The sequence below is a fragment of the Streptomyces sp. NPDC017890 genome, assembly GCF_044328675.1.
Classification (GTDB): Bacteria; Actinomycetota; Actinomycetes; order Streptomycetales; family Streptomycetaceae; genus Streptomyces.
In genome coordinates this window covers 1-57,320 of record NZ_JBIRHU010000021.1, presented here as the reverse complement: position 1 = coordinate 57,320, position 57,320 = coordinate 1, and the positions used below count along the sequence as shown (strand labels likewise).

Annotated in this window: 50 protein-coding genes, 1 rRNA gene and 1 pseudogene (1 of these 52 running past the window's edge); 12 read left to right on the top strand and 40 right to left on the bottom strand. The window is 72.6% G+C overall.

What is annotated here, in order from left to right:
* Positions 1-2,635, bottom strand: the 5' portion of a protein-coding gene (locus tag ACH4F2_RS26325) for a DNA polymerase III subunit alpha (protein WP_398135210.1). Its footprint begins 923 nt before the window's first position; 2,635 of the gene's 3,558 nt are visible here — the first part of the coding sequence; its start codon is at positions 2,633-2,635; the stop codon falls past the left edge of the window.
* A 152-nt stretch (positions 2,636-2,787) separates the two neighbouring features.
* Here ACH4F2_RS26325 and ACH4F2_RS26320 point away from each other — a divergent pair, with 152 nt between their 5' ends.
* On the top strand, positions 2,788-3,846 hold the full coding sequence (locus tag ACH4F2_RS26320; RefSeq protein WP_398135209.1) for a DUF3533 domain-containing protein: 1,059 nt from the start codon (positions 2,788-2,790) through the stop codon (positions 3,844-3,846).
* A 162-nt stretch (positions 3,847-4,008) separates the two neighbouring features.
* On the opposite strand, the gene ACH4F2_RS26315 is transcribed toward ACH4F2_RS26320, so the two are convergent.
* The 4 genes from ACH4F2_RS26315 to ACH4F2_RS26300 all read right to left on the bottom strand — a co-directional run bounded on the left by ACH4F2_RS26315 (position 4,009) and on the right by ACH4F2_RS26300 (position 8,604).
* Positions 4,009-5,091, bottom strand: a complete 1,083-nt coding sequence (locus ACH4F2_RS26315; protein WP_398135208.1) for a S1 family peptidase — start codon at positions 5,089-5,091, stop codon at positions 4,009-4,011.
* 397 nt (positions 5,092-5,488) lie between these two features.
* Complete coding sequence (locus ACH4F2_RS26310) at positions 5,489-6,397, bottom strand: S1 family peptidase (RefSeq protein WP_398135207.1); 909 nt, start codon at positions 6,395-6,397, stop codon at positions 5,489-5,491.
* A 206-nt stretch (positions 6,398-6,603) separates the two neighbouring features.
* A complete protein-coding gene (locus ACH4F2_RS26305; protein WP_398135206.1) occupies positions 6,604-7,389 on the bottom strand; it encodes a DUF1684 domain-containing protein in 786 nt (261 codons plus the stop codon).
* A 27-nt stretch (positions 7,390-7,416) separates the two neighbouring features.
* Entirely contained in the window at positions 7,417-8,604 is a 1,188-nt protein-coding gene (locus ACH4F2_RS26300) for a DUF5685 family protein (RefSeq protein ID WP_398135205.1), read from the bottom strand.
* A 289-nt stretch (positions 8,605-8,893) separates the two neighbouring features.
* Here ACH4F2_RS26300 and ACH4F2_RS26295 point away from each other — a divergent pair, with 289 nt between their 5' ends.
* On the top strand, positions 8,894-9,331 hold the full coding sequence (locus tag ACH4F2_RS26295) for a cell division protein SepF (protein WP_398135204.1): 438 nt from the start codon (positions 8,894-8,896) through the stop codon (positions 9,329-9,331).
* A gap of 59 nt (positions 9,332-9,390) precedes the next feature.
* On the opposite strand, the gene ACH4F2_RS26290 is transcribed toward ACH4F2_RS26295, so the two are convergent.
* Positions 9,391-10,581: an acyl-CoA dehydrogenase family protein gene (locus ACH4F2_RS26290; RefSeq protein WP_398135203.1), complete on the bottom strand. Its 1,191-nt coding sequence runs from the start codon at positions 10,579-10,581 to the stop codon at positions 9,391-9,393.
* A gap of 95 nt (positions 10,582-10,676) precedes the next feature.
* Positions 10,677-12,275 carry an MFS transporter gene (locus tag ACH4F2_RS26285; protein WP_398135202.1) on the bottom strand — a complete coding sequence of 533 codons (1,599 nt, stop codon included), beginning with the start codon at positions 12,273-12,275 and terminating at the stop codon, positions 10,677-10,679.
* Between the two features lie 261 nt (positions 12,276-12,536).
* Between ACH4F2_RS26285 and ACH4F2_RS26280 the strand changes: the two genes are divergently transcribed.
* Both ACH4F2_RS26280 and ACH4F2_RS26275 read left to right on the top strand, forming a co-directional pair.
* Positions 12,537-13,724, top strand: a complete 1,188-nt coding sequence (locus ACH4F2_RS26280; RefSeq protein ID WP_398135201.1) for a glycosyltransferase family 39 protein — start codon at positions 12,537-12,539, stop codon at positions 13,722-13,724.
* A gap of 237 nt (positions 13,725-13,961) precedes the next feature.
* Positions 13,962-14,978, top strand: a complete 1,017-nt coding sequence (locus ACH4F2_RS26275; RefSeq protein ID WP_398135200.1) for a phosphatase PAP2 family protein — start codon at positions 13,962-13,964, stop codon at positions 14,976-14,978.
* A 51-nt stretch (positions 14,979-15,029) separates the two neighbouring features.
* Here the strand turns inward: ACH4F2_RS26275 and ACH4F2_RS26270 are convergent, their stop codons facing one another.
* The 4 genes from ACH4F2_RS26270 to ACH4F2_RS26255 form a co-directional block, all read right to left on the bottom strand.
* Complete coding sequence (locus ACH4F2_RS26270) at positions 15,030-15,245, bottom strand: I78 family peptidase inhibitor (RefSeq protein WP_121746112.1); 216 nt, start codon at positions 15,243-15,245, stop codon at positions 15,030-15,032.
* 333 nt (positions 15,246-15,578) lie between these two features.
* Positions 15,579-16,565 (bottom strand): helix-turn-helix transcriptional regulator, encoded by a 987-nt coding sequence (locus ACH4F2_RS26265; protein ID WP_398135199.1) that lies wholly within the window; start codon positions 16,563-16,565, stop codon positions 15,579-15,581.
* Positions 16,566-16,610: 45 nt separating this feature from the next.
* Positions 16,611-17,429, bottom strand: coding sequence for a hypothetical protein (locus ACH4F2_RS26260; RefSeq protein ID WP_398135198.1), 819 nt, complete (start codon positions 17,427-17,429; stop codon positions 16,611-16,613).
* Between the two features lie 162 nt (positions 17,430-17,591).
* Positions 17,592-18,242, bottom strand: a complete 651-nt coding sequence (locus tag ACH4F2_RS26255) for a transglycosylase family protein (protein ID WP_398135197.1) — start codon at positions 18,240-18,242, stop codon at positions 17,592-17,594.
* A 535-nt stretch (positions 18,243-18,777) separates the two neighbouring features.
* Between ACH4F2_RS26255 and ACH4F2_RS26250 the strand changes: the two genes are divergently transcribed.
* Positions 18,778-19,560 carry a hypothetical protein gene (locus tag ACH4F2_RS26250; protein WP_398135196.1) on the top strand — a complete coding sequence of 261 codons (783 nt, stop codon included), beginning with the start codon at positions 18,778-18,780 and terminating at the stop codon, positions 19,558-19,560.
* A 74-nt stretch (positions 19,561-19,634) separates the two neighbouring features.
* Positions 19,635-19,928, top strand: a complete 294-nt coding sequence (locus tag ACH4F2_RS26245) for a hypothetical protein (protein WP_398135195.1) — start codon at positions 19,635-19,637, stop codon at positions 19,926-19,928.
* An 80-nt stretch (positions 19,929-20,008) separates the two neighbouring features.
* Here the strand turns inward: ACH4F2_RS26245 and der are convergent, their stop codons facing one another.
* From der to aroH, 5 genes are all read right to left on the bottom strand, one after another.
* Positions 20,009-21,487 (bottom strand): ribosome biogenesis GTPase Der, encoded by a 1,479-nt coding sequence (der, locus tag ACH4F2_RS26240; protein ID WP_398135194.1) that lies wholly within the window; start codon positions 21,485-21,487, stop codon positions 20,009-20,011.
* 64 nt (positions 21,488-21,551) lie between these two features.
* Positions 21,552-22,211 (bottom strand): lysophospholipid acyltransferase family protein, encoded by a 660-nt coding sequence (locus ACH4F2_RS26235; protein WP_398135193.1) that lies wholly within the window; start codon positions 22,209-22,211, stop codon positions 21,552-21,554.
* The gene (gene cmk / locus ACH4F2_RS26230) at positions 22,208-22,903 is read right to left on the bottom strand and encodes a (d)CMP kinase (protein ID WP_398135192.1); all 696 of its coding nucleotides are present in this window, start codon (positions 22,901-22,903) and stop codon (positions 22,208-22,210) included. The genes ACH4F2_RS26235 and cmk overlap by 4 nt, the downstream gene beginning before the upstream one ends.
* Before the next feature lie 134 nt (positions 22,904-23,037).
* Positions 23,038-24,123, bottom strand: a complete 1,086-nt coding sequence (locus tag ACH4F2_RS26225) for a prephenate dehydrogenase (protein ID WP_398135191.1) — start codon at positions 24,121-24,123, stop codon at positions 23,038-23,040.
* Positions 24,120-24,482 (bottom strand): chorismate mutase, encoded by a 363-nt coding sequence (aroH, locus tag ACH4F2_RS26220; RefSeq protein ID WP_398135190.1) that lies wholly within the window; start codon positions 24,480-24,482, stop codon positions 24,120-24,122. The genes ACH4F2_RS26225 and aroH overlap by 4 nt, the downstream gene beginning before the upstream one ends.
* A gap of 134 nt (positions 24,483-24,616) precedes the next feature.
* On the opposite strand from aroH, the gene ACH4F2_RS26215 reads away from it, so the two are divergent.
* Together ACH4F2_RS26215 and ACH4F2_RS26210 are read left to right on the top strand one after the other, a co-directional pair.
* Positions 24,617-25,012 (top strand): Rieske (2Fe-2S) protein, encoded by a 396-nt coding sequence (locus ACH4F2_RS26215; RefSeq protein ID WP_398135189.1) that lies wholly within the window; start codon positions 24,617-24,619, stop codon positions 25,010-25,012.
* Positions 25,013-25,034: 22 nt separating this feature from the next.
* Positions 25,035-25,787 (top strand): DNA polymerase beta superfamily protein, encoded by a 753-nt coding sequence (locus ACH4F2_RS26210; protein WP_398135188.1) that lies wholly within the window; start codon positions 25,035-25,037, stop codon positions 25,785-25,787.
* Here the strand turns inward: ACH4F2_RS26210 and ACH4F2_RS26205 are convergent.
* The 12 genes from ACH4F2_RS26205 to ACH4F2_RS26150 all read right to left on the bottom strand — a co-directional run bounded on the left by ACH4F2_RS26205 (position 25,704) and on the right by ACH4F2_RS26150 (position 39,266).
* A complete protein-coding gene (locus ACH4F2_RS26205) occupies positions 25,704-26,465 on the bottom strand; it encodes a DNA polymerase beta superfamily protein (RefSeq protein WP_398135187.1) in 762 nt (253 codons plus the stop codon). The two genes, ACH4F2_RS26210 and ACH4F2_RS26205, sit on opposite strands and share 84 nt — an antisense overlap.
* A gap of 4 nt (positions 26,466-26,469) precedes the next feature.
* A complete protein-coding gene (locus ACH4F2_RS26200) occupies positions 26,470-27,495 on the bottom strand; it encodes an ADP-ribosylglycohydrolase family protein (RefSeq protein ID WP_398135186.1) in 1,026 nt (341 codons plus the stop codon).
* Complete coding sequence (locus ACH4F2_RS26195) at positions 27,492-28,211, bottom strand: NUDIX hydrolase (RefSeq protein WP_398135185.1); 720 nt, start codon at positions 28,209-28,211, stop codon at positions 27,492-27,494. The genes ACH4F2_RS26200 and ACH4F2_RS26195 overlap by 4 nt, the downstream gene beginning before the upstream one ends.
* An 80-nt stretch (positions 28,212-28,291) precedes the next feature.
* Complete coding sequence (locus tag ACH4F2_RS26190; RefSeq protein ID WP_398135184.1) at positions 28,292-29,407, bottom strand: pseudouridine synthase; 1,116 nt, start codon at positions 29,405-29,407, stop codon at positions 28,292-28,294.
* Complete coding sequence (scpB, locus tag ACH4F2_RS26185) at positions 29,407-30,060, bottom strand: SMC-Scp complex subunit ScpB (RefSeq protein ID WP_398135183.1); 654 nt, start codon at positions 30,058-30,060, stop codon at positions 29,407-29,409. Before scpB ends, ACH4F2_RS26190 begins: the two co-directional genes overlap by 1 nt.
* A complete protein-coding gene (locus tag ACH4F2_RS26180) occupies positions 30,057-31,337 on the bottom strand; it encodes a segregation/condensation protein A (RefSeq protein ID WP_398135182.1) in 1,281 nt (426 codons plus the stop codon). Before ACH4F2_RS26180 ends, scpB begins: the two co-directional genes overlap by 4 nt.
* A gap of 18 nt (positions 31,338-31,355) precedes the next feature.
* Positions 31,356-31,916, bottom strand: coding sequence for a hypothetical protein (locus ACH4F2_RS26175; RefSeq protein WP_398135181.1), 561 nt, complete (start codon positions 31,914-31,916; stop codon positions 31,356-31,358).
* The gene (locus ACH4F2_RS26170; protein WP_398135180.1) at positions 31,901-33,028 is read right to left on the bottom strand and encodes a ParA family protein; all 1,128 of its coding nucleotides are present in this window, start codon (positions 33,026-33,028) and stop codon (positions 31,901-31,903) included. The genes ACH4F2_RS26175 and ACH4F2_RS26170 overlap by 16 nt, the downstream gene beginning before the upstream one ends.
* A 387-nt stretch (positions 33,029-33,415) precedes the next feature.
* Positions 33,416-34,540 (bottom strand): alanine dehydrogenase, encoded by a 1,125-nt coding sequence (gene ald, locus ACH4F2_RS26165; RefSeq protein WP_398135179.1) that lies wholly within the window; start codon positions 34,538-34,540, stop codon positions 33,416-33,418.
* Between the two features lie 132 nt (positions 34,541-34,672).
* Positions 34,673-36,700: a tetratricopeptide repeat protein gene (locus ACH4F2_RS26160; RefSeq protein ID WP_398135178.1), complete on the bottom strand. Its 2,028-nt coding sequence runs from the start codon at positions 36,698-36,700 to the stop codon at positions 34,673-34,675.
* 170 nt (positions 36,701-36,870) lie between these two features.
* The gene (locus ACH4F2_RS26155) at positions 36,871-37,506 is read right to left on the bottom strand and encodes an NUDIX domain-containing protein (protein ID WP_398135177.1); all 636 of its coding nucleotides are present in this window, start codon (positions 37,504-37,506) and stop codon (positions 36,871-36,873) included.
* Between the two features lie 86 nt (positions 37,507-37,592).
* Positions 37,593-39,266: a CTP synthase gene (locus tag ACH4F2_RS26150; protein WP_398135176.1), complete on the bottom strand. Its 1,674-nt coding sequence runs from the start codon at positions 39,264-39,266 to the stop codon at positions 37,593-37,595.
* Between the two features lie 529 nt (positions 39,267-39,795).
* Between ACH4F2_RS26150 and ACH4F2_RS26145 the strand changes: the two genes are divergently transcribed.
* The gene (locus tag ACH4F2_RS26145; protein WP_398135293.1) at positions 39,796-41,598 is read left to right on the top strand and encodes a glycoside hydrolase family 15 protein; all 1,803 of its coding nucleotides are present in this window, start codon (positions 39,796-39,798) and stop codon (positions 41,596-41,598) included.
* A 257-nt stretch (positions 41,599-41,855) separates the two neighbouring features.
* Entirely contained in the window at positions 41,856-43,490 is a 1,635-nt protein-coding gene (locus ACH4F2_RS26140; protein ID WP_398135175.1) for a PucR family transcriptional regulator, read from the top strand.
* Positions 43,491-43,500: 10 nt separating this feature from the next.
* Here the strand turns inward: ACH4F2_RS26140 and ACH4F2_RS26135 are convergent, their stop codons facing one another.
* The 6 genes and pseudogenes from ACH4F2_RS26135 to ACH4F2_RS26110 form a co-directional block, all read right to left on the bottom strand.
* Positions 43,501-44,646, bottom strand: coding sequence for a glycosyltransferase family 4 protein (locus ACH4F2_RS26135; RefSeq protein WP_398135174.1), 1,146 nt, complete (start codon positions 44,644-44,646; stop codon positions 43,501-43,503).
* 218 nt (positions 44,647-44,864) lie between these two features.
* Positions 44,865-45,202 (bottom strand): annotated as a pseudogene (locus tag ACH4F2_RS26130) (hypothetical protein); the annotation flags it as partial.
* A gap of 51 nt (positions 45,203-45,253) precedes the next feature.
* Positions 45,254-46,972, bottom strand: coding sequence for a DNA repair protein RecN (gene recN / locus ACH4F2_RS26125; RefSeq protein ID WP_398135292.1), 1,719 nt, complete (start codon positions 46,970-46,972; stop codon positions 45,254-45,256).
* A gap of 222 nt (positions 46,973-47,194) precedes the next feature.
* Positions 47,195-48,100 (bottom strand): NAD kinase, encoded by a 906-nt coding sequence (locus tag ACH4F2_RS26120; protein WP_398135173.1) that lies wholly within the window; start codon positions 48,098-48,100, stop codon positions 47,195-47,197.
* The gene (locus tag ACH4F2_RS26115) at positions 48,097-48,912 is read right to left on the bottom strand and encodes a hemolysin (protein ID WP_398135172.1); all 816 of its coding nucleotides are present in this window, start codon (positions 48,910-48,912) and stop codon (positions 48,097-48,099) included. The genes ACH4F2_RS26120 and ACH4F2_RS26115 overlap by 4 nt, the downstream gene beginning before the upstream one ends.
* A 7-nt stretch (positions 48,913-48,919) precedes the next feature.
* Positions 48,920-49,195 carry a hypothetical protein gene (locus ACH4F2_RS26110; protein ID WP_398135171.1) on the bottom strand — a complete coding sequence of 92 codons (276 nt, stop codon included), beginning with the start codon at positions 49,193-49,195 and terminating at the stop codon, positions 48,920-48,922.
* A gap of 42 nt (positions 49,196-49,237) precedes the next feature.
* On the opposite strand from ACH4F2_RS26110, the gene ACH4F2_RS26105 reads away from it, so the two are divergent.
* Positions 49,238-49,585: a sterol-binding protein gene (locus ACH4F2_RS26105; protein ID WP_398135170.1), complete on the top strand. Its 348-nt coding sequence runs from the start codon at positions 49,238-49,240 to the stop codon at positions 49,583-49,585.
* Here ACH4F2_RS26105 and ACH4F2_RS26100 read toward each other — a convergent pair.
* The 4 genes from ACH4F2_RS26100 to ACH4F2_RS26085 all read right to left on the bottom strand — a co-directional run bounded on the left by ACH4F2_RS26100 (position 49,569) and on the right by ACH4F2_RS26085 (position 53,735).
* Entirely contained in the window at positions 49,569-50,456 is an 888-nt protein-coding gene (locus tag ACH4F2_RS26100) for an ABC transporter ATP-binding protein (protein ID WP_398135169.1), read from the bottom strand. The genes ACH4F2_RS26105 and ACH4F2_RS26100 overlap by 17 nt on opposite strands.
* Positions 50,453-51,490 carry a FecCD family ABC transporter permease gene (locus tag ACH4F2_RS26095; protein WP_398135291.1) on the bottom strand — a complete coding sequence of 346 codons (1,038 nt, stop codon included), beginning with the start codon at positions 51,488-51,490 and terminating at the stop codon, positions 50,453-50,455. The genes ACH4F2_RS26100 and ACH4F2_RS26095 overlap by 4 nt, the downstream gene beginning before the upstream one ends.
* 68 nt (positions 51,491-51,558) lie before the next feature.
* Positions 51,559-52,605: a FecCD family ABC transporter permease gene (locus tag ACH4F2_RS26090; protein ID WP_398135168.1), complete on the bottom strand. Its 1,047-nt coding sequence runs from the start codon at positions 52,603-52,605 to the stop codon at positions 51,559-51,561.
* A 92-nt stretch (positions 52,606-52,697) separates the two neighbouring features.
* Positions 52,698-53,735: an HAD hydrolase-like protein gene (locus ACH4F2_RS26085; RefSeq protein ID WP_398135167.1), complete on the bottom strand. Its 1,038-nt coding sequence runs from the start codon at positions 53,733-53,735 to the stop codon at positions 52,698-52,700.
* 72 nt (positions 53,736-53,807) lie between these two features.
* Here ACH4F2_RS26085 and ACH4F2_RS26080 point away from each other — a divergent pair, with 72 nt between their 5' ends.
* Positions 53,808-55,100 carry a DUF1015 domain-containing protein gene (locus tag ACH4F2_RS26080; RefSeq protein ID WP_398135166.1) on the top strand — a complete coding sequence of 431 codons (1,293 nt, stop codon included), beginning with the start codon at positions 53,808-53,810 and terminating at the stop codon, positions 55,098-55,100.
* A gap of 66 nt (positions 55,101-55,166) precedes the next feature.
* On the opposite strand, the gene ACH4F2_RS26075 is transcribed toward ACH4F2_RS26080, so the two are convergent.
* Together ACH4F2_RS26075 and rrf are read right to left on the bottom strand one after the other, a co-directional pair.
* On the bottom strand, positions 55,167-55,910 hold the full coding sequence (locus ACH4F2_RS26075; RefSeq protein ID WP_398135290.1) for a tetratricopeptide repeat protein: 744 nt from the start codon (positions 55,908-55,910) through the stop codon (positions 55,167-55,169).
* A 1,315-nt stretch (positions 55,911-57,225) separates the two neighbouring features.
* Positions 57,226-57,320, bottom strand: a 5S ribosomal RNA gene (gene rrf / locus ACH4F2_RS26070); the annotation flags it as partial.

Sequence of the window (57,320 nt, the reverse complement as noted above, 5' to 3'; positions counted from 1 at the left end):
AGGCGTACGGCTGCCCCTCGGCGATCCGTTCCGCCTCGGCCTCGCTGATGCCGTGCACGTCCAAGAGGGCGAGGCGCAGCCCCCAGCCCTTTGATTCAGACACCAGTTCGATCCTGTGTGCGACCCCCGACTTGTTCACGTCCAGCGGCAGGACCGGCACCCCGCGCCGCCGCGCGTCCGCCAGCAGCAGCCGCTTGGGGTACATGCCGGGATCGTGGGTGAGCAGCCCCGCGTAGAAGGCGGCCGGATGATGGGCCTTCAGCCACGCCGACTGGTAGGTGGGGACGGCGAAGGCGACGGCGTGCGCCTTGCAGAAGCCGTAACTGCCGAAGGCCTCGACGATCTCCCAGGTCCGCTGAATCGTTTCTGCGTCGTAGCCGTTCGCCGCTGCGTGCTGCGCGAACCACACCTTGATCCGCCCCTGCGACTGGGGGTCGGACAGCCCGCGCCGCACCCGGTCCGCCTCGCCGCGCCCGCAGCCGGTCATGATGTCCACGATGTCGATGATCTGCTCGTGGAAGACGACGACCCCGTACGTGCCTTTCAGGGGCTCCGACAGGTCCTCGTGCGGGTAGCGCACCGGTGCCCGCCCGTGCCGGGCCTCGATGAACGGCCGCACCATGTCGGCGGCGACCGGCCCCGGCCGGAAGAGCGAGATGTCGACCACGAGGTCGTGGAAGGTCGACGGCTGGAGCCGCCCGACCAGGTCCCGCTGGCCCGGTGACTCGATCTGGAAGCAGCCCAGCGTCTCGGCGGAGCGGATCAGCCGGTACGTCGCCAGGTCGCCCTCCGGTACGGAGTCCAGGTCGACCTCGGCGCCCGTCGCCCGCTTCACCTCGGCGACCGCGTGCGCCATCGCCGACTGCATCCGCACGCCGAGCACGTCCAGCTTGAGCAGCCCGAGGTCCTCGACGTCGTCCTTGTCGAACTGCGCCATCGGGAAGCCCTCGCCGCTGGTCGGCACGACCGGCGTACGGGAGAGGAGGGAGGCGTCGGACAGGAGTACGCCGCAGGGGTGCATGGCCACGCCGCGCGGGAGGGCGTCGAGGCCCTCCACCAGCTCCCACAGCTTCCCGTACTTCTCCTTCTCCCCCGCCAGCTCCCTCAGCTCGGGCAGCTCCTCGAGAGCCGCGCGGGCGTCGCGAGCGCGGATGTGCGGGAAGGACTTGGCGACACGGTCGATCTCGGCCGGGTCCATGGACAGGGCGGCACCGACGTCACGGATGGCGTGGCGCACCCGGTACGTCTCCGGCATGGCGACCGTGGCGACCCGCTCGGTGCCGAAGCGGCCGATGATCGCGCGGTAGACCTCCAGGCGGCGCGCGGACTCCACGTCGATGTCGATGTCGGGCAGCACGACCCGCTCCCTGGACAGGAAGCGCTCCATCAGCAGCCCGTGCTCGACCGGGTCGGCATGCGCGATGCCGAGGAGGTGGTTGACGAGCGAGCCCGCGCCGGAGCCGCGCGCGGCGACCCGGATGCCCATGTCCCGCACGTCGTCCACCACCTGGGCGACGGTGAGGAAGTACGAGGCGAAGCCGTGGTGGGCGATGATGTCCAGCTCGTGGTGCATCCGCTCCCAGTAGTGCCGCGCACCCGGGGAACGGTCGTAGCCGCGCCGCACCATGCCCGCCGCCGCCCGGGAGGCGAGCGCGCGCTGGGCGGTGCGGCGGCCGGCGCCCACGAGGTGCGGTTCGGGGAAGTGGACGGCACCCATGCCGAGATCGTCCTCGGGGTCGACCAGGCACTCGGCGGCCGTCGCCCCGGTCTGCTCCAGCAGGCGGTGGGCCACCTCGCGCCGGAAACCCGCGGCCTCCACGACGCGCTCGGCGGCGTGCCGCATGGCGTCCGCGCCCTTGAGCCAGGCCTCACCGGAGTCCAGTTCCCCGGTGGCGTCGACGGGGACGAGGCGGCGGGCGGCGTCCAGCACGTCGGCGACCTGGCCCTGGCCGGGGTCGGCGTAGCGGACGGCGTTGCCGATCACCGGCCGGACGCCCTGCTCGGCGGCGAAGCCGACGGTACGGGCTGCCAGGCGCAGGGAGCCGGGGCCGGTCCCCTCACGGCCGTGCCAGACGGCCTCCAGGTGCAGGGCGTCGCCGTAGACCTCCCGCCAGGGGGCGAGGAGCCGGGCCGCGCGGTCGGGGCGGCCGGCGGTGAGGGCGCGGCCGACGTCGGATGAGGGGCCGAGCAGGACGGTCAGGCCGTCGGCGTGGTTGTCGGCCCAGGGCAGCAGGGGGGTGCCCCCGGCGGTGTGCGCGGCGGAGACCAGTCGGCACAGGTCGGCCCAGCCGCGGGCGCCGTCCCGGGCGAGGAAGGTCACCCGCTGGGCCGACTCGTCGACGAAGGCGCCGCCGCGCACCGGGGCGCGGCGCCGGTCCCGGCGCACGGAGGTCTCCGTGCGGTCCGCTTCGGGCTCGGGGGCGGCCACCGCCAGCTCCGCGCCGAACAGCGGACGGATGCCCGCCTTCGCACAGGCCTTGGCGAAGCGGACCGTGCCCGCGAGGGTGTCGCGGTCGGTGAGGGCGAGGGCGTCCATGCCCCGCTCGGCGGCGCGCTCGGCCAGCCGCTCCGGGTGGGAGGCGCCGTAGCGGGCGGAGAACCCGGAGAAGGTGTGCAGATGCGTGAAACCCGGCACACGCACCTCCCGAACTCATGAACCGACGCCTTATCGAACGCCTGTTCCCAACTACCTCACCCCCACCATAGACCAATTTTCGAATGCGTGTGCGACATCCGTTCGGCCCCGCCCCACCTGCGCAAACACCCGCCGACCCGGACCGTGGGGACATGTCGCACACACCGGCCACCGGCACCCGGAGCGGCTCCTTCCGCGACGAGGTGAAGGACGCCGTCACCCCGCGGGCCACCCTGCTCGTACTCGGCGTGATCGCGCTCCAGCTGCTGTTCATCGCCTCCTACGTGGGGGCGCTGCACGACCCGAAGCCGAAGGACGTGCCCTTCGGGGTGGTCGCACCCCCGGCGGCCGCCGAGCGGACCGTGACCAGGCTGGAACGGCTGCCCGGGTCGCCGCTGGATCCGCGCACGGTGGCCGACGCGGCGAGTGCCCGGCAGCAGGTCGAGGACCGGGAGATCGACGGCGCCCTGGTCGTCGACCCCTCCGGCCGCACCGACACCCTGCTGGTCGCCTCCGGTGGCGGCACCGTCCTCGCCACCACCCTGGAGAGCCTCGTCACCGAGGCGGAGCGGGCCGAGGGCCGCACGGTGCGGACCGTCGACGTGGCCCCGGCCTCGGCCCACGACTTCGACGGGCTGTCGTCCTTCTACCTGGTCGTGGGCTGGTGCGTCGGCGGCTACCTGTGCGCCTCCATCCTGGCGATCAGCACCGGCGCCCGGCCGGCCAACCCGCACCGCGCGGCGATCCGGCTGATCGTGATGGCCCTGGTGTCGATCGTCGGCGGGCTCGGTGGCGCGGTGCTCATCGGGCCGGTCCTCGGCGCGCTGCCCGGCAGCGTGGTGGATCTGTGGGGGCTCGGCGCACTGATCACCTTCGCGGTGGGCGCCGCCACGCTCGCCCTCCAGGGCGTCTTCGGGATCATCGGCATCGGGCTGGCGATCCTGCTGGTGGTGATCGCGGGCAACCCGAGCGCGGGCGGCGCCTTCCCGCTGCCGATGCTGCCGCCGTTCTGGAAGGCGATCGGCCCGTGGCTGCCCCCGGGCGCGGGCACCTGGGCGGCCCGCTCGATCGCCTACTTCAAGGGCAACGACACGACCGTCTCCCTGCTGGTGCTGTGGGCGTGGGCGGTCGCCGGGACGGTGATCACGGTGCTGGCGTCCGTGCTGCGCCTCAGGCGGCGGGAGGCGGAGCTGCCCACGCAGGCCGGCTGACCCTCCGTACGCACGCGGGGCCTCCGCCGTACGCACACGAGAGCCCCCGCCGTACACGCGCGAGCCCCCCGTCATACGCGCACACAGGAGCCCCGCCGTACGCGCGCGGAAGTCCCGCCCCTCGCGCGCGGGACGGGACTTCTGCTCGCGGTGCGGGTGCGCTCAGCCGATCTGCGTACCGGTGGCCGACAGGGCCTCCGTCACCGGCTGGAAGAAGGTCTCGCCGCCCGAGGTGCAGTCGCCGCTGCCACCGGAGGTGAGGCCGACCGCCTGGTCGCCCGAGAAGAGCGAGCCGCCGCTGTCGCCGGGCTCGGCGCAGACGTCGGTCTGGACCAGGCCGTTGACGATGTCACCGTTGCCGTAGTTCACGGTGGCGTCCAGGCCGGTGACCGTACCGGAGTGCACCTGGGTGGTGGAGCCGCTGCGGGTCACCTCCATGCCGACGGTGGCGTCGGTGGCACCCGAGATGGCCTGCGAGGAGCCGTCGTACAGGTTGACCTCGCTCGGGTGATCCACTTCGGCGGTGTACTTGACCAGGCCGTAGTCGTTGTCCGGGAAGCTCGACGCCTCGTTCTCGCCGATCACGTTCCCCGAGGAGTCCGACCAGCTGGTTATGCCCTCGGTGCAGTGGCCGGCGGTGAGGAAGTACGGCTCCCCGCCCTTGGTCACGTTGAAGCCGAGGGAGCAGCGCCCGCCGTTTCCGGTGATGGCGTCGCCGCCCGCGACGAAGGGCTTGTACTCGCCCTCGGTCCGCTTGAGCTCGGCCTTGGCGCCGAGCCCGTCGACCACCTTGGTCAGCTTGGCCCACTCGGCCCCGGAGACCGTGCGGTCGGCGGTGACGACGACCTTGTTGGTGGTCGGGTCGGTCGCCCAGGAGGTGCCCGGGATGGTGGCGTCCTCGGCGAGGGTGCTGCGCGCGCTCTTCAGCTCGGCGAGCGAGTGCTCGACGACTCTCGCCTTGGCGCCGGCCTCCTCGACGGTCTGCGCGGCGGCCTCGTCGAGCACGTTGACCACGAGGCTCTTCGCCTGCGCGTCGTAGTACGTGCCCGCCGCGTCGGTGCCGAGGTCGCCGAGCAGTGTGGAGGCGAGCTTTCCGGCCGCCGTGACCGACAGGGTCTCGGGGGCGGAGGCCTGCGGGGCCTCGCTGGCGTTCGCACTCTGGAAGGTGACTCCCGCGGCGACCAGTGCGGTGATTCCCGCGCCTACGACTGCGGCACGCCGCCTGGGTATGCGTCGGTGCTTCAACTCACGTCCTCCTGTGGGGGGTCGGCCCGGGAGGTTGTGGGGACCTCACGGGCCGGAAGGCTGGTTGACGAGCGCTCACTCTTCCAAGCCCCCAGAGGGCACACAAGGTCGACTTCAGGACGTGCGCACGACAACTTCAGCGCGCACACACGTCCTTCACCATTCATGTCCCTTCCAGCAGGATTCGCGGAGCGAACACTCCAGCAAACGCTACGGGCAAGTAACCGTGAACCGGACGGCGGGCCCTGCCCTCTGTCTCGAATTCGCCCTTGCGTCCCGGCCTCCGGATGTGCGTCTACACGCGGTGGCGACGCTCCGGCCCGGGCAAGGGGGAGCCCCCGCACACCGGTTGGTGTGCGGGGGCTCGTCGTGCCGCCGGCTGCGTTCGGGGGGTGGTTCAGGTGACGTTGACGCCGTAGGCGCTCAAGGCCTCCGTGACCGGCTGGAAGAACGTCGTACCGCCGGAGGAGCAGTTGCCGCTGCCGCCGGAGGTCAGGCCGTACGCGGTGCCGTTGCTGCCGTAGAGCGGGCCGCCGGAGTCACCGGGCTCGGCGCAGACCGTGGTCTGGATCAGCCCGCCGACGACGTCGCCGCCGCCGTAGTTGACGGTGGCGTTCAGGGCGGTGACCCGGCCACTGTGGGTGCCGGTGGTGGAACCGTCACGGATGACGGTGGTGCCCACGCTCGGGGTGGCCGCGCGCGTGATGTTCACGCCGTTCGCGGTACCGGGCTTGCTGATGGAGCTGTTGGTGTACCGGACGATGCCGTAGTCGTTGCCCGGGAAGCTGGACCCGGCGGTCGAACCGAGGACGGTGGTGCGCGCGGAGTTGGCGTACCAGGTCCCGGCCCCGGCGGTGCAGTGCCCGGCGGTCAGGAAGTAGTCGACGCCGCTGCCGCTGCGGACGTTGAAGCCGAGGGAGCAGCGCCCGCTGTTCGAATAAATGGCGTCGCCGCCCTGGATGAGCTTGTTGAACGTGCCGGGGGTGCGCTTGACCGTGAGGGCGCCGGCCTTGTCGCCGGCCTGCTCCTTGATCTTCGCGATCTCGGCCTGGGAGACCGTGCTGTCGACCGTGAGAAGCACCCGGCCGGACTTGCTGTCGACGGCCCAGGCGGTGCCCGGGACGTCGGCCCTGAGTACCGCACCGCTGGCGCTGTTGAGCTCGGCGGCACTGAAGGTGGCCGGGGTGGGCGCCGCGTTCGCGCTGGGGATCGCGATCGCGGCCGCGGCCACGAGGCCGGAGGAAACGGCGATCAGCCGGGTCCGTCTCGTGACGCCGCTGCGGGGGGTGGTGCGCTTGATCCTCACTTTTCGTTCCTCCACGGGGGAAGTCGGGGGCCCTCTCGTGGGGTGGAGGGCCCGTGAGGCGCAGCCAGGGACGGACGTCCGGGTTCCGGATACGACGTGCCCCTGACAAGCGCTGAGGTTGGAGTATTCGGCCGAACGACCGGTCGGCGCAAGAGTGCCTTTCGGCCGTCAACCTTTGAACGATCTCCGCCAACCCCCGGCGGCGTTCAGCGCAGTTCGCGCTCCCCCGCGTCGATGCGGGCCTCCAGGGCGTTCCCCGGCGGCGGGAAGGGGCAGACGTAGTGGTCGGCGAACGCGCACGGCGGCAGCAGCGCGCGGTTGAAGTCGACCGTCGTACGGCCTTCGGCGTCCGGCGCGGCCGGGCGCAGGAAACGGAAGCGGTAACTGGTGCTCCCGCTGGTGGCGTCGGCGAAGACGGCCCACAGCGAGCCGTCCCCCTCGACGCTCACCTGGAGCGCGAGTTCCCGTCCGCCCAGCTGGAAGGCCAGCTCCCCGCCCAGGACGAGCCCGCGCTCCCGCCCGTCCGCGTTCGGCACCCGCACGCTGCGCTGTCCGGCGTCGTACGGTGTGAAGCGGCCCGGCACCGACCAGCGCGGATCGTACGGCGTGGCCGCGATGCCCCGGAACGCCCGCCGCGCCTCGGCGGCCGGGTCGAAGTCGCGTACACCCCAGGTGCCCTCGCGCAGCAGGACGACGATCCGCCGCTCGCCGTACCCGACCCGGGCCGCGCTCGCGGGCCCAGGGTCGGGGGCGATCCGGACCTCGCCGTCCAGCGGCCGCCCGTCCACGGTGAGCCCGTCCGCCCCGGTGGCTGCCAGCAGCACCGCGTCGCCGTCGGCCGTCCAGCTCCCGGGGATGTCCGGAAGTTGTCCGTCCGGATAGTCGTCCAGCCAGTACGTGCCGGTCAGCGACAGCGGCCCGTAGGGCGCCGACACCGTCGCGACACGCTGCTCGTGCCACCGCTTCCACTCTCCGGATGCGTCCGTAGTCATGGGGGCAACCCTCGCATGCCGGACACCTCAGCAGCCGCAGTCGCAGCCGCAGCCGTCGCAGCAGCCGTCCTCGCCCCCGCAGTTGCCGCAGCACTCGCAGCAACTGCAGCAGTCACCGCACCCGCTGCAGTCGCAGTTGGCGCATGTCCCTTCCTTGCGCTCCCCGCTCCAGGGGTCGTGGTAGGTGCCGCAGCACATCTGACACGTACAGGCCAGCCCCAGCCACACGGCGCACCCCGCGAGCAGCCCGCGCCGGTCGCGGCGGGGCGGCTCCGGAGGCAGCGGCGCACCGGGGCCGCCCGGGGCGCCAGGGGTGCCGGGAGGGGCGTACGGGTGGCTGCCGTGGGCGCAGGAGACGGTGCCGAAGGCGCGGTCGACGGAGTTGCCCAGCTCGTGCACGAGCAGCCGGTGCACCAGCCGGCCGTCCCCGAACTCGGCCTCGCGCAGTGCGAGCCGCACCCCGCGCACGGCGTCGTCGGCCAGCCGCCGGGCCTCAGTGAGCGGGGTCCCCGTGGCGGTGAGCGGGTTCCAGGCGCCCGACGCGGCGTCAGCCTCCTTGTCCTCCACGGCGTCGAGGAGGTGGGCCAGCCTGCCGAAGAGGCGCCCGGCCTCGGCGAGCGGCTCGGCGTTCTCCGGCCGCCCGGCGAGGTGCGCGGTGTGGGCGAACGCGGCGGCGGTCGCGGTCTCGGTCGGCTCGGTGACGGTGAGCAGGGACGTGCCGGGCCCGGCGAGCGCCTCGATGCCGCCCTGCCGGTCCACGGCGTCGACCAGTACGGCGGTGTCGAACCCGACGGTACTTCCGCCGCGGGCGCCGGCGGCGTCCCAGCCCGTGGCGATCCGGCGGGCGGCGAGGGCCACCGGCCGGCGGGCCAGCAGCCCGTCCCCGTCGGCGACATGGTCGCGCACCTTGGCCGAGGCCAGTACCAGGGAGACGGCCGCCGCGAGCCGGGCGCCCTCACCGTGCGCGACGGACGCGGTGCGCATTCCGCGCAGCGGGCACGGCCCGGCCGTACGCCGCCCGGCGCCCGTGCCGCCGCGGCCGGCCTGAGCCTCCGTCAAAACCGATATGAGCAGCCCGTCATAGTTCGTCACGATCCGCGCGAACTGTCCGTGGTCCTTGCGCAGCGCGAGGCACAACCCGCACAAATGCGCCATCCACTGGCTCGTGAGGCTCTCCCCGAGCCGGTGCCGGCAAGGCCTGACGATTCCGAACACGACATTCCCCCGTGTCTCGTACGACGCTGAGCTGCGGCATCGTACCGATCCTCGTGTTCACCCGTACGCACCCGCCCTCACCCGTCCGCAGGGAAGAATCATATTTCACTCACAGTCAGCATCCGTTTGGGAAACAACCCTTGGGACACAAGGACTCTCGACGGATTCGCTGTGCACCAGTACCGTCACAAACCCCCCGGGCGGCGTCTATCCACTTGGCGCGACGTCCGCATCATGGATGACCATAGGGATGCGGAAGCACGAAAGACCGCTGAGAGAGGAGGCGTCCATGGGATCGGTACGCAAGGCGAGTGCGTGGCTCGGCCTCGTCGACGACAACGATGACGAGCGCTACTACGACGACGACTACTCCGAGGGCACCGAATCCGGGGACGCCTGGGTCACGGACCCGCGGGTGAAGGTGGCCACGGACGTGGCCGAGGAGAAGGGCCGCCGCATCGCCACGGTCACCCCGGACAGTTTCCGGGACGCACGTGCCATCGGCGAGCTGTTCCGGGACGGCGTCCCGGTCATCGTGAACCTGACGGCCATGGAGGGCACCGACGCCAAGCGCGTGGTCGACTTCGCGGCCGGGCTGATCTTCGGCCTGCGCGGTTCGATCGAGCGGGTGTCCACCCGGGTGTTCCTGCTGAGCCCGGCCGACACCCAGATCATCAGCGGCGAGTCGGCCGCGCACCGTTCCGACGGTTTCTTCAACCAGAGCTGAGGCGGGGCCGCACACCACGGCCCCGCCCCCGCACGCCCACCGGGTCCGCCGCCGGAGTCCTACCGGAAGGCGTCGAGTCCGGTGAGGGCCTTGCCCAGCACCAGCTGGTGCATCTCGACGGTGCCCTCGTAGGTGAGCACCGATTCCAGGTTCGTCGCGTGCCGCATCACGGGGTATTCGAGGGAGATCCCGTTGGCGCCGAGGATCGTGCGGGCCGTACGGCAGATGCCGATGGCCTCGCGTACGTTGTTGAGCTTGCCGAAGCTGACCTGCTCGGGGCGCAGGCGGCCGGCGTCCATGCGCCGCCCGAGGTGGTGGGCGAGCAGAATCCCCTTGTGCAGTTCGACCGCCATGTCGGCGAGCTTGGCCTGGGTCAGCTGGAAGGCGCCGATGGGCCGCCCGAACTGCTCTCGCGTCTTCGCGTACTCCACTGCCGCCTCGAAGGAGCTGCGGGCCGCGCCCATCGCACCCCAGACGATGCCGTAGCGGGCGTGGGAGAGGCAGCTGAGCGGTCCGCGCAGTCCGGTGGCCTCCGGCAGCACGGCGTCGGCGGGCAGCCGTACGCCGTCGAGGACGAGCTCGCTGGTGACGCTGGCCCGCAGGGACCACTTGTGCTTGATCTCGGGCGCGGAGAAGCCGGGACTGTCGGTGGGCACGACGAAGCCGCGGATCCCGTCCTCGGTCCGCGCCCAGACGACGGCGACACCGGCCACCGACCCGTTGGTGATCCACATCTTGCGCCCGTCGAGCACCCAGTCACCGCCGTCGCGCTTGGCACGGGTGCGCATGCCTGCGGGGTCGGAGCCGTGATCGGGCTCGGTCAGCCCGAAGCAGCCGATGACCTCACCGGCGGCCATGCGCGGCAGCCAGGCCCGCTTCTGGTCCTCGCTGCCGAAGCGGTGGATGGCGTACATGGCGAGGGAGCCCTGCACGGAGACCAGGGACCGGATGCCGGAGTCGGCCGCCTCCAGCTCCAGACAGGCCAGCCCGTACTGCACGGCGCTCGCGCCGGCGCAGCCGTACCCCTCCAGCGACATGCCCAGCGCGCCGATGCCGCCGAGCTCGCGGGCCAGCTCCCGGATGCCGGGCAGTTCGCCCTTCTCGTACCAGTCCGCGACGTACGGCAGCACGCGGTCCGCGGCCCAGTCCCGCACGGTGTCCCGGACCGCCAGGTCCTCCGGCTCCAGGAGGTCGTCGACGCCGAGCGGGTCGGCGGGATCGAACGCGGGCAACGTGGGGGACGAGGCCATGGGACACCCTCCGGAGCGTGAAAACTAGCGCCGCTAGTTACGGTTCTCGTGCCGACGTTACGATGCACCGCTTCGCACGTCCACCACGCGTACGCTCACGCCGACACGCGGGACTGGGCCGCGTCCCGGGGCGCGGGCACGGGAACCGCCTCGCACTGCATCACCCGCGGCAGCCGCAACGCCATCACCGCTCCCAGCAGCAACAACCCCGCGCTCACCACCAACGTCACATGCAGCCCGTGCACGAACGCGTCCGCCGCGGCGCGCCGCAGCGCGCCCTCAGCAGGCCCCCCGAGCCGCGCGGCGACCTCGTACGCCTCCCCCAGCGAATGTCCCGCCGCCACCGACGCCGGCGCCGGCACCCCGGGCACACCCCCCGCAAGGCCCGGCGCGTACGCCGCGTTCATCACGCTGCCCAGCAGGGCGATCCCGATCCCGGCGCCCAGCTGGTACGACGTCTCCCCGATCGCCGCCGCCCCGCCGGCCTGCGCCTGCGGTGCCTCGCTCAGCATCGACTCGTACGCCCCGAAGAGCGTCGTCTCCAGTCCGAAGCCGAGCAGCACGAACCCGGACAGCAGCAGTGCGCAGTTGTCGGCCCTGCCCATCGCCGTCAGCAGCAGCACCGCGAAGGCCGTCAGGCAGAACCCGGCGCACACCATCCGGCGCGGCCCGAAGCGCCGCAGCATCCGCGCGCCCGCCAGCCCGGCCGCCATCGCCGCGAAGGTCAGCGGCAGCAGTCGCAGCCCGGTCTGGAGCGGAGACAGCCCGAGCACCAGTTGCAGATACTGCGCCGCGATCAGCTCGAGACCCACCAGCGCCAGCATCGCCAGCACGATGCACCCCACCGACGTACTGAACGCCGGCCGCCGGAACATCTCCAGGTCCACCAGCGGATGCGTACGCCGCCGCTGCCGTCGTACGAACGCGACCAGCAGGGCCGCGCCCACCACCAGCGGCAGCACCGTGAGCGGGCTCGCCACCGGCTCCCCGCCGCCCAGCCGCTTCACGCCCAGGACGGCCCCGAACAGGCCGCCGGCCGCCATCAGCGCGCCGACCACGTCCCAGGGCCCGCGGCCGTCGCCCTTCGACTCGGGCAGCAGCAGCCGCCCCACCGGCAGGCTGACCAGCATCAGCGGGATGTTGACGAGGAAGACCGAGCCCCACCAGAAGTGCTCCAGCAGGAAGCCGCCGAGCAGGGGCCCGACCGCCGCGCCGACCGCGGCCACGGCGCTCCAGACGCCGATGGCCAGTGCCCTCTCCCGGCGGTCGGGGAAGACCTGCCGGAGGATCGACAGCGTCGCCGGCATGATCATCGCGCCGCCGACACCGAGCAGCGCGCGGGCCATGACGAGGACCTGGGCGTTGTCGGCGAGCGCCGCCAGCCCGGAGGCGACGCCGAAGAGCGCGTAGCCGAGCAGCAGGATCCGTCTGCGGCCCACCCGGTCACCCAGCGTGCCGAACAGGATCAGCAGCGAGGCGCAGACGAGCGGGTAGATGTCGACGATCCAGAGCAGTTCGATGGCGCCGGGCCGCAGGTCCTCGGTGACGGCGGGGACCGCCACGTGCAGCACGGTCGCGTCGACGGCGACGAGCAGCAGGCTGACGCAGAGGACGACCAGAACCACCCAGCGGTTGGCACCGGCCCCGGCCGCCCGACGGCGCAGCTCGGCGGCAGCCGTGGTCGTCCCGGACATGTACGTACCTCCAAGATGTTCCCTCGCGCCCGGCGGGCCGCGCGGGGTGGGGACTCCCCTGCGGCTCGGCCGGAGAGGAGCGGGGGGCTCCGGGCCGTGCAACGGAACGCGAGTGACTCGCCAGAGTACGCGAGACCTCGCATCGCGCACGTGGCGGGCCTCACACATTCCGCGTCACCTGTGTGGCATGCGCCACCGCGGTCACGGCCCCGCCCGCCCCGGCCGGACGGCCGTTTCCGTCCACGGCGGATAATCGAGCCCGTGACCGATCTTGAAACGCGCGCGGCGGGCCGCCCCGGTGCCCTGTGCCGGGCCGCCCCGGCGCTTCTCGGCTACGCGGCCGTACGCGCCCTGGGCCTGCTCGCCCTGGCCCTGTGGAGCGCCGCGCGCGACAAGAGCGCCTACACGCTGCTGACGGCCCGATGGGATTCCCTCTGGTACACCAGGGTCGCCGAACTGGGCTACGGCTACGAGGTGCGCCTCCCTGACGGCGACGTGCACTCCAACCTGGCCTTCTTCCCGCTGCTGCCCTGGCTGGAGCGGCTCGGCGCGGCGTTGACGCCGCTGTCGCACGCGGATGCCGGGTACGCCGTCTCGCTGCTCGCGTCACTCGCCGCGGCCTGGGGGATCTTCGCGGTGGCGGAGCACGTGTACGGCCGCCGGGCCGGGGTGTGTGCCGCTCTCCTGTGGGCCGTGCTGCCGGTCGGGATCGTGCAGTCCATGGCGTACAGCGAGTCGCTGTTCACGGCGCTGGCCGCCTGGTCGCTGTACGCGGTGCTGACCGGGCGCTGGGTGACGGCGGGGGCGCTGGCCGCGCTGGCCGGGCTGACCCGTCCGGTGGGGCTCGCGGTGGCGGCGGCGGTGTGGGTGGCCGCGATTGCGGCATTCGTGCGAAGCCGGAGCGACGCCGGCGCGGACGGCGCCCGCGGCCCGGCACGCGCCCCCGGTGACGGCGCGCGGCGTGTGCTCGGCATGCTCCTCGCGCCCCTGGGCGCCGCCGGGTACGCGCTCTGGGTCGGACACCGCACCGGCAAGGGCCCGCTGGGCTATCTCGACGTCCAGGCCGGCTGGCGCAACGGCTTCGACGGAGGCGTGGCCTTCGCCCGTTTCATCGCCGGCAGGTTCACGTCGTTCCCGTCGGCCCTGGCGGGCGTCGGGCTGATCGCCGGGGTCGCTCTGCTCGTCTGGCTGTACGTCGTCTGCGTCCGGCAGCGCCAGCCGCTCCCGCTGCTGGTGTACGCGGGGATCGTCACCGCCCTCGCCCTGTGCACGTCGAGCTACTTCGGATCGAAGCCGCGGCTGCTGCTGCCCGCCTTCCCGTTGCTGCTGCCCCTCGCCCTGGCCCTGGCCCGGATGCGAACCTCCAGGTCAGCGCTGGTCGTCGGCGGTGTCGCGGTGGCGTCGGCGGTGTACGGGGCGTTCTGGCTGAACGGCTCCGGCCCGCCCTGACCGGACCGGTGCACCCGATGACCGCCGGGAGAATTCCGGACCAGCATTCGGTGAACGAATTCATAAGCACGATAAGCCGTCGGCCGGACCGATCAAAGGAATTGAAGTCCGCAATAGGACCAGGTCGCGGATTCCTCGGAAATAAACCACCGCCTGAGAGGAATCCCACATCACATCGTCATCACAAAGCCGTTGATTCGTCCGGGATCACTCCTCACTCGCTGTAACGTCGATTGGGTGCGTACCGAACGGAACCTCACCCGTCTGGACCGGGTGTTCGCGAGACTGGACCGGGAGCCGGAACGACCGGCCCACCTGGATGTGCCGGAGATGAGCCGGCACAGGGTCGCGCTGTTCGCGGGAACCCTCGCCTTCTACATCGCGATCGTGTGGGCCGTGCTGATCACCTCGTGGCTGGTCCGGCTCGACTGGCAGGTCATGTTCTTCCGGCCGTACCAGCAGTGGCCGGAGCTCCACGCGTTCGTCGACTACTACGTCGTGCTCGGCCAGCGCGGCCCCACCGCGGTGATGGTGGCGGCCTGGCTCGGCTGGCGCTCCTGGCGGCAGCACACCCTGCGGCCCCTGCTCGCGCTCGGCGTCTCCCTGCTCCTGCTGAACGTCACGGTCGGCGCCGCCAAGTACGGCATGGGCCGGCTGGGACCGCACTACGCGACCACGATCGGCTCGAACGAGATGTGGCTCGGCGGCGATATATTTCCGAGCGGTCACACCGCGAACGCCGTCGTGACCTGGGGCATCCTGGCCTATCTCGCCTCGACGCCGAGGGCACGGCGCTGGCTGTCGGCACTGTCGGCGGTCACCTCGCTCGGCGTGGGCCTGTCCACCGTCTACATCGGTACGCACTGGCTCAGCGACGTGATCCTCGGCTGGACGGCGGGGCTGCTGATCCTGCTGGCGCTGCCGTGGTTCGAGCCGCTGATCACCCGGGCCGAAGCCTGGATCCTCGGCCTGCGCGACGGCTGGTTCGCCCGTCGCCGCCGTACCGCGGCGACGAAGCAGCCGGTCAGCACGCCCGTGGTCCTCACCCCGCCCGCCTCCGACCGCGAGGAGGCTCCGGCCCGCGAGCCGGTCGCCACGCCGCGCAACCGGGCCCCGGCGTACCTGGCCCCGGGCCCGCACACGGCGCGCTCGGACCGTACGCCGGTGCCTCCGACGGGCAGCCGCCGGCCGGGGCACGCCGACCGCCACCCGCGGGGCACGGCCCCGGCCGCACGCCCCCTGTCGGGCGGCTGACCGTTCACATCACGCCGCGGGGACCGGTACGCACAGCCCCTTCCCCGCGGGTCAGCCCTTCCAGGCGCGGGCCACGCGGCCGTCCTTCACCTCGAAATTGAGGCGGCCCACGCGGTACTCCATCGTGATGACCGTCCCCGGCGCCAGTGATCGCACCGTCGACCAGCCCCGCTCCCGGGCGAGCCGTTCGGCCGCGCCGGATTCGAGGCCGACGTATGCGTCCGGACTGTCCTGGGGTTCGGCCGGGGGTGTCGGAATCGGTGCCATGCCGCCACGCTATGCCCTGCTCCACGACCGGGGAAGTCCAGGCCCGTAACACGGCGTGCGGACGCCCCTGGGGTCACACTTCTGTCACAAGATCACGGCCCGTGTTTTGGTCGAACTCCGTCACACGGACGGACGGTTCTGTACGCCTTTCGCAGGCCTGTGAGGTGAATTTCCGCGTGTCGCGTCGCCCCATCGAATAAACGGACGGAAAAGGCATCGAAGCACCTCGGGGGCTCCCCGCATTCCGCATTCGAACGCACCCGAACGAACTCACGGGCGGCTTGCGGACGACGTGCGGAGATCGGACATCCGCACAGGAAACACATCCGTTGCTCACAGGTCCTCCCCGGGCCGCTCGGCCCGGGACAGGGCACGGGTGAGCCGGTCGCGCGCCGCCCGGACCGCCTCCGTCAGCCCGTCCGGCTCCAGCACCTCGAAGTCGAGCCCCAGCAGCATCACGTGCACCACCATGAAGTCCAGGCTCCCGGCGCCGGTGCGCAGGAGGCAGCTGTCCGGGCCCTCCGCCTCCAGCACCCCGGCAGTGGGCGAGATCCGCTCGGCGGCCTCCTGATGGGGCACCAGCAGCCGGACGACCGCGTGCGCGGCGTACGCGCGCGTGGAGACGCCCTCGGAGACGTAGGCGGCCAGGTCCTCGGCGGGCGGCTCACGCGGGACGAAGCGGGGCCCGTGCGGCGGCTTCGGCGTGATGCGGTCCACCCGGAACGTGCGCCAGGCCGCGCGGTCGATGTCGAAGGCGACCAGGTACCAGCGGCGCTCGGAGCACACCAGCCGGTACGGCTCGACGGTACGGCGGCTGTCGGTGCCGTCGTGGCCGCGGTACGCGAAGCGCAGCCGCTCGCCGTCCCGGCACAGGTGGGCCAGCTCGGCCAGGACGCCCGGGTCCACGGCGGAGGACCGGGGGCCGCGCAGCATCGGCACGGTGAAGGCGTTCAGGGCGCTCACGCGGCGCCGCAGCCGGTTCGGCAGCACCTGCTCCAGCTTGGCGAGCGCCCGGACGGACGTCTCACCGATGCCCTCGATGCCCTGCCCCGCGGCCGTGCGCAGCCCCACGGCCACCGCGACCGCCTCGTCGTCGTCCAGCAGCAGCGGCGGCAGCTCGGCGCCCGCGCCCAGCTGGTATCCGCCGCCGGTGCCGGGGCTGGCGTTGACCGGGTAGCCCAGCTCGCGCAGCCGGTCCACGTCCCGTCGCACGGTGCGTGGGGAGACGCCGAGGCGGTCGGCGAGGTCGGCGCCGGACCAGTCCCGGTGGGCCTGAAGGAGGGAGAGCAGGCGCAGCAGCCGTGCCGAGGTCTCGAGCATGGCGCCGAGTCTGCCAGCGGTTGCGGACAGTTGCTGTCCGCGTCATCAGGTCTCCAGCAGAGTGACCGACAGTGACAGGTCGTTGTCCCGGGTGTAGTAGGGCCCGGCGTGCACGGGGCCGTGCGGCGTCCGTACGCGCGCGCGTGGATAGGTGAAGACGGGGTGCTTGTCGGCGATGTCGTCCAGCAGCCGAGCGAGGCGCACGGCCGGGCCGGGTTCGCCGGCGGGCCGCAGCCACAGGTCCCACTCGCCCGGCGCCAGGGTGCCGTAGGGCACGGTGAAGCCGAACTCCGCCCGGTCTGCCGCGACGTCCAGCCGGCGCGTACCGCCGTCGCCGGTGCCTGGGCGGGCCCGCAGCTCGGCGTGGGCGCCGGGGGCCAGCCGCGTGCCGTACACCCGTCCCCGTACGGTCAGCCCGTCCTCCGCGAGGCGCAGCTCCCCGGTCTCCGCGTGCGGGGCGCGCAGCCAGCTGCGGACGGTGAGGTTGCCCTGCCGGGTGGCGTACGGGATGCGGACGGCGACGTGGCCGAGCAGGCCGCCGGGGGTGCGGTCGGCGAGGGAGCGCAGGTCGGTGACGCCGGGCACCAGGCGCCGAGGCTCGCCGTCGGACACGCGCGCGAAGGCGTCCCAGCGGCCCTCGGGCAGGGCCACGCTGCTGGGCAGCGCGGCGCGCAGCCGGCCCTCGGCGGCCGGGGCCAGCGGCAGGCTGACCGTGTCGTCGACTCCGTCGGCGGCGCGGCGGCGCAGTATGAGGAGGGCCGCCGCGGGGCCCTCGTGCGCGGCGACGTCGAAGGTCAGACCGCCTGCGGAGTCGCCGATGCAGTCGGCGCGCAGCGGGGCGGCCGGTGGGGTCGACGGCGTCATGCGGTGCGGATCCTCCCTGGACTTCTCGTCGTCCGGTCAGACCCCCGGACCCGGCCTCCTGGTTGTCCGTGTCCGATTGCGATGTGGTCACGGCCGGAAGGCGGGTCCGGGCCCCGCCGCGGGTCCGCCCGGACCGGGTTTTCGCGCGACGGGGAGGCCGGGTCAGAGTTCGAGACGCTGGCCGGGCACGATCATGTCGGGGTCGTCGCCGATGACGGCCTTGTTGACGGTGTGGAGGCGCTGCCAGGTGGTGCCGTACCGGTCGGCGACGGCGCTCAGGGTGTCGCCCCGGCGGACGGTGTAGTCGCCGCGGGACGCGCTGCGGTCGGTGTGGCCGCTCGGCCGGGCCGGCGCCTTCGACGGCCCGGCGGCGGGCTTGACGGGTTCGACGGGCGGGGCCGCGGCCGCCCCGGGCGGGGTGGCGGCGGCCGGTGCGCCGCCCTGTGCCCCGGCCCGGGAGGAGCAGGTCGGCCACGCGCCCCAGCCCTGTGCGCGCTGGACCTTGGCCGCCACGGCGATCTGCTGGGACTTGGTCGCCCTGTCGGCGGTCGGCGCGTAGGCGGTGCCGCCGTACGCGCGCCAGGTGGAGGCGGAGAACTGCAGTCCGCCGTAGTAGCCGTTGCCGGTGTTGATGTGCCAGTTGCCGCCGCTCTCGCACTGGGCGATGCGGTCCCACACTCCGCTGTCCGCCGCCGCCGCGCTGCCGGTCGCGGCCAGCAGTCCGAGGGGCGCGAGCAGTGCCGCCCCGGCGAGGACCGCCGTCGTACGGTTCCTGCGAACCCTGCCGCGAGTGGTATCGGCACATTCGGACATGTATTTCCCTCTCCACGCGACCCGGGCTCCCCCAGGACGGGGCACGCTCGCCGCGCACAGCACGCGGTCGTCGCGCTCCGCCCCGTCCGCCGGTGGCCGTGGTGCGAGCCGGTGGTGCGGTCGGCGGACGTTCCCGAGCGGTGCTCGTTGCACACGGCGGAGGAATCTAGGGAGCCCGCCCGGCCGGATCAACCAACGGCCCGTCATTCCAGGCCAGTCCGCCATTACCTCGGGTATCAGCCATTTCCGGACACCCACTTCATTCGCTGATTTCCTGATTTGTCGACCAACCGGCATGGCGATCTGTGACTCACCTCACCACCTCAACGCCCTTGCGCTTCAAACCAGTTGACGGTGAGTGAGCGATTCCGGCGGACAGATGACCGTGTGCGCCGGATGGTTCGATTCCGTTGGCCATGGGGCGTGACTCCCGCCACAGATCGCCCGTTGTCTTCTGCATGAGCCGGGACCCGCCCGGACCACGGCCCGGGAGCCACCCGGTCCCGCCACGCACCGCATCCCGAGGGAGCCACCCGTGCCGCGCATGCTCGACGTCAGCGACGACGTACGCGCCGAGATCGGCGACGAAGAAGCCGACCGCCTGCTCGCCGGGGAGTCCACCCCGGGCAGCTACGACTGCACGTCCTGCCGCACCCCGGGCGACTGTGCGCAGGAGCGCACCAGCACCGTTCTCTTCATCGGGGACGAGACCGCCGTGCTCGCCTTCGCCCACGCCGGCTGCCTGCCCTCCCAGGTCGTCAAGGTCACCGAGGAGCAGCTCCAGGGGGCCGTGAAGTCCATCAACTCCGACAACTCCCGCCCCGAGCCCGCGCAGGCCGCACCCGAGCCGGCCGTCCTCGGCGTCACCAGCGGACTGATCCTGATCGCCGACGAACTCCACCCGGCCCTCGTGGTCGAGCCGACCGCCCCCATCGCCCGGCCCGGCACGGCCGGCGCCGGCGACGACTTCCTGCCGCTGCTCATCGAACAGGGCTTCATGCCGGTCACCGAGCTGTCCACCGCGCCGGCGGTGCTGCACGGCTGGTCGGTACTGCTCGCGATGGGCCAGCTGCACGCGGTGCTCCAGCCGGGGCCGAACGGCGGCCGGCCGGTGGCCTGGTGGCAGGCGCACCAGCCCCTCCAGGTCACCGAGGGCTGGCGCACGGCGGCCGGCAAGCACCAGCAGGTGCTGGTGTTCGCGGCGCCCGTCGGGTCGATCGGACGGCAGCCGCGTGAGGACCTGCTGCGGGACGCGCTGGACAAGGCGGCGTCGAACGGGCAGCTGGTCGCGGCGGCGCTGCCGCTGGCCGGAACCTGAGCGCCGTCCGTGCGGGTGGCTGACGGCCACCGCCTGGGCCGCATCTCTTCCAGCGCGGGGTCGTTTGGACATACGTGTACGCATACGACGCCTTCCACCGCCAGGGCGGCCCCTCGGCCACGCCGATCTACGACGCGCTCTACGCCGAGTACGTCAGGTCCTTCCGATCACTGCCGGGCGATCGCAGCGGCGAGGAGGAGCTGGGATTCACGGCCTTCCGGAGCATCCCGCGCAGCAGAGGCGCGTACAGCGCCTACAGTGCGGGGGCCCACAGCGCCCGCGTCGGCCACCAGCAGCCGATGTGGCAGCGCGTCGGCACACACCACGTCCCGGCCGCGCTGCCACCGGGCCCGCGCAGAGGCGCCTGACAGCCACGTGAGCGACGAGAGAGGGCGACCCCTTGCCGGGGTCGCCCTCTCTCGTCGCTCTCTTCGCCGTCGCGGCTGCGCTACTTCTTCTTCGCGCCGCGCTTCTCGCGCACCCGCACCGAGATGTGGATCGGCGTGCCGTCGAAGCCGAACTCCTCGCGCAGCCGGCGCTCGATGAAGCGCCGGTAGCCCGCCTCGATGAAGCCGGAGGCGAAGAGCACGAACCGCGGGGGCTTGGTACCGGCCTGGGTGCCGAACAGGATGCGCGGCTGCTTGCCGCCCCGCACCGGGTGCGGGTGGGCGGCGACCAGCTCACCGAGGAAGGCGTTCAGCCGGCCCGTCGGGACGCGGGTCTCCCAGCCGGCCAGGGCCGTCTCGATCGCGGGGACCAGCTTCTCCATGTGCCGGCCGGTCTGCGCCGAGACGTTGACCCGCGGCGCCCACGCCACCTGGCCGAGCTCGGTCTCGATCTCCCGCTCCAGGTAGTAGCGGCGCTCCTCGTCGAGGGTGTCCCACTTGTTGTAGGCGACGACGATCGCGCGGCCCGCCTCGACGGCCATGGTGACGATCCGCTGGTCCTGGACCGAGATCGACTCGGAGGCGTCGACGAGGATGACGGCGACCTCCGCCTTCTCGACGGCGGCGGCGGTGCGCAGCGAGGCGTAGTAGTCGGCGCCCTGCTGGAGGTGGACACGCTTGCGGATGCCCGCCGTGTCAACGAACTTCCAGGTCACGCCGCCCAGCTCGATCAGCTCGTCGACGGGGTCGCGGGTGGTGCCGGCCAGTTCGTTGACGACGACGCGCTCCTCGCCGGCCACCTTGTTCAGCAGGGAGGACTTGCCGACGTTCGGGCGGCCGATCAGCGCGATGCGGCGCGGGCCGCCGACGGCGGTGCCGAAGGTCTGGGCCGGGGCCTCGGGCAGGGCCTCGAGGACCTTGTCCAGCATGTCGCCGGTGCCGCGGCCGTGCAGCGCGGAGACCGGGTGCGGCTCCCCCAGCCCCAGCGACCACAGGTAGGACGCGTCGGCCTCGCCGCTCTGGCCGTCGACCTTGTTGGCGCACAGCACGACGGGCTTGCCGGCCTTGCGCAGCAGCCGTACGACGGCCTCGTCGGTGTCGGTGGCGCCGACCTTGGCGTCCACGACGAAGACGACCGCGTCGGCGGCCTCGATGGCGTACTCGGCCTGCGCGGCCACGGAGGCGTCGATGCCGAGGACGTCCTGCTCCCAGCCGCCGGTGTCGACGACCTTGAAGCGGCGGCCGGCCCATTCGGCCTCGTAGGTGACGCGGTCGCGGGTGACGCCGGGCTTGTCCTCGACGACGGCCTCGCGGCGGCCGATGATCCGGTTCACCAGGGTCGACTTGCCGACATTGGGGCGGCCGACGACGGCGAGGACGGGCAGCGGGCCGTGCCCGGCCTCCTCGATCGCGCCCTCGACCTCCTCGACGTCGAAGCCCTCTTCGGCGGCGAGCTCCATGAACTGCGCGTACTCGGCGTCGCCGAGCGCCCCGTGGTCGTGCTCCCCGCCCGAGCCCTCGGAGTGGATGTGGTCGTTCATGAAGTCCGTACCTCGTTCATCGTGGTGATCGGTGGTGCACCCCCTGTACCGGGTGATCCACTACTCAAAGTGTGGCCCGGCGGCCGGTGAGCCGCCTGGCGTTCTCCAGGTGCGCGGTGAGCTGCTTCTGGATGCGTTCGGTCGCCTCGTCCAGCGCCTTGCGGGTCCGCCGTCCGCTGCCGTCGCCCGCGTCGAAGGGGTCGCCGAAGACGACGTCGACGCGCGAGCGCAGCGGAGGCAGCGCCTTTATCAACCGTCCGGGCCGGTCGGAACTTCCCAGCACCGCGACCGGGACGATCGGTGCGCCGCTGCGGACCGCGAAGTAGGCGAGGCCCGCCCGCAGCGCGGCGAAGTCGCCCTCGCCCCGGGTGCCCTCCGGGAAGATGCCCAGCACGCCGCCGTTGTCCAGGACGCCCAGAGCCTGGGTTATGGCGGTGCGGTCCGCGGTCGAGCGGTCCACCTTCAGCTGGCCGATGCCGAGCAGGAAGGGGTCCAGCGGCCCGATGAACGCCTCCTTCTTGATCAGGAAGTGCGTCGGCCGGGGCGCCACACCCATGACCATCGGGCCGTCGATGTTGTGCGAGTGGTTGACGGCGAAGATCACCGGGCCGGTCGCGGGCACCCGCCAGGCGCCCAGCACGCGCGGCCGGAACAGCCCGTACATCAGGCCGACGCCGATGCGCCGCCCGATCTCGGCGCTCCCCGCCGATGGGACCTCGGTCACTTCCCCGCCCGCTTCTCCTCGACGAGGGTGACGACGCACTCGATGACCTGCGGGAGGGTGAGGTCGGTGGTGTCCACCTCGACCGCGTCGTCGGCCTTGGCCAGCGGCGAGGTCTTGCGGCTGGAGTCGGCCGCGTCCCGCTTGATCAGGGCCTCGCGGGTGACGTTGACGTCGGCGCCCTTGAGCTCGCCGCTGCGGCGGGCGGCGCGGGCCTCCGCCGAGGCGGTGAGGAAGATCTTCAGGTCGGCGTCCGGCAGCACGGTCGTCCCGATGTCACGGCCCTCGACGACGATGCCGAGCGGGGCGGCGGCGGCGATGGTGCGCTGCAGCTCGGTGATCCGGGTCCGCACCTCGGGGACGGCGCTGACCGCGCTGACCTTGGAGGTGACCTCCTGGGTGCGGATCGGGCCGGCCACGTCCACGCCGTCGACCGTGATGGTCGGGCCCGCCGGGTCGGTGCCGGAGACGATCTCGGGCTTGCCGGCCGCGGCGGCGATCGCGTGCGGGTCGTCGGTGTCGATGCCGTTGGTGACCATCCACCACGTGATCGCCCGGTACTGGGCGCCGGTGTCCAGGTAGCTGAGGCCGAGCTGTGCGGCGACGGCCTTCGACGTGCTCGACTTGCCCGTGCCGGAGGGGCCGTCGATGGCGACAATCACGGCCGGAACGGTCGGGGCGGCGCCGTTTTCCACGAGGGGACACCTTCCTGGTGCGGTGCGGTGAGTGGTGTGCGGGACGCGAACGCGTCCCGCACAAGGTTACTGGCTCTCCGGGACCCCTCCGACAGTCGCCCGGCGCCCCGGGTTCGCTGCCCGGATCCGAAAGGTCACTGCCGGATCGCCCAGCCCCGCTCCTTGAGGGCCGCCGTCAGCACGGAAGCGGCCTTCGGCTCGACCATCAGCTGCACCAGACCGGCCTGCTGCCCGGTCGCGTGCTCGATCCGTACGTCCTCGATGTTGACCCCCGCCCGTCCCGCGTCCGCGAAGATACGGGCCAGCTGGCCGGGCTGGTCGTCGATGAGGACGGCCACGGTCTCGTAGGCCCGCGGTGCGCTGCCGTGCTTGCCCGGGACCCGCACCTGTCCGGCGTTGCCGCGCCGCAGGACCTCGGCGATGCCCGTGCCGCCCTCGCGGCGCTTGTCCTCGTCGGATGACTGCAGGGCGCGCAGCGCCCGTACCGTCTCGTCCAGGTCGCCGGCGACGTCGGTGAGCAGGTCGGCGACCGGCCCGGGGTTGGCGGAGAGGATGTCGATCCACATCCCAGGGTCGGAGGCGGCGATCCGGGTCACGTCGCGGATGCCCTGCCCGCACAGCCGTACGGCGGCCTCCTCGGCGTGCTCCAGGCGGGCGGCGACCATGCTGGAGACCAGGTGGGGCATGTGGGAGACGAGGGCCACGGCGCGGTCGTGGGCGTCCGCGTCCATCACCACCGGTACCGCGCGGCAGTGCGAGACGAGCTCCAGAGCGAGGTTCAGCACCTCGGTGTCGGTGTCCCGGGTCGGTGTCAGCACCCACGGGCGGCCCTCGAAGAGGTCGCCGGTGGCGGCCAGCGGGCCGGACTTCTCGCGGCCGGACATGGGGTGCGTGCCGATGTACGCGGAGAGGTCCAGGCCACGCTCCTCCAGTTCACGCCGGGGACCGCCCTTGACGCTGGCCACGTCGATATACCCGCGGGCGGCGCCGCGCGCCATGGCGTCGGCGAGCACGCCGGCCACCAGGGCGGGCGGGGCGGCGACGATCGCGAGGTCGACCGGCCCGTCCGGGACCTGGTCGGTGCCGGCGCCGAGCGCGGCGGCCGTACGGGCCTGCTCGGGGTGGTGGTCGACGAGGTGGACGGTGACCCCGCGCTGGGTCAGGGCCAGGGCGGCGGAGGTGCCGATGAGGCCGGTGCCGATGACGAGTGCGGTTCTCACTGGGCGATGTCCTTGCGCAGGGCCGCGGCGGCGCCGAGGTAGACGTGGGCGATCTCGGCGCGGGGCCGGTCGGACTCGATGTGGGCGAGGATCCGGACGACGCGGGGCATGGCGCCCTCGATGTCCAGCTCCTGGGCGCAGATCAGCGGGACGTCGGTGATGCCGAGCCCCCGGGCGGCCGCGGCGGGGAAGTCGCTGTGCAGGTCGGGCGTGGCCGTGAACCAGATGCTGATGAGGTCGTCGCAGGTCAGGCCGTTGCGCTCCAGGACGGCGGTCAGCAGTGCCGCGACCTGCTCGTCCATGTGCCCGGCCTCGTCCCGTTCCAGCTGGACGGCGCCCCGGACCGCTCGTACCGCCACGGCGATGCTCCTTGCTGACGTGCGTATCGGTTCTTGGTCCGTCCAGCGTAGTCAGCCCGCCGCGTACCGGTGCGGGGTGCCCGTCTCCTGAGACGCTGGCCCCGGCCGTAATCCCCCTCCCCCGGAGCTGCGACATGACCGACATCCCGACCCGCCGTACGGTCCTCCTCTGCACGGGGGCGGCGGCGCTCTGCGTGGGCTGCGGCGACGGAGGCGACGGTGACTCCTCGGCCGCCTCGCCGGGACAGGAGCTGGCGCCGACGAGCGACATCCCGGTCGGCGGTGGCAGGGTCTTCGCGGACGAGAAGGTCGTCGTGACCCAGCCGCGGCAGGGTGAGTTCAAGGCCTTCTCGGCGGTCTGCACCCACCAGAACTGCCTGGTGTCGGACGTGCGGGACGGCACCATCGACTGCGCCTGCCACGGCAGCGGGTTCAGCGTCGCCGACGGCGCGGTCGAGCGGGGCCCGGCGACCAGGCCGCTGCCCGAGAAGCGGATCGCGGTGGACGGAAATTCGGTCCGCCTGGCGTGAGCCGCCCGCGTACGCTCCGGGCATGGAACCCGGGACCCTGGTGCGCGACCACACGATCTACGCCTGTGTCATGGGTTCGCGCGCGTTCGGTCTGGCGACCGAGGACAGCGACACGGACCGCCGGGGCGTGTTCGTCGCGCCGACGCCGCTGTTCTGGCGCTTCGAGAAGCCGCCGACGCACGTGGAGGGACCGGCGGACGAGCAGTTCAGCTGGGAGCTGGAGCGCTTCTGCGAGCTGGCGCTGCGCGCCAACCCGAACATCCTGGAGTGCCTGCACTCCCCGCTCGTGGAGTCCGTGGACGACACGGGCCGCGAACTGCTCGCCCTGCGCGAGGCTTTCCTCTCGCGCCGGGCCTTCGAGACGTTCACCCGCTACGCGCACGGCCAGCGCCGCAAGCTGGACGCCGACGTGCGCACGCACGGTGCCCCGCGCTGGAAGCACGCGATGCACCTGCTGCGGCTGCTGACGAGCGCCCGCGACCTGCTGCGCACGGGCGTCCTGACGATCGACGTCGGCGACCGGCGGGAGTCGCTGCTCGCCGTGAAGCGCGGCGAGGTGCCCTGGCCCGAGGTCGAGTCCCGGATGGGCCTCCTGGTGGAGGAGGGCGAGGAGGCGGCCCGCCGCAGCCCGCTGCCCGCCGAGCCGGACCGGCGCCGCGTCGAGGACTTCCTCGTCCGCGTCCGCCGCGCCTCAGCCCTCCGGGCCGGCCAGACGGATCCGTACGACGAAGTCGTGCAGGGCGTCGTACGCGGTGGGCGCGTCGGGCAGGACTGACGCCGCCTGCGCCTCGTCGAGCACGCCGTGCAGCCGTTCCACGTCGGCGCGCACGCGCGCGTGGTCGACGCCGACGACCCCGTGCTCGCGCTCCGCCTTGGCGGCGATCAGCTCCGGCAGGTAGGCCGGGGTGGCGTCGGCCTCGCCGAGGAGCGTCGGCAGATGGGGCTGCACCTCGCCCGCGCGCATCAGGTGGATGCCGGTGAGCAGCACCCGGAAGGTGTACAGCAGCGGCTTGAGCTCCCCGCTCTTCTCGAACAGCCGCCACTGGGTCTGCGCGAACCCCCGGTAGTGGTGGGCGTGGTGGCCGGTGAGGACGCCCGGCGCGAGGGCGGCCAGCTCCCGATGGGCCTCGGTGGTGTGCACGACCAGCGGGGACAGCAGCTGCTCCAGCACATAGCCGTTGCGCCGCAGCATCAGCCGTACGAACTTGCGCAGGTCGTGCGTGACCAGGTCCATCTCGACGCCGTCCCGGTCCCACATCCGCGACCTGGTCTCCTCCGGCTCGCGCAGCCCGACCAGGTCGGCGGCCGGCAGCAGGTGGACGCCGCGCAGGTCGACGTCCGAGTCGCGGGAGGGGAAGCCGTAGAGGTGGGCGCCCGAGACGGTGGCGAACAGCACCGGGAAGGGCTGTTCGGCCACCACCGGGGCCAGGTCGATGTCGAGGGCGTCGATCATGCGCTCAAGCGTCCCAGAGCGTCCCGAGAGCCAGCAGGTCGCCCCGGTACTCGATACGGCCGGCCCACTCGGCCGGCCAGGCGTCGGCGCCCAGGTGCGCGCCCGCGAAGGCGCCCGCGAGGCAGGCGATGGAGTCGGAGTCGCCGGCGGTGCAGGCGCCGCGGCGCAGGGCGGTCAGCGGCTCGTCGACGAAGAGCAGGAAGCAGAGCAGTCCGGCCGCCATCGCCTCCTCGGCGATCCAGCCCTCGCCGACCACCAGGCAGGGGTCGGTCTCAGGCGAGACGGTGCGCACCGCCTGCTGGAGGCGGTCGAGTACCGCCAGGCACTCGTCCCAGCCCCGGGCGATGAAGTGTTCGGGCGTGGGGTCCTGGGCGCGGGTCCACAGGTCGCCGAGCCAGGCCTCGTGGTAGCGGGTGCGGTTGTCGTAGGCGTACGACCGCAGCAGCCCGATCAGTCCGGTCGGCTCGGCTCCCTGGGCGAGCAGCCGTACGGCGTGCGCGGTGAGGTCTGAGGCCGCGAGCGCGGTCGGGTGCCCGTGGGTCAGTGCGGACTGCAACTGGGCGGCGCCCGCGCGCTGTTCGTCGCTCAGGCCGGGGACCAGCCCGACGGGCGCGACGCGCATGTTGGCGCCGCAGCCCTTGGAGTGGATCTGGGAGGCGTCCTGCCAGGGGCGGTCCGGACGGCGCTCCAGGAGGTCGCAGGCCGTGAGACAGGTGTTGCCCGGCGCCCGGTTGTTGTCCGGCGACCGGTTCCAGGCGATGAACTCCTGCCGTACCGGCTCGGCCATCGCCTCGGGCGTCAGGACTGCGCGGTCCATGGCCGTTTGCAGCCCCTTCCCCAGCGCCAGCGTCATCTGCGTGTCGTCGGTGACGACGGCCGGCCGGGGAAGTTCCATCTCCCGCCACGGGCCGCACTTGGCGAGGATCGCGGGGACGTCGTTGAACTCGGTCGGGAAGCCCAGCGCGTCCCCGAGGGCGAGGCCGGTGAGCGCCCCGGTGGCGGCGCGCTTGGTGACGGTGGTCGTGGTCATGCGGGGCGTCCTTCCCGAGGGGTGCGGAGCAGGGGCGGGTGCAGGGTGGTGGCGGGACCCGCGCGGTGGAGCGCGGCCGGTTTGCCGCGGCCGCCGGTGAGGCGGGCGGCGCCGGGGACCGCTTCGACGAAGCCCGGTGTGGCGAGTACCTTGCGGCGGAAGTTCGGCCGGTCCAGTGCCGTCCCCCACACCGTCTCGTAGACCTGCTGCAGCTCGCCGAGCGTGAACTCGGCCGGGCAGAAGGCGGTGGCCAGGCAGGTGTACTCCAGCTTGGCGCCGACGCGTTCCCGGGCGTCGGCCAGGATGCGGTCGTGGTCGAAGGCGAGGTTCACGGCCGCGTCGTACGGAACCCAGCGGGCCTCGGCCGCGTCGGTGCCCGCGTGCGGTTCGGGCGGGTCGGGCAGCAGGGCGGCGAACGCGACCGACACGACCCGCATCCGGGGGTCGCGGCCGGGCTCGCTGTAGGTCCGCAACTGCTCCAGGTGCAGGCCGGTCACGTCCGCCAGGCCGGTCTCCTCCGCCAGTTCCCGGCGGGCCGCCTCCTCCGCCGACTCGTCCGGCAGCAGAAAGCCGCCGGGCAGTGCCCAGCGGCCGGCGTACGGCTCCTGCCCCCGCTCGACGAGCAGCACGTGCAGTGCGCCCGCGCGGAGCGTGAGGACGGCGAGATCGACGGTGACGGCGAAGGGCTCGAACGCGTACTTGTCGTACCCGTGCACGACGGCCCACCCCCTTAATAGTCACTACGACTATAAAGAGGGCGGGCCGTCGGGACAACCCTCGGGGGGCTGCCGGTCGCCTAGAGCTCGACCTCCTGCATCAGCATCCCGACCTCCGTGTTGGACAGCCGGCGCAGCCAGCCCGACTTCTGGTCGCCCAGGGTGATCGGGCCGAACGCGGTGCGCACCAGCTTGTCGACGGGGAAGCCCGCCTCCGCCAGCATCCGGCGGACGATGTGCTTGCGGCCCTCGTGGAGGGTGACCTCGACCAGGTAGTTCTTGCCGGTCTGCTCCACGACCCGGAAGTGGTCCGCGCGCGCGTACCCGTCCTCCAGCTGGATGCCGTCCTTGAGGCGCTTGCCGAGGTCGCGCGGGATCGGGCCCACGATGTGCGCGAGGTAGGTCTTCTTCACGCCGTACCGGGGGTGGGTCAGGCGGTGCGCCAGCTCGCCGTGGTTGGTGAGCAGGATGACGCCCTCGGTCTCGGTGTCGAGCCGGCCCACGTGGAAGAGGCGGGTCTCACGGTTGGTGACGTAGTCACCGAGGCACTGCCGGCCGTCGGGGTCCTCCATGGTGGAGACGACGCCGGCGGGCTTGTTGAGCGAGAAGAACTGGTACGACTGCGTGGCGACGGTCAGGCCGTCTACCTTGACCTCGTCCTTCTCCGGGTCGACGCGGCGGCCCTGCTCCAGCACGATCTCGCCGTTGATCTCGACGCGCGCCTGCTCGATCAGCTCCTCGCAGGCACGCCGGGAGCCGTAGCCCGCGCGCGCGAGGACCTTCTGCAGCCGCTCGCCCTCCTGCTCGGCGCCCGGGAAGGTCTTGGGCAGCTTGACGTCCTTCTTGCCCGCGTACCGCTCCCGGTTGCGCTCCTCGGCCCGCGCCTCGTACTCGCGGGACGTGGCCGGGACCGAGCGTCCCCGCTGCAGGGGCTTCTTCGGCCCGCCCTTGGCGCCGCCGCGGGCCGCCGGGCCGCGGCCCGACTTCGGGCCCTCATGGGTAGCGCCGGGACCCACGTCGTAGCGCCGCTCCTCGGGGCGCGGCCTCTTGGGACGGCCGCCCTGCTTGTCGTCGCGGTTGCCACCGGCGCCGCGGGGGTTCCCGCGGCCACCGCTGCTCCCGCCGCGGCCGCCGCTGTTGCCACCACGGCTCCCGCCGTTGTTTCCGCTGCTGTTCCTGCCGCTGCTGCTTCGCATCAAAGTTCCGTCTTGTCGTCTGCGTCCTCGGAATCCGGGGCGTCCGGATCGAACGACGGGACCCCTTCCAGTGTCTCGGCCTCGATAGCCGCCGCCTCCGGGAGGAAGGGCGCGAGCTCCGGGAGCTCGTCCAGGCCTCGCAGGCCCATCCGCTCCAGGAAGTAGTTCGTCGTCACGTACAGGATCGCACCTGTTTCGGGTTCCGTGCCCGCCTCCTCGACCAGACCCCGTTGCAGGAGGGTGCGCATCACACCGTCGCAGTTCACGCCGCGCACCGCGGAGACGCGGCCGCGGCTGACCGGCTGGCGGTAGGCGACCACCGCGAGGGTCTCCAGCGCGGCCTGGGTGAGGCGGGCGTGCTGGCCGTCCAGGACGAAGCCCTCGACGGCCGCCGCGTACGCGGGGCGGCTGTAGAAGCGCCAGCCGCCCGCGATCAGGCGCAGCTCGAAGCCGCGGCCCTGGACGGTGTACTCGTCGGCCAGCTCGCGCAACGCGTCGGCGATCTGCCGCCGGGGCCGCTGGAGTATCCGGGCGAGGTGCTCCTCGGTCGCGGGCTCGTCGACGACCATGAGGACGGCTTCGAGGGCGGGCTTGAGTTCGAGGCCGGCGACGGCGCCCGGCCCGCCCACGGCCCGCGTGGTCTCGTCACTCACGCCTTGCGTTCCTCCTCGGTCGTCTCGGGCGGCCGGTCGAACTCGTCCGTCACCACCGGCTCGGCCTCCCCGTCCCCGCCCGTCCAGCGCACCAGCAGATCGCCGAGCGCGGTCTCCTGGTCCAGCTCGACGGCCTTCTCCCGGTACAGCTCCAGGAGTGCGAGGAAGCGGGCCACGACGGTCAGCGTGTCCTCGGTGTCCTCGACCAGGGCCCGGAAACTGGCCTCGCCCAGCTCCCTCAGCCGGGCGACGACGATCCCGGCCTGCTCCTGCACGCTGACCAGGGGCGCGTGAATGTGCTCGACGTAGACCTGCGGCTTGGGCTTGGGCTGCATCGCCTTGACGGCGAGCTTGGCGAAACCCTCCGGCCCGATGCTGATGACGACCTCGGGCAGCAGCTCGGCGTGGTGGGGTTCCAGGCCGACGGTACGGGGGTAGCGGCGGGCCTCGGCTTCGAGCCGCTCGTTGAGGATCTCCGCGATCTGTTTGTACGCGCGGTACTGCAGCAGCCGCGCGAAGAGCAGGTCGCGGGCCTCCAGCAGCGCCAGGTCGGCCTCGTCCTCCACCTCGGCGGCGGGCAGCAGCCGGGCCGCCTTCAGGTCGAGCAGCGTGGCCGCGACCACCAGGAACTCGGTCGTCTCGTCGAGGTCCCAGTCCGCTCCCCGCGCCCGGATGTGCGCCATGAACTCGTCGGTCACCTTGGACAGCGCGACCTCGGTGACGTCCATCTTGTGTTTGGAGATCAACTGGAGGAGCAGATCGAACGGCCCCTCGAAGTTGGCGAGCCGCACCTTGAAGACACCGTCGCCCCCGTCGCCGGGCGCGCCCTCCGCCGGGTCCTCGGGCCCGCCTCGCGGCGAGGCCTGCGACGCCACGGACGCGCCGGCCCCCGCCTCGGGGTCGGCCCCCGCCACCCCGCCGGCCACAGGAGCGCCCTGCGGCGCGCTCTCGCGGCCTGCGGGGCCGTACGCGGCCCCGTCGGCCCCGGAAGCCTCCGGCGCGACGGCAGACGCCCACGGCGCGGTTCCCGGGCCCACGGCGGACGCCCGGGCCGCCGCACCCGGCGCCGCGGCGGGCGGCCGCGGCGCGGTCGCCGGCGCCCCGGACGCCGGCCGAGCGCACGGAAGCTCGCGGGGTCCGGTGCCGGACGGCACCTCCTCGGGCGCCTCGGTGACCGGCGGGGCCGGCGGAGTCGCCCCCGGCTCTCCAGGTCCTCTCCCCAGCGCACGCCGACGGCCGGCGCGGGCGCCGGGGCGGGGGGCGTCGTTCGAGGTCATGGCCCCCGCAGGCTACCGCTACCGCCCGCGCAGCCGTCGTACGAGGATGCTGGCGTCCCCCCGGGTCTCCAGGTCCGCGAGGACCACGGCGACCGCCTCGCGGACGATGCGGCCGCGGTCGACGGCCAGCCCGTGCTCGCCGCGGAGCACCAGGCGGGCGTGCTCCAGGTCCATGAGCTCCTCGGCGGAGACGTACACGGTGATCTTCTCGTCGTGGCGCTCACGACCGCTGGGACGGCGCGAAGGGGACCGTCCGCGCTTGCGCGGCTGGGCGGTGGCAGAACCTTCCTGCGCGCCCGGACCCGGCCCGGAGCCCCGCGCGGAGCCACGGCTGCGCGACTCGCCCGCCGAACCCGGTTCCGCGTCCGCCGCGGCGTGCTCCGCGCCCTCGCCGTCACCGCCCTGCGCGGGCACCGACTGCGGCGCGTCCTCGGCGGCGGCCTGGTCGCTCTCCCCCGCCGGCGCCGGCACCCGGGCGTCGCCGCCCGCCGGTCGCCGCGGGGAGGACGCCTGGAGCGCCGTTCCCCCTGTCGTACGGAAGAGTTCGTCGGCCCCCGGCAGACTCACTCGGCGTGACACCGGGCGAGCACCTCCCTGGCGAGCTGGCGGTAGGCGGCGGCACCGACGGAGTTGGAGGCGTACGTGGTGATCGGCTCACCGGCGACCGTGGTCTCCGGGAAGCGGACCGTGCGCCCGATGACCGTGTGGTAGACGTGGTCGTCGAACGCCTCGACGACACGCGCGAGCACCTCACGGCTGTGCACCGTGCGCGAGTCGTACATCGTGGCGAGGATGCCGTCGAGCTCCAGGTCGGGGTTGAGCCGCTCCTGGACCTTCTCGATGGTCTCGGTCAGCAGCGCCACACCGCGCAGCGCGAAGAACTCGCACTCCAGCGGCACGATCACCTTGTGCGCGGCCGTCAGCGCGTTGACCGTGAGCAGGCCGAGCGAGGGCTGGCAGTCGATCACGATGTAGTCGTAGTCGTCCATCAGCGGCTTCAGCGCCCGCTGCAGCGTGGACTCGCGCGCGACCTCGCTGACCAGTTGCACCTCGGCCGCCGACAGGTCGATGTTGCTGGGCAGCAGGTCCATGTTGGGGACCGCCGTCTTCAGCAGCACCTCGTCGGCCGCCATGCCCCGCTCCATGAGCAGGTTGTAGACGGTGAGGTCGAGCTCCATCGGGTTGACGCCGAGACCCACCGACAGCGCGCCCTGCGGGTCGAAGTCGACGAGCAGCACCCGGCGCCCGTACTCGGCGAGCGCGGCACCCAGGTTGATGGTCGACGTGGTCTTGCCGACGCCGCCCTTCTGGTTGCACATCGCGATGATCTTCGCCGGGCCGTGTTCGGTCAGCGGACCCGGGATCGGGAAGTAGGGCAGCGGGCGTCCGGTCGGACCGATGCGCTCACGGCGCTGGCGGGCCGCGTCGGGCGCGAGCGTGGCGGCGTACTCGGGATCGGGCTCGTACTCCGCGTCGGGGTCGTAGAAGTGCCCCTCGGGCAGTTCGTCGTAGTCGGCGAAGTGGTTGCGGGACGCGCCACTTCCGTTGCCGGCCATGGCGTTCACGTGTTGGCCATCCATACTCATGTGTGCTGTCTGAGTTGCCTGCGGACTCTGGTGGGCTGCGAAGGTGTGTACAGCGACGGAGCCGACAGCCTCGAGACGCCTGGGGCTGTGGGCCCGTGCAGGCATTCCTGGTTGACCACCCCCGGGAGTAAATGTCGACTCATTCACAAGTCGTCTTACCTCCTTGGTGACCAGGAAACTTCTAGACAGGTCAGCGTGGCACCATGCCGACGTTCGGCGACTCTATGGCGTGTCGGCCGTCCGCAGCAACACAATCCGCCGGACCCGGCCTGATGTGTCGGCAATGAAACATCCCTCTGTCAAGGGCGTACGGCCGTCGCACAGCAGGTTTCACCGGTGCGCGAATCGGTTGAAGCGTTACGTTCGAGGCGAGTTGGCCGAGAATCGCAAAGTGACCATACACACACCCGGCCGGACCTTGTCGGGCAAGGTCCGGCCGGGTGTGCGGGGTTGACGGCGACTGTTGACGTATCGCCTTTACCGTTTGATGACTTAGGCGAGCAGGGTGGCCGGGTCGACATACTCCAGGCCGTGCGCCTCGGCGACCTCGCGGTAAACCACCTTGCCGTCATGCGTGTTGAGGCCCTTGGCCAGCGCGGCGTCGCGGCGCAGCGCCTCGACCCAGCCGCGGTTCGCCAGTTCGACGATGTACGGCAGCGTGGCGTTGGTGAGCGCGTTGGTGGAGGTGTTGGGCACCGCGCCCGGCATGTTGGCGACGCAGTAGAAGACCGAGTTGTGGACCTTGAAGGTCGGCTCGGCGTGCGTGGTCGGGTGCGAGTCCTCGAAGCAGCCGCCCTGGTCGATCGCGATGTCGACAAGGACACTGCCCGGCTTCATACGGGAGACCAGCTCGTTGGTGACCAGCTTCGGGGCCTTGGCGCCCGGGATGAGCACCGCGCCGATGACCAGGTCGGCGTCGACGACGGCCTTCTCCAGCTCGAAGGAGTTGGACATGACGGCCTTGACCTTGGTGCCGAAGATCTTGTCGGCCTCGCGCAGCTTGTTGATGTCGCGGTCGAGCAGGGTCACGTCGAAGCCCATGCCGACGGCGATCTGGGTGGCGTTCCAGCCGGAGACGCCACCGCCGATGACGACGGCCTTGGCGGGGGTCACGCCGGGGACGCCGCCCGGCAGCACACCGCGGCCGCCGTTCGCGGCCATCAGGTGGTAGGCGCCCACCTGGGGGGCCAGCCGGCCCGCGACCTCGGACATCGGGGCCAGCAGCGGCAGCGCGCGGCCGGGCAGCTCGACCGTCTCGTAGGCGATGGCGGTGGTGCCGGACTCGACGAGCGCGTCCGTGCACTCCTTGGAGGCGGCCAGGTGCAGGTAGGTGAAGAGCGTCTGGTCCTTGCGGAGGCGGTGGTACTCCTCGGCGACGGGTTCCTTCACCTTCAGCACCAGGTCGGCGGTGGCCCAGACCTCGTCGGCGGTGTCGAGTATCCGCGCGCCGGCGGCGACGTACTCGGCGTCCGGGATCGAGGATCCGACGCCGGCCTCGCGCTCGACGACGACCTGGTGGCCGTGGCGCACCAGCTCGTGCACGCCGGCGGGGGTGATGGCCACCCGGAACTCGTTGTTCTTGACCTCGCGGGGGATGCCGACCTTCACGTCGATCACGGTCCTTGACTCAGAGGGTTGGGCTATAGCTACACATACCCGCGCACACGTGGGCACAACGGGAGAGACCGCAAGAACGTGCGGCAGAGCCAGTCTAATGAAGGCGTTCCGTCTGTCCAGCCTTTCAAAGCATCAATCTTCAGACGTTGCGCTGCGGATTTCGCAGGCTTCAGCGGGATCTTCCCTCAGCATGCGGTCGGCCACGCTCCGCTGCAGGCCCGCCGCCGCGGGATCGCCGAGACGGTCGAGCGTGTCGGCCAGCCGCAGGTGCAGCGCGGCCTGGAGCCGGTCGTCCTCGGCGCGGCGGGCCCAGTCGACGGCCTCCTGGCAGGTGCGCAGCGACTCCTCGGGGCGTCCGGCGTACTCCTGGACCCGGGCCAGCTCGCTCAACGCCCGCGCGTGCGCGGCCACATCGCCCGTCCTGCGGTACCCGGCGACCGCGGCGCGCCAGCACCGCAGCGCCTCGCCGTAGCGGCCCGCGTAGGTGTGGGCGGTGGCGATGCGGCCGTAGATCCGGGCGGCGTCGGCGCGCTCGTCGCGGGCGAGCCGCTGGGCGAGGGCCCGGCCGAACCAGTCGGCGGCCCGGTCGTAGTCGCCCAGCTCCAGGTGGGCACCGCCTACGGATTCCATCGCGCGGCCGGTCGCGTACGGGTCGTTCGCCTCGCGTCCGGCGTCCAGCGCGGCGCGGTAGCGCACCAGGGCCTCGGCGGTGCGGCCGGTGCGGGCGTCCAGATCGGCCAGGTTCAGCAGGGCCGCGGCCTTCTCCCGGGGCAGCTCGCGGCGCTCGGCCACGTCGAGGACGAGGCGGTGGACGCCGTACAGGTCGGGGGCCGCCGCCTGGGTTCCGAAGTGGGCGACCATGGCCCGCACCAGCTGGGACAGCAGCCGCCGGGCGAGGGTGTCCAGTTCCCCGTCGGCGACCGCGAGCCGGGCCGCGGCCAGCAGGGCTGGCCGGCGGACGCGCAGCCACTCGGCGGCGGCCCGCGGGGTGGGAAAACGCAGGGCTCGCGGTGTGCCGAGGAGCTTCTCGCGGGCCTGCGGGCTGTCGGTCTCGGTGACCGCCCGGCAGGACTGGAGCAGCCGTACCGTCCGCTCCAGCATGCGGGCGCGGGCGAGCTGGAGCTCGGCGGGGCGGTCGTGGGTCTCGGCGAGGGTCCTCAGCCGGTCGTACAGGCACCCGGGGACCTCGTACTCGGGCAGCGGGGAGTCGGCCGCGCGCAGCACGCCGAGGGCGACGAAGTCGTCCAGCAAGGTGCGGGCGCCGTTCACCGAGCAGCCGGCGAGCGCGGAGGCGGTGTGCGGGTCGACCAGACCGGCCGGAGCGAGGGACAGCAGCCGCAGTGTCCGGGCGGCGGAGCTGGGCAGCGACGCGTAGACGAGGCGGAAGACGCGGCTGAGCGGGGTGCCTTCGTCACCCTCCGTGTGCATGTGCTTGGCGAGGTCGGCGACGGCCGCCTGGGGGCGGGCGGCGAGCCAGCCGCCGGCCAGGGTCAGCGCGGCGGGCTGGGCCTGGCAGACCTCGACCAGCTGCTCGGCGGCCCGGGGGTCGACGGTGATGCGGACCGAGCCGGTGTGCCGGGACAGCAGTTCCACGGCCGACTTGGTGTCGAGTCCCCCCAGCGTGCACGGGCGGACGTCCGCGATGCCGGTCAGCGGACCCTCGGCGACGGCGACGGCCAGGCAGTCGGGGGTGTCCGGCAGCAGGGCGTCGACCTGCTCGGCGTCGGCCGCGTCGTCGAGCAGGAGCAGGACCCTGCGGTCGGCGAGGGCGGTGCGGAGAGCCTCGGTGAGGTCGTCCGCGCCGGCCCCGGGCGGGGCGGAACGGTCCAGCTCGGTGAGGAGCTCCCGGGCAAGCCGTCCGACGGGCACGCGCGTGCCGTCCGGTTCGCTCAGCCGGGCGCGCAGCACGCCGTCGGGGTAGGCGTCCGCGACCTGGGCGGCCAGCTCCTCGGCGAGCGCGGTGCGGCCGGAGCCGGGCCGGCCCGCGATGAGCAGCACGCGCGCGCGTGGGGCCTTGCGGCCGGAGAGGGTGTCCAGGCCCGCGCGTTCGATGTCGGCGCGCAGTTCCTTCAGCTCCCGGGTGCGGCCCAGGAACCGGTTCTCCTCAGCAGGGCCCTCCGACAGCCGGACGCTGTTCGTGTCCACCGCCTGATCCGTCACGGGTCACGCTCCCGATCCCACCGCACGCCGGCGCCCGCCGGAACCCCGGTTCGGGCGTTTCCAGAGCCTAGTTCACGCTCTGCTACGTTCCCGGCGGAGCGCGGCGGGCGCATCCCTCGATCGGATCAACCGATGGTCACACCGCACCGTCGAAGGGGCTCGGGCGGGATTCAGGCCTCGAACGGACGCGCCGGCCAGGGCGCCTCCGCCGGACGGAGGGTGTCGAGTCCGTCGCCCTGCTCCGCCGCGACCAGCGACAGCACGCCCACGACCAGGCAGTTGTTGTGCAGCTCACCCGCGAGCACGCCCCGCACCAGCTCCGCGACGGGCACCCGCGCCAGCTCCATGTCGGCCTCTTCGTCCTCGACCTCGAAGCGCTCGCCCTCGGCCTCGGACAGGTTCCGGGCGAGGAAGATCCGTACGGCCTCGTCGCAGCCGCCGGGGGTGGTGTAGACGTCGGTCAGCACCCGCCAGTCCTCGGCCTTGACGTGCGCCTCCTCGTACAGCTCGCGCTGCGCGGCGTGCAGCGGGTTCTCGCCGGGGACGTCGAGCAGACCGGCCGGGATCTCCCACAGCTTCTCGCGCACGGGGTGCCGGTACTGCCGGAGGACCAGCACCCGCCCCTCGCCGTCCAGGGCGAGGACGGCCACGGAACCGGGGTGGACCTGGTAGTCGCGGGTCACCACGGAGCCGTCGGGCATGACCACGTCGTCCGTGCGGACGGCAGTCTTCTTGCCCCGGAAGGGCGTCTCCGTGCCCCGGACCTCCCACTCCTCGGGGATGTCCTTGATCGTGCTGCCCGTCATGCCTGACCTGCCCTTCCAGACGTACGCGAAAAGCCGGGGCCCGCGCCGTCGGATGCGCGCGCCCCGGCCACCGTACAACCGGTGTGCTACTTCGACTTCGCCGTCTTCCGCTCGACCGCGGCCTTGACCAGCCCGGCGAAGAGCGGGTGCGGGCGGGTCGGGCGCGAGCGCAGCTCCGGGTGGGCCTGCGTGGCGACCAGGTAGGGGTGGACGTCGCGCGGGTACTCGACGTACTCGACGAGCTTGCCGTCCGGGGAGGTGCCCGAGAAGACGATGCCCGTCTTCTTCTCCAGCTCCGCGCGGTAGGTGTTGTTCACCTCGTAGCGGTGGCGGTGGCGCTCCTCGACGTACTCCTTGCCGTCGTAGACCTCGCGCACGATGGAGCCCTCGGCCAGCTTGGCCGGGTACATGCCGAGCCGCATGGTGCCGCCCATGTCGCCCTCACCGGCCACGATGTCCAGCTGCTCGGCCATCGTGGAGATGACCGGGTGACCGGTGGCCGGGTCGAACTCGGTGGAGTTGGCATCCGTGATGCCGGCCAGGTTGCGCGCGGCCTCGACCACGATGCACTGCAGGCCCAGGCAGAGACCGAGGAGCGGGATCCGGTTCTCGCGGGCGTACTTGATCGCGCCGACCTTGCCCAGCACACCGCGGTCGCCGAAGCCGCCCGGGATGCAGATCGCGTCGACGTCACCGAGCTGCGCCTTGGCGCCGGCCGGGGTCTTGCAGTCGTCGGACGTGACCCACTTGATCTTCACGCGGGCCTTGTTGGCGAAGCCGCCCGCACGCAGCGCCTCGGTGACCGACAGGTAGGCGTCGGGCAGGTCGATGTACTTGCCGACCAGGGCCATGACGATCTCGTGGTCGGGGTTGTGGACGCGGTCGAGCAGGTCGTCCCAGGTCGTCCAGTCCACGTCGCGGAACGGCAGGTCCAGCTTGCGGACCACGTAGGCGTCCAGGCCCTCGGCGTGCACGACCTTCGGGATGTCGTAGATCGAGCGGGCGTCGGGGCAGGCCACCACGGCGGCCTCGTCGACGTCGCACATCAGGGAGATCTTGCGCTTGATCGCGGTCGGTACCTCGCGGTCGCAGCGCAGCACGATCGCGTCCGGCTGGATACCGATGTTGCGCAGCGCCGCGACGGAGTGCTGGGTCGGCTTCGTCTTCAGCTCGCCCGAGGGGCCGATGTACGGCAGGAGCGAGATGTGGACGACGAAGACGTTGTCGCGGCCGACCTCGTGGCGGACCTGGCGGACGGTCTCCAGGAACGGCAGCGACTCGATGTCGCCGACCGTGCCGCCGACCTCGGTGATCACGACGTCCACCTCGTCCGTCGCCATGCGGCGGATGCGGTGCTTGATCTCGTTGGTGATGTGCGGGATGACCTGGACCGTGTCGCCCAGGTACTCGCCGCGCCGCTCCTTGGCGATCACCGTGTTGTAGACCTGACCGGTGGTGACGTTGGCGGAGCCGTCGAGGTCGCGGTCGAGGAAACGCTCGTAGTGGCCGATGTCCAGGTCGGTCTCGGCGCCGTCGTTGGTGACGAACACCTCACCGTGCTGGAAGGGGTTCATCGTGCCAGGGTCGACATTGAGGTACGGGTCGAGCTTCTGCATCACGACGCGAAGACCCCGTGCCTTGAGCAGCATGCCGAGGCTGGAGGCGGTCAGCCCCTTGCCGAGCGAGGAGGCGACACCCCCGGTGACGAAGATGTGCTTGGTCGTCGAGGCTGTGCTGTTTCGAAAAACAGAGGGCGGCATGGCCAAGAGGGGGCTCCCGTGGTCGCGGTCTGGGTGCTGTGCGCTCGTCGTCCGACCCGGTCGTCCCGGGTTGTCGTCGGCGGCGCCGTCGCTGCGGTTCCGGGGTTTTTCTCCCACCGGTCCACGGGCTACCAGCGTATCAGCGCCTCGGGGCGGCGGCTTCCGGCCACCCTCCGCGCACGCTCCGGTACTCAGACGCGCGGCTCACCGTTTCCTCACCCGGTGGTCACCCTTTCGGCGGACCCGGGTTGCCCGGAGCGGCACACAGATCATCTACGTGCGTCGTATCCTGCTCGGACGTTCGCTGCCGAGCCCACCCGGCGACGTGGCACCACCCCTCGCCCGTCAGCACCGGAACAACGAGAGCTCGTCAGTTCGTTGAGCGACAATTGTCGCTTGCGGCACAGTGTTTGGCTTCGCGGCCGGACGGCTGCTTTGCTTCATGACTCAACGACGCATGACACACCCCTTGACCGCACCAGCGACCGCCCCCATGCGGGGTGACGTGGCCGTTCGACTGGAGTTGCACGTGGCCGGGCGCATCGAAGACTACGCACTCATCGGAGACATGCAGACCGCTGCCCTGGTCTGCCGGGACGGCACAGTCGACTGGCTGTGCCTGCCCCGCTTCGACTCGCATGCCATCTTCGCCGGTCTGCTGGGCACCGGGGAACACGGCTTCTGGCGGATGGGCCCCGCCTACGCCCCCGGCGCCGAGCCGCCCACCGCGGCCCGGCGGACCTACCGCGGCGACTCGCTGATCCTGGAGTCCGAGTGGGACACCCCGCGCGGCACGGTCCGAGTGACCGATTTCATGCCGCCGCGCGACGGCGCGCCGCAGCTGATCCGCATCGTGGAGGGCGTCTCCGGCCGGGTGCCGATGCGCTCGGAGCTGCGGATGCGGTTCAGCTACGGCCGCGTCGTCCCGTGGGTGCACAAGCACGAGGGCCGCACGGTGGCCGTCGCCGGCCCCGACTCCGTGTGGTTCGACACGGAGGTCGAGACCTACGGCAAGGCTCTCACCACGTACGCGGACTTCACGGTCGCCCCGGGTGACCGGATCGCGTTCACCATCTCGTGGGAGCCCTCGCACAAGGAGCCGCCGCCGCTGCCCGAGCCCGAGCAGTCCCTGGAGGCCACCGAGGGCTTCTGGCGCGACTGGGTCGAGCACTGCACGTACCACGGGCCCTACCGGGAGGCCGTGGTCCGCTCCCTGATCACGCTGAAGGCCCTGACGTACGCGCCCACCGGCGGCATCGTCGCCGCGCCCACCACCTCCCTGCCGGAGGACATCGGCGGCGTCCGCAACTGGGACTACCGCTACACCTGGCTGCGCGACGCGGCGATCACCCTCTCCTCGCTGCTGCGCACCGGCTACCGCGAGGAGGCCCGCGCCTGGCGCGAGTGGCTGCTGCGCGCGGTCGCCGGCGACCCGGAGAACCTGCAGATCATGTACGGCATCGCCGGTGAGCGCGAGCTGGGCGAGGCCGAGCTGGACTGGCTGCCCGGCTACGAGGGCTCCACGCCCGTCCGGGTCGGCAACGGCGCAGCCCACCAGCTCCAGCTCGACGTCTACGGCGAGGTCACCGAGGCCCTGCACCTGGGCCACATGACGGGCCTGGCCCGCAACGACTACGCCTCGGTGCTCCAGCTCAAGCTGATCCGCTACCTGGAGGACCACTGGCAGGAGCCGGACGAGGGCATCTGGGAGGTGCGCGGCCCGCGCCGCCACTTCGTGCACTCCAAGGTGATGGCCTGGGTCGCCGTCGACCGGACCATCAAGCTGATCGAGTCCGGCGACGCCGACGGTCCGCTGGAGCGCTGGAAGCAGCTGCGCGACGACATCCACCGCGACGTGTGCGAGAAGGGCTACGACAAGGAACGCAACACCTTCACCCAGTCCTACGGCTCCCAGGAGCTGGACGCCTCGCTGCTGCTGATCCCCCAGATGGGCTTCCTGCCACCCGACGACAAGCGGGTCATCGGCACCATCGAGGCCATCCAGCGTGAGCTGTCCACGTCGGACGGCTTCATCCTGCGCTACCCGACGGAGGGCGGCGACGAGGGCGTCGACGGCCTGCCCGGCGACGAGGGCGCCTTCCTCGCCTGCTCCTTCTGGATGGCCGACGACCTGGCGATGATCGGCCGGGTGGACGAGGCCAGGAAGCTCTTCGAGAAGCTCCTGTCACTGCGCAACGACCTGGGCCTGCTCGCCGAGGAGTGGGACCCCCGCCTGCAGCGCCAGGTCGGCAACTTCCCCCAGGCCTTCAGCCACGTCCCCCTGATCGACACGGCGCTGCGCCTGACGGCGAGCGGGGCGTACGGAGGCTGACGGACCGGCCTGCCCGCTGCGGGCAGCCGTGCGCAGCTGCGGGCAGTCGCGCGCAGCTGCGGGCAGTCGTGCCTTCCCCAGGGGCGGCACGGGTGGGCGCGGCGGCACCCCGAGAGCGCCGGGCCGCGCGGACCCACCCCGCCCCGCTCCCACGCCGGACACGCCACTGGCACCGGGCACCGGGCACCGGGCACCGGGCACCGGGCACCGGGCACCGAGGATGTACCCGCCCCCACACCGCGGGTACCGTCCGCTGCATGACCACCCCCAGCGCACCCCCGCCCTCGGGGATCACCGTGCAGCGCGCCCTGGAGCTCCCCGGCCTCCGCAGCGGCCTGCCGGAGATCCTCGCCGGCGCCGACCGCCTGCACCGCACCGTGCGCTGGGTGCACGCCGGTGAGGTCCCCAACATCGCCTCCCTCCTCAAGGGCGGCGAGCTCCTCCTGACCACGGGCTACGGCCTCGGCACCCGCCCCGCCGAGCAGCGCGCCTTCGTCCGCACCCTCGCCGAGCGCGGCATCGCGGCCCTCGTCATGGAACTCGGCCCGCGTTTCACGAGACTCCCCGCGACCCTCGTGGACACCGCCCGTGCTGCCGGGCTGCCGCTGGTCCAGCTGCACCGCGAGGTGCCCTTCGTGACGGTCACCGAGGAGATCCACACCGAGATCGTCAACGGCCACTACGCGCTGCTCCAGCGGGCCGAGGAGGTGCACCGCCGCTGCACGGAGGCTCTCCTCGGCGGCGGCGGAGTGCCCCAGGTGCTCGGCATCCTGGCCGGCTTCGGCGACAACCCGGTCTTCCTGGAGACCACCGACGGCCGCCTGCTGTACGCCGCCGGCTCCGGGCCCGAGGGCGCCGACCCGCTCCAGGTGTGGGAGGGGCTGCGCGGCCCGCACAAGGACGCCCCGCCCCCGGCGGGCTCGGTCCTGGTGGACGTGCCCGGCGGCGGCCCCGGCGCCGGGCCGGTGCGCGCACGGCTCGTCCTGCTGCCCGTACGGTCCCCGCTGGCGCCGGTGCACCGGATGGCGGCGGAGCGGGCGGCCGGCATCCTCGCCGTGGTGCTGATGCAGGCACGGCAGGAGGAGGAGCTGGCGGCGCGCGGGCGCGGTGACTTCCTCACCGACCTCGCCGAGGGCCGCATCACCGCGGAGGGCGCCCCGGCTCAGGCGCGCGTCCTGGGCTTCAAACCGGGCGCCGGCCCGCTGCTCCCCGTGGTGATGCGGCTCGGCGACACCCTGTCCCCCGCCGGCGGCGGCTGGGCGGTGCTGGCGCGCGCGGTCGCCGAGGAACTGGCCTCGGTCGGGGTGCCGGTCCTGCTGGGCGTACGGCCGGTGGAGGGGCGGGTGCCGCTCCTGCTGGGCCTGCGTTCGGAGTCGGAGCGGGCTGCTGTCGCGGACCGGGTCGCGGCGGCGCTGCGGGCGGGCGTGGAACGGGCCGGTATGCGGCAGCCGGGGGCGCGGCCACCCGTCGTGGTCGTCGGGGTGGCCGGCGGCTGGGCGGCGGCGTCGGCCGGACTCAGGCACGCGGCGGAGACGGCGACCGCGGCCCAGGGCCTCACCGACCGGCCCTGGTACGACGCCCGGCGCCTCGACATCGATCTGCTGCTGTGGCGGCTGCGCGACCATCCGGACCTCTCGGCCTTCGTGGACCGGGCGATCGGCCCCCTCCGCGACCACGACAGCCGCTCCAAGCCGCCCCTGTTGCCCACCCTCCAGACGTACCTGGCGCACGCGGGGCGCAAGGCGGAAACGGCGCGGGAGCTCCACCTCAATCGGCAGACGCTGTACAACCGGCTGGCGAGGATCGGGGAGTTGCTGGGCACGGACCTCGACGACCCGCACACCGTCCTGGCATTGAGCCTGGCGCTGCGCGCACGTCGGCACGTGCCCTGACAAAGCGCGCTCACAGCAGTGGCGTGGGCTGCGTCAACTCGTCGTAGACACTGAGGACCTGGGCGACGGTCTCGTCCTCGGTCGGCCAGGTGGCCGCCTGCCGTACGCCCCTGTCCCTGAGCTCCTCGCACCGCCCGGGTTCGGCGAGGAGCCGGACGACGGCGTCCGCGAGGGCCTGCGCGTTCCCGGCCGGGACGAGTTCGGCGGCGTCGCCGACGAGTTCGGGAATGCCGCCCGCGTCGCTCGCGACGAGCGGCACACGCGCGTGGAGGGCCTCCTGGGCGAGGACGGAGCGCGCCTCCCGACGGCTCGGCAGCAGGGCGAGATCGGCCGCCCCCAGCAGGTCGGTGACGTCGTCGCGGCTGCCGATGAGCACCACCGGCAGCCCCTCGTTCTCGATCCGCCGCTGCAACTCACCGCGCAGGGGCCCTTCCCCGGCGACGACGACCAGGGGTACCGGGTCGAGGCCGCGCCACTCTCGCGCGGCGTCGAGCAGGACGTCGTACCCCCGGTGCCGCTCCAGGGAGCCGACGGCGATCAGCAACGGGCGGCCGATGGCGCCCAGTTCGGCCCGGACCTTCGGGGGCCGGCGGTCGGGGTCGTCGGGCTCGACCGCCCGGCACGGGCGCGCTGGGAGCGCGACGGGGCCGAGCCGGGCGTCCCGCGCGCCCGTGCTCCGCGCCCGGTCGACCAGCTCCGAGGTGGCGCCGAGCACCACGGTGGCGGCCTTCATCACCCGGCGTTCCAGCACGCGCAACAGTTGGGCGCGGGCTCCCTCGGCGGGTACCCGGTCGTGCCAGGTGACGACGAGCGGAGTGCGGATCCGCCGCCCGCCGAGGGCCAGCGCGGCACGGAACGAGGCGTGCAGCCCGTGCGCGTGCACCAGGTCGGCGTCCGAGCACACCGCCCGCAGCGCGGCCACGGAGACGGGATCACTGCTGCGCGGCACGTGCACGTGGCCGGCGCCGGCGCCCGTGAAGTCGTAGGTGCGTTCCGCATCGGAGGGGGCGCACACCGTCACTTTCACGCCCCGCGCGACGAGCCCCGCGGCCAGCGAGCGCACGTGTGCGCTGCTGCCGGCGTTGCCGCCGCCCAGCACCTGCACGGTGCGCAGCGGCGACTGGCCGTGCGGTGAGTGGCTGCTCACGGGGGTCACGTGGCCGGGAACTCCTGGTTCAGCGGGGGGGCGGTCACGAAGAACGTACAGAAGGACGGTGCGGGCAGGGCGCGCCGCGCGGTTCCCGCGCGCGTCACTCCGTCAAGGATGCCAGGCCGTACGGGTGTTCCGGGAACGACGACCCTCGCGAAAGGGGGCCTTCGGGGCAACGGGACAAGGCCGGTTCACTCACACGAGTGAGCGTGCCGCCGTTTCGCTCACCTTCCCTCGCACGATGCCGCGGCCACGAAAGCCACGGCGTGCGCGGCGAGCCCGGCACGTCCGTTACCGGCCGCCGTCGCGACGCCCAGGGTCGCGCCCAGTGCGTGCGCTCCCGTGTCACCGGGCATCGTGCGCTCGGCGAGGTCGTCGGGGAGTACGGCCGCGGCGACCCCATGGCGACGGCCGTCTCCGCTCGGGGTCCCTTGCGCAGCGGTCCCGGCGCCCCGAGCGCGAGGACCGACGCGCCGGCCGGCCCGGGACGTACGTCCACGAGGTTGGCGAAGTGCGCGGCTCCGGCGATGACGACACCCGCGAGCACCTTGGAGCCGGTCCGGCGACTGCGGTTGACCATCCGGCCACCCTACGGGCGCCGGGGGCGGCGCCCCTACTCGTCCGCCCTGGCTGTCGCGAGCAGTTCCTCCGCGTGAGCCCGGGCCGTCTCCGAGTCCTCCTGGCCGGCCAGCATCCGGGACAGCTCCCGGATCCGCTCCTCGCCCTCCAGCACCTTCACGCCGGACCGGGTCACCGACCCGTCGTCGGTCTTCTCCACGAGCAGCTGCCGGTCCGCGAACGCGGCCACCTGCGGCAGGTGCGTGACGACCACGACCTGCGCGCTCTTCGCCAGCCGCGCCAGGCGCCGCCCGATCTCCACGGCCGCCTTGCCGCCGACACCGGCGTCGACCTCGTCGAAGAGGTACGTCGGCACCGGGTCCGTGCCCGCGAACACGACCTCCACGGCCAGCATCACGCGCGACAGCTCACCGCCGGACGCACCCTTGGCGATCGGCCGCGGCGGCGCCCCCGGATGCGGGGCGAGCAGCAGCTCGACCTCGTCGGCACCCGACGGCCCGTACGCGACCGTGCGCCCGCCGACCTCCACGCCCTCCGGGTCGTCGCTCTGCCGGATCGCGAACGACACGCGCGCGTGAGGCATGGCGAGCGAGGCCAGCTCGGCGGTCACCGCGGCGGCGAACCGCTCGGCCGCCTCCGTCCGCGCGTCGGTCAGTGCCTGCGCCAGCCCGCCCAGCTCCACCCTGAGCGCGTCCCGCTCCGCGGTCAGCTCGCCGATCCGCTCGTCGTCGCCGTCCAGCTCGGTCAGCCGCGCGGCGCTCTGCTCGGCCCAGGTCAGCACGGCGGCGACGTCCTCGCCGTACTTCCGCGTCAGCGCGGTGAGCGCGGCCCGCCGCTCCTCGACGGCCGCCAGGCGCAGCGGGTCGGCGTCCAGGTCGTCGGCGTATCCGGCGAGCTCCCCGGCCACGTCGCGCAGCAGGATCCCGACCTCGCCGATCCGCTCGGCGAGCCCGGCCAGCGCCGGGTCGTAGGACCGTACGGCGTCCAGGGCCCGCTGTGCGCCCGCGACGAGCGTCGCCGCGTCCACACCCTCGGGGTCCTCCGGATTCCCCGCCAGAGCCGCGTGGGCGGCCGTGGCGGCCGACGCGAGCGCCTCGGCGTGACCCAGCCGCTCCGCCTCCTGAGCCAGCTCCACGTCCTCACCGGCGCGCGGCTCGACGGCCGACACCTCGTCGAGGCCGTAGCGCAGCAGATCGGCCTCCTGGGCGCGCTCACGCGCGCGCGTGGTGATCTCCTCCAGCTCCGTGGCGACGGCCCGCAGCCGCCGGTAGGCCCCGGCGTACTTGGCGAGCGGCCCGGCGACCGCGTCACCGGCGTACCGGTCCAGTGCCTGCCGCTGCCGGGACAGTTTGAGCAGCCCCTGCTGGTCGGTCTGCCCGTGCACGGCCACCAGTTCGTCGGCCAGCTCGGCGAGCACCCCCACGGGCACCGACCGCCCGCCGAGGTGCGCGCGCGACCGCCCTTCGGCGGACACGGTACGGCTGATCAGCAGCGCCCCGTCGTCCAGCTCGGCCCCGGCCTCCTCTGCCCTGACGGCGACAGCGGCGCCTCCGGGCACGGCGATCCGCCCCTCGACGACCGCGTTCTTGGCGCCGATCCGCACGAGCGCCGCGTCCGCGCGTCCGCCCAGCAGCAGCCCCAGGCTGGTGACCACCATGGTCTTGCCGGCACCCGTCTCACCGGTGACAGCGGTGAACCCGGGCGACAGCTCGACAACGGCGTCGTCGATGACTCCGAGCGACCGTATCCGCATCTCCTCAAGCACGCACCGACCATACGAGGTTTCGCCCGTGCTGTGCGACGCCACCCCACCCGACCGGGGCAGCCGCAGGGCGTCACCTGCCGACGGGCCACTCGTTACACGAGTACTGCTCCCCGCTGTCGGGGGGATGGTCCGGTCGTATCCGTACTCGACGAGTTCCGGATACGTTGCTCCCCGCCGACGCGGGGATTCGCGCGCCGCGCCGAGTCACGCCTAGTGCGGCGCCCCGCGCCACCCAGATACCGGCAACGCGAACTTCGCGACCAACCGGTCGGTGAACGATGCATGGTGCAACCGAGCCAACCGCACCGGGACCGCCCCCCGCCGTACCTCGACCCGCGCCCCCGGCGGCAGCTCCACCGTGCGCCGCCCGTCGCACCACAGGACCCCCGGCGGGACGTGCGGCAGCACCTCCACCGCCAGTACCGAATCGGGCGAGGTCACCAGCGGCTTCGCGAACAGCGCGTGCGCACTGATCGGCACCATCAGCAGCGCCTCGACCTCGGGCCACACCACCGGCCCGCCGGCCGAGAAGGCGTACGCCGTCGACCCGGTCGGTGTCGACAGCACGATGCCGTCGCAACCGAACCCGGTCACCGGCCGGCCGTCGATCTCCAGCACGACTTCGAGCAGCTTCTCGGCGCCGGCCTTCTGCACGGCGGCCTCGTTCAGCGCCCAGTCGGTGTGCACGATGTCGCCGTTGCGGTGCACGACGACGTCGACGGTCATCCGCTCCTCGACCTCGTACGCCCGGCTCACCACCCGGTCGACGACCTTGTCGAGGTCGTCGCGCTCGGCCTCCGCGAGGAAGCCGACCCGGCCGAGGTTGACACCGAGCATCGGCACCCCGGACGCGCGGGCGAACTCGGCGCCGCGCAACAGCGTCCCGTCACCGCCCAGCACGATGAGCAGCTCGCACCCGTCGAGGCACTGCGTGGTGGCTTCCCCGGCCAGCTCCACCTCGTCCGGCAGCGGCAGGTCGCGCGCCTCGGCCTCCAGGACGCGCACGCCGAGCCCGGCGTGCAGCAGCCCCTTGACCACGAGCTCCGCGCTGCGGATGGCCGCGGGACGCCCGGTGTGGGCGAGCAGGAAAACAGTACGCGCTCGGTTCTGTGTCAACTCGGCCCCTCCGCCACTGCGCGGTCAACGTCGGCCGGGTCCAGTTCGTCGGCCCCGGCCCGCAGCCACAGAAAATACTCGACGTTCCCGGAGGGACCCGGCAGCGGACTGGCGCTGACCCCCTTCACGCCGAGCCCCAGCTCCCAGGCCTTCTGGGCGACTCCCCGTACGGCCTCGGCCCGCAGCTGCGGGCTGCGCACCACTCCCCCGCTGCCCAGCCGCTCCTTGCCCACCTCGAACTGCGGCTTCACCATCATCACCAGGTCGGCGTCCGGCCGGGTGCACCGCACCAGCGCGGGCAGCACCAGTCCGAGCGGGATGAAGGACAGATCCCCCACGACAAGGTCCACCGGCTCCCCATCGATCGCGTCCGGCGTCAACTCGCGTACGTTCGTACGGTCCTTGACCGTGACGCGTTCATCCTGCCGGAGAATCCAGGCGAGCTGTCCGTACCCGACGTCGACGGCGACGACGTGCGCGGCGCCCGCCCGCAGCAGTACGTCGGTGAAACCCCCGGTGGACGCGCCGGCGTCCAGCGCCCGCCGCCCCTCGACGACGAGCCCCCGCGGGACGAACGCCGACAGGGCACCGGCCAGCTTGTGGCCGCCGCGCGAGACGTAGTCGGGGTCGCTGTCGTCGGTGGTCACGACGATCGCGGCGGCGGTCTCCACCTGCGTGGCGGGCTTGGTCGCGACGATCCTGCCGACGGTGACCCGCCCGGCGGCGATCAGCTGGCTCGCGTGCTCGCGCGAGCGCGCCAGCTTGCGGCGGACCAGCTCCGCGTCGAGACGGCGGCGTGCGACTCCTGCCACGTTCGGTTCAGCTCCTGTTTTCGTGTTGCGATGGGGGCACCGGAGGTCCCGGGCGGGCGTCGAGCGCGGTGAGCGCGTCACGCAGCCCCCGGTGTACATCCTCGTACACCTCGACGTGTCCGTCCGTGGGCAGGTGGTCGGCGTCGGCCAGCCGCGCCAGCCGGGCGTCCACCTCGGCGTTCCCGGTGGGGGCGCGGGGGACGTCCAGGGGGGCGGGCGCGGCGGGCTCGTACGCGGGGCGCGCCTCCTCCGCCTCCTGGGGCTCCGGTACTGCGTCGTTCATGCCCCGACGCTACCGCGTACCGCTGCGGTACGGTCGGTCCCGATGGCGACGACTGAGGAGTGCCGCGCCGCACTCGAAAAACTCTCGGAAAACATGCGGGGCGCCGAAGGGGACGTGCGGTCGGCCACCGAGCTGGACCGCTCGGTGAGCTGTCACATCACCGACCTGGACGTCACCTTCGCCGGACGCATGGCGGACGGCCGGATCGACGTGCGCGAGACCTTTGCGGGGCCGCCGCGCGAGAAGGCCGAGATCAGGCTGGCGATGACCGGCGACGACCTGGTGGCCCTGGTCGACGGCGAACTGAACTTCGCCAAGTCCTGGGGATCGGGCCGGGTGAAGCTGGAGGCGGGTCTGCGGGACCTGTTCCGCCTCAGGAAGCTTCTGTAGCCGCCACCTTCTCGAGCTTGGCGCTGCCCCCGCCGCGCGCCTTGCGTGCGGCCGGCACCACCAGCGGCGTCCCCGTCTCGGGATCGTCGATCACCTGGCAGCTCAGCCCGAAGACACGCTCGACGAGTTCGGCCGTGACGATGTCCTTCGGCGCGCCCTCCGCGATGACCTCTCCGGCGCGCAGGGCGATGAGGTGGGTGGCGTACCGGGCGGCGTGGTTGAGGTCGTGCAGGACGGCCACGAGCGTGCGGCCCTGCTCCTCGTGCAGTTCCGCGCACAGGTCGAGCACGTCTATCTGGTGCTGGATGTCCAGGTACGTCGTCGGCTCGTCGAGCAGCAGCAGCGGGGTCTGCTGGGCGAGCGCCATGGCGATCCACACACGCTGGCGCTGACCGCCGGAGAGCTCGTCCACGTAGCGGTCGGCGAGTTCGGAGATGCCGGTCTGGGCCATCGCCTCCTGGACCACCCGCTCGTCCTCGGTCGACCACTGGCGCAGGATTCCCTGGTGCGGGTAGCGGCCGCGGCCGACGAGGTCGCCGACGGTGATCCCGTCCGGCGCGATGGACGACTGCGGCAGCAGGCCGAGGGTCCGCGCGACCTGCTTGGCGGGCATCGACTGGATGACCGACCCGTCCAGCAGCACCCGGCCCCGGGTGGGCTTGAGCATCCTCGACAGGGCCCGCAGCAGGGTGGACTTGCCGCACGCGTTCGGTCCGACGATCACCGTGAAGGAGTTGTCGGGTATCTCCACCGACAGTTTCTCCGCGATGACCCGCTGGTCGTAGGCGAGGGTGACGTTCTCAGCGGTCAGGCGGTTCACGTTGCTCCTTTGGTTGTTCAGCCCGCTGCGGATGCCGGCGCCGGCGCTCATATCCGGCCGGCCTTGCGCTCGGTGACCAGCAGCCACAGCAAGTAGACGCCGCCGAGCACGCCGGTGACCACGCCGACGGGCAGCTGGTCGGCGCCGAAGGCCCGCTGCGAGATCCAGTCGGCGCTGACCAGCAGGGCGGCGCCCATGCACAGGGACGGCAGCAGGTTGGGGCCCGGCGAACGGGTCAGGCGCCGGGCGAGCTGCGGCGCGGTGAGCGCGACGAAGCTGACCGGCCCCGCGGCGGCGGTGGCCGCGGCGGTGAGCAGCACGGCCGCCACCATGAGCAGCGCCCGCACACGCTCGACGCGCACTCCGAGGGCGTACGAGATGTCGTCGCCCATCTCCATCATCCGCAGCGCCCGCCCGTTGGTGAGGACGAGCGGGACGAGCACGGCGCACAGCCCGAGCAGCGGCCAGACCTGGCCCCAGTCGCGGCCGTTGAGGGAACCGGTCATCCAGACGACGGCGCGGGAGGCGTCGACGATGTCGGCCCGGGTGAGCAGGTAGCCATTGACCGCCGTGACGATCGCGGACATGCCGATACCGACCAGGACCAACCGGTAACCGTGCACACCCCGCTTCCAGGCGAGCAGGTAGATGGCGAGACCGGTCACCAGGCCGCCCACGAGCGCGCCGACGGTGACCTGGGCGGAGCCGCCTGAGAACAGGACGATCATGGTGAGGGCGCCGGCCGTCGCACCCTGCCCGAGGCCGAGCACGTCCGGGCTGCCGAGCGGGTTGCGCGAGATGGCCTGGAACAGCGCACCGCCCAGCCCGAGCGCGGCGCCGACCAGCAGCCCGACCAGGACCCGCGGCAGCCGCAGTTCGTTGACGATGAACTCCTGACCGGCGTTGCCCTCGCCGGCCAGGGTCTTCAGCACGTCACCGGCCGGTATCGGGAAGTCGCCGGTGCCGATCAGCACCACGCTCGCGGCGAGCGCGACGACCAGCAGCAGGACGACGACGGCCACGGTCCGGACGTCGAGGCGGAACGAGAGCCCGCCCGGGCTGCGCAGAGCTCGGTTGGCCTTCACGGGCTTCCCGGTCCTTGCCGTCTTCGCGGTCTTCACGGTCCTGGCCGTCTTCGCGGCCTTCACGGTCTTCACAGCTGGGCCGTCCTCCGCCGTCGTACGAGATAGATGAAGACGGGCCCGCCCAGGACTGCGGTGACGATGCCGACCTGGAGCTCCGAGGGCCGTGCGACGATCCGGCCGAGGACGTCCGCGCCCAGCAGCAGCACGGGCGACAGGATCGCTGCGTACGGCAGGATCCAGCGCATGTCGGGCCCGGTGAAGGAGCGGACGATGTGCGGAACCATCAGTCCGACGAACACGATCGGTCCGCAGGCGGCGGTCGCGGCCCCGCACAGCACGGTCGCCGCGAGCATGGACAGCGCCCGGGTGCGGTTGAGGTTGGCGCCGAGGGCCCTGGCCGTGTCGTCACCCATCTCCATGGCGTTGAGCGGCCGGGAGAGCGCGAGGGCGAGGACCGTACCCACCACGAAGAACGGCAGCACCTCCTTGATGGTGCCGTTCGTCGCCGAGGAGAGTGAACCGACCGTCCAGAAGCGCATCCTGCCCAGCGCCGCGTCATCCATGATCATCACGGCCTGGAGGTAGCCGAAGAGCGCGGCACTGATCGCGGTGCCGGCCAGCACCAGCCGCACCGGTGTGGCCCCCCGGCTGCCGCCCAGGAACCACACCAGCGCACCGACCCCCGCCGCACCGGCGAAGGCGAACCACACATACCCGGTCAGGGAGGTGACGCCGAGGAAGGTGATGGCCGTGACGACCGCCGCGGAGGCACCCGCGTTGATGCCGAGCAGGCCTGGATCGGCGAGCGGGTTACGGGTGAGCGCCTGCAGTACGGCTCCCGCGAGGCCGAGCGCGGCGCCGGCGAGCAGACCGAGCACGGTCCGCGACAGCCGCTCGCTCACGACTACGTCGCCGTACGTGCCCGAGTCGTGGAACAGGCCGTGCCAGACCTGCGCCAGGGACAGGTCCTTCGCGCCGATCGCGATGCTCGCCAACGTGATGAGCACCAGGACCGCCACGGAGACGGGCAGCCCGACGGCACGCAGCACACGGCGCTTCGGGGGCGGCGCGGGGGCGGTCTCCGCGCGCTGTTCGGGGGGACTGTCGACCAACACGCAGTTAGGTTAGCCTACCCTGCCAATCGATCACGATCCCGAGGATCATCCCCGGCTCGGCCCGCGGCGGGGCCCCTTCCCCGTACGACGGCTCACAACCCCAGTCGCGCCAACGCCTTTCCCGAGTCGAGCTCGCACCCTGCTTCCCCGCCCGCGGTCCAGGCCGCCGCGCACAGCGCACGCAAGCCGTCCAGAGCCGGGCCCTCGCCCTCCAGCCGGAGCCGCTCCTCGCCGGCCGTGGCGGTCCAGCCGCCGCAGCGGAATCCAGCGCCCCCGCCTCCGTCTTGCGTGACGTCCGGCTGCCCGGTGAGCAGCCCGCGCAGATCGGCGTCCACATACGTCGGCCGGTGCTGCGGCGGCGCGGCCAGCAACTGCGCCCCGTCGGTCACGCCGGTCAGGACGAGCAGCGAGTCGACCTCCCCGTTGAACGCGCCCTCGATGTCCGTGTCCAGCCGGTCCCCGACCACCAACGGCCGCTGCGCGCCGGTCCGCAGGATCGTCTCCCGGTGCATGGGCGGCAGCGGCTTCCCCGCGACCTGCGGATCGGCGCCGGTGGCGATCCGGACGACCTCCACCGCCGCGCCGTTGCCAGGTGCGATTCCCCGGGCGCCCGGGATCGTCAGGTCGGTGTTGGAGGCGTACCAGGGCACGCCGCGCGCGATGGCGTAGCAGGCCTCGGCGAACCGCCCCCACGGCAGCTCGGGCCCGCCGAACCCCTGCACGACCGCCGCCGGATCGTCCTCCGCAGACTCCACCGGCTCCAGGCCGCGCTCGCGCAGCGCCACCCGCAGCCCCTCGCCGCCGATCACCAGCACCCGCGCACCCGACGGCACCTGCTCGGCGATCAGCCGGGCCACCGCCTGCGCCGACGTGATGACGTCGTCGGCACCCGTCGGTATGCCCAGCTCGGTCAGGTGCGCGGCCACGGCGTCGGGGGTGCGGAGCGCGTTGTTCGTGACGTACGCCAGTCGCATGCCGCCCGCCCGGGCCGCGGCGAGCGAGTCGACCGCGTGAGCGATCGCGTTCCCCCCGGCGTACACCACGCCGTCGAGGTCGAGCAGCGCCGTGTCGTACGCCTCGCTCAGGCCCCGCCCACTGCTCTCGGGCCTCGTCCTGACGCTCCGGCTCATGTGGCATCGCTCCTCGTTCGACGGCTTTCCCCCGATCATCCCCCATGCCACTGACACACGTACGATGCCGGGATGAACACTGCAGGTCACCCGGAAGCAACGGCGCGCCGGGGCCTGGAACTCACCCCGTTCCGAGGTCTCCGCTACGACCCCGACCGGGTCGGCAGCCTGGCCGCCGTGACGTCCCCGCCCTACGACGTCGTGGTCCGCCCCGACGGCCTGCTCCACCTCGAGTCGGCCGACCCGCACAACATCGTCCGCCTGATCCTGCCCCAGGCCGCCACACCCGAGGCCCGCAACGAACAGGCCGCCCACACCCTGCGGCGTTGGCTGGCGGAGGGCGTACTGACCGCCGACTCCGAGCCGGGCCTGTACGTCTACGAACAACGCGACGGCGACGGCATGCTGCAACGTGGCATCATCGGCGCCCTACGCGTGTCGGACCCCTCGGAGCAGGTCGTCCTGCCGCACGAGGACGTGATGCCGCACGTCGTCGCCGACCGCGCGGCGCTCATGCGGGCCACCTGGGCGAACCTCGAGCCCCTGCTCCTCACCTACCGCGGCAACGGCGCCACGGCGGCCACGACCACCGTCGTGGAACGCACCGCCGCACGGCCGCCGCTGCTCGCGACGACCACGGAGGACGGCTTCTGCCACCGCCTGTGGTCGGTCACCGACCCCGACGACCTGACGCGCGTCCGGTCCGAGCTGGCCCGGCACCAGGCCCTCATCGCCGACGGCCACCACCGCTGGGCGACCTACCGCACGCTCCGCGCGGAGCACCCCTCCCCCAGCCCGTGGGACCACGGCCTGGTCCTCCTGGTCGACACGGCCCGCTACCCTCTCCGGGTCCGCGCCATCCACCGCCTGCTGCACGGCCTTCCGGTGGGTGACGCCGTGGCCGCCCTGGACGGCCACTTCCGCGTCCGCCGCCTCGACGCGTCACTGGCCCGGTCCATGGACGCCCTCGCCGAGGCGGCCGCATCGGGCAACGCCTTCGTGCTCGCCGGCGACGGCGCCTTCCACCTCGTCGACCGGCCGGACCCCGGCCTGCTGGCCCGCACGGTCCCCACCGACCGCCCGGAGGCCTGGCGCACCCTGGACGCCACCGTCCTGCACGCCACGCTCCTCGCCCACGTCTGGCACATCCCCGACGACTCCGCGGCCCACATCTCCTACATCCACGACACGGCGGCCACCGTCGAGAAGGCGGAACGCGGCGGCGGTACGGCGGTACTGATGCACCCGGTCCGCGAGGAGGTCGTCCGCGACCTGGCCCAGCAGGGCGTCACGATGCCCCGCAAGTCGACGTCCTTCGGCCCGAAGCCGGCCTCGGGCCTGGTGCTGCGCGCGCTGGACCTGTGACATGACACGACGGAGGGGCGGGACCGTGTGCCGGTCCCGCCCCTGCGTCGTCATGTTCCGGACGCGTCAGTCCTTCTCGCCGTTCTCGTCCTCGACGGCGGGACCCGCCACGTCGCCCTCACCCTCGTGCTCGTCGAGGGCGTCCATGAACTCGACGCCGTCCAGCTCCGCGAGCCGGTCGGAGGCGTCCGTGCTGCCGTCCCGGTCGGACTCCACGGCCTTCGCGAACCACTCCCGTGCCTCCGGTTCCCGGCCGGCGGCCAGCAGGGCGTCGGCGTAGGCGTACCGCAGGCGGGCGGACCACGGCTGTACGGAGCTGGATGCCAGCTCGGGGCTCTGCAGCGTCACGATGGCCGCGTCCAGCTGCCCCATGTCCCGCCGGGCGCCGGCCGCTACGAGCCGCATCTCGACCTGGCCTGCCTTGTCCAGCTTGTGCACCTCGGGGGCACCGGCCATGTCCAGCGCCTTCTCCGGCCGGCCGAGCCCGCGCTCGCAGTCGGCCATGACCGGCCACAGCTCGACGGACCCGGTCATCCGCCGCGCGGCCCGGAACTCGGCCAGCGCCTCGCTGTACTTCTGGTTGGCGTACGCGGCGAACCCACCCGCCTCCCGTACGGCGGCGACACGGGACGCCAGACGCAGGGCCACCTTGGAGTAGCCGTACGCCGCCTCCGGGTCCTCGTCGAGAAGCCGGGCGACCATCACCAGGTTCCTGGCGACGTCCTCCGCGAGCGTCTTGGGCAGGCTCTGCAGCTCCTGCCGTACGTCCTTGTCGATCTCGTCGCCCGTGACCTCCTCGGGGATCGGCAGGCGCTTGATCGGCTCCCGGTCCCGGTCCCGCTCCTCACGGAAACGGCCACCGCCGCCGGGCCGGTCGTCACGTCCACGGAACCCACCGGGGCGCCCGCCCCGGTCGTCGCGCCGGGGCCCACGCCCCCCGCGGTCGTCCCGGCCGCGGAAACCGCCACGGTCGCCACCGCGGCTGTCGTCACGCCGTCCGAACCCGCCACGCTCACCACGGTTGTCGTCACGACGGTAGGACGGACGGTCACCGCCACGGTCACCGCGATCGTCCCGACGCAAGGACGGACGGTCACCACCCCGGTCGTCGCGCCGATCGTCCCGACGGTCATCACGACGGAAGGGCGGACGCTCGCCGCGGTCATCGCGACGGAAGGACGGACGGTCACCACGGTCATCGCGACGGAAGGAGGAACGGTCACCGCCACGGTCACCGCGATCGTCCCGACGGAAGGACGGACGGTCACCACCCCGGTCGTCGCGCCGATCGTCCCGACGGTCATCACGACGGAAGGGCGGACGGTCGCCACCGCGGTCACCGCGATCGTCACGACGGAAGGACGGGCGGTCACCACCCCGGTCACCACGGTCATCGCGGCGGAAGGGCGGACGGTCGCCACCGCGGTCATCACGGCGGAAACCACGGTCCCCGCCCCGGTCACGGTCGTCACGACGCCCGTACGCACCACCACGGCTGTCCTCACGACGGTCATCCCGTCGGTCGTCACGCCGGAAGCCGCCGCGCTGCCCACCGCGGTCGTCGCCACGGTTGTCGTCACGCCGACCGAAGCCACCCCGCTCGCCACGGTCATCACGACGGAAGGGCGGACGGTCGCCACCGCGGTCACCGCGATCGTCACGACGGAAGGGCGGGCGGTCGCCACCGCGGTCACCGCGATCGTCACGACGGAAGGGCGGGCGGTCGCCACCGCGGTCACCGCGATCATCACGACGGAAGGACGGACGGTCGCCACCGCGGTCATCACGACGGAAACCACGGTCCCCGCCCCGGTCACGGTCGTCACGACGCGGCCCGCGGTCACTGTCGTCGCGGCGGAACCCGCCGCGCTCACCACGGTCGTTGTCGCGACGGAAACCGCCACGGTCCCCGCGCTGACCGCTCCGGTCACCGCGGTCACCACTGTCCCGTCGCCGCTGATCGCGCTCCGGTCGGTCGTCGGGAGAGTTGGTGGACATCGGTGACTCCTGTCTTCGGTACTGCAAGTCATTCTCGCGCAGTCGGGTACCCGGTGCGCCCTGGAAAAACAAAAGGACCCTTGGTCCCCAGCTGAACGCTGGGGACCAAGGGTCCTTTCCAAAGATTGTTCGGCGGCGTCCTACTCTCCCACAGGGTCCCCCCTGCAGTACCATCGGCGCTGTAAGGCTTAGCTTCCGGGTTCGATATGTAACCGGGCGTTT

Bases quoted from the DNA above. Each gene is read 5' to 3' on its own strand.
- ACH4F2_RS26320 (WP_398135209.1), top strand. From the start codon at position 2,788: ATGTCGCACACACCGGCCACCGGCACCCGGAGCGGCTCCTTCCGCGAC.
- ACH4F2_RS26305 (WP_398135206.1), bottom strand. From the start codon at position 7,389: ATGACTACGGACGCATCCGGAGAGTGGAAGCGGTGGCACGAGCAGCGT.
- ACH4F2_RS26295 (WP_398135204.1), top strand. From the start codon at position 8,894: ATGGGATCGGTACGCAAGGCGAGTGCGTGGCTCGGCCTCGTCGACGAC.
- ACH4F2_RS26290 (WP_398135203.1), bottom strand. From the start codon at position 10,581: ATGGCCTCGTCCCCCACGTTGCCCGCGTTCGATCCCGCCGACCCGCTC.
- ACH4F2_RS26285 (WP_398135202.1), bottom strand. From the start codon at position 12,275: ATGTCCGGGACGACCACGGCTGCCGCCGAGCTGCGCCGTCGGGCGGCC.
- ACH4F2_RS26270 (WP_121746112.1), bottom strand. From the start codon at position 15,245: ATGGCACCGATTCCGACACCCCCGGCCGAACCCCAGGACAGTCCGGAC.
- ACH4F2_RS26265 (WP_398135199.1), bottom strand. From the start codon at position 16,565: ATGCTCGAGACCTCGGCACGGCTGCTGCGCCTGCTCTCCCTCCTTCAG.
- ACH4F2_RS26260 (WP_398135198.1), bottom strand. From the start codon at position 17,429: ATGACGCCGTCGACCCCACCGGCCGCCCCGCTGCGCGCCGACTGCATC.
- ACH4F2_RS26255 (WP_398135197.1), bottom strand. From the start codon at position 18,242: ATGTCCGAATGTGCCGATACCACTCGCGGCAGGGTTCGCAGGAACCGT.
- der (WP_398135194.1), bottom strand. From the start codon at position 21,487: ATGAACGACCACATCCACTCCGAGGGCTCGGGCGGGGAGCACGACCAC.
- ACH4F2_RS26215 (WP_398135189.1), top strand. From the start codon at position 24,617: ATGACCGACATCCCGACCCGCCGTACGGTCCTCCTCTGCACGGGGGCG.
- ACH4F2_RS26210 (WP_398135188.1), top strand. From the start codon at position 25,035: ATGGAACCCGGGACCCTGGTGCGCGACCACACGATCTACGCCTGTGTC.
- ACH4F2_RS26205 (WP_398135187.1), bottom strand. From the start codon at position 26,465: ATGATCGACGCCCTCGACATCGACCTGGCCCCGGTGGTGGCCGAACAG.
- ACH4F2_RS26200 (WP_398135186.1), bottom strand. From the start codon at position 27,495: ATGACCACGACCACCGTCACCAAGCGCGCCGCCACCGGGGCGCTCACC.
- ACH4F2_RS26190 (WP_398135184.1), bottom strand. From the start codon at position 29,407: ATGCGAAGCAGCAGCGGCAGGAACAGCAGCGGAAACAACGGCGGGAGC.
- ACH4F2_RS26180 (WP_398135182.1), bottom strand. From the start codon at position 31,337: ATGACCTCGAACGACGCCCCCCGCCCCGGCGCCCGCGCCGGCCGTCGG.
- ACH4F2_RS26170 (WP_398135180.1), bottom strand. From the start codon at position 33,028: ATGCCTGCACGGGCCCACAGCCCCAGGCGTCTCGAGGCTGTCGGCTCC.
- ACH4F2_RS26155 (WP_398135177.1), bottom strand. From the start codon at position 37,506: ATGACGGGCAGCACGATCAAGGACATCCCCGAGGAGTGGGAGGTCCGG.
- ACH4F2_RS26150 (WP_398135176.1), bottom strand. From the start codon at position 39,266: ATGCCGCCCTCTGTTTTTCGAAACAGCACAGCCTCGACGACCAAGCAC.
- ACH4F2_RS26140 (WP_398135175.1), top strand. From the start codon at position 41,856: ATGACCACCCCCAGCGCACCCCCGCCCTCGGGGATCACCGTGCAGCGC.
- recN (WP_398135292.1), bottom strand. From the start codon at position 46,972: ATGCGGATACGGTCGCTCGGAGTCATCGACGACGCCGTTGTCGAGCTG.
- ACH4F2_RS26110 (WP_398135171.1), bottom strand. From the start codon at position 49,195: ATGAACGACGCAGTACCGGAGCCCCAGGAGGCGGAGGAGGCGCGCCCC.
- ACH4F2_RS26105 (WP_398135170.1), top strand. From the start codon at position 49,238: ATGGCGACGACTGAGGAGTGCCGCGCCGCACTCGAAAAACTCTCGGAA.
- ACH4F2_RS26100 (WP_398135169.1), bottom strand. From the start codon at position 50,456: ATGAGCGCCGGCGCCGGCATCCGCAGCGGGCTGAACAACCAAAGGAGC.
- ACH4F2_RS26085 (WP_398135167.1), bottom strand. From the start codon at position 53,735: ATGAGCCGGAGCGTCAGGACGAGGCCCGAGAGCAGTGGGCGGGGCCTG.
- ACH4F2_RS26080 (WP_398135166.1), top strand. From the start codon at position 53,808: ATGAACACTGCAGGTCACCCGGAAGCAACGGCGCGCCGGGGCCTGGAA.